We start from the raw sequence: 57,671 nt of genomic DNA on the forward strand, positions 1-57,671 counted from the left end.
GGTGAAACATATGACAAAGCAAGTGGAAAAAACAGAAGCGGAAAAGTTAGTGGAAAACCTGGAAGTAATCGAAGCTAAAGAATTGGAAGTGGGGAGTGCATTTCATGCGTTCCGTTTCAATACGTTRGACACAGAAAAATAGATGRGAGCCTGGGAGTTACAGGCCATCGATCATACATGTTAAGGAGGTGAAACATATGACAAAGCAAGTGGAAAAAACAGAAGCAGAAAAGCTAGTGGAAAACCTGGAAGTAATCGAAGCTAAAGAACTGGAAGTGGGGAGTGCATTTCATGCGTTCCGTTTCAATACGTTGGACACAGAAAAATAGATGGGAGCCTGGGAGTTACAGCATTCCATCATACATGTTAAGGAGGTGAACATATGACAAAGCAAGTGGAAAAAACAGAAGCGGAAAAGTTAGTGGAAAACCTGGAAGTAATCGAAGCTAAAGAACTGGAAGTGGGGAGTGCATTTCATGCGTTCCGTTTCAGTACAGTGACGGGCGCAGAAAAATAAGTTAGATCCTAAATCCATAAGGTGATCCAAAGAGAGTGTTAGCTTTTATAAAACTAGCACTCTCTTTGGATAAATAAAAGGAGAATTTTTTCAGATGAAAAATTCAGATGCCATGATAGTTTTTCCTCCTCTAACTGAAGCCAGGCTCTTTCCGTATTTAAGTTTACCCATGATTACTAGTTTTTTGAGAAGTAAAGGAATGAGTGTAAGCCAAATTGATTTAAATATTGAATTATGCCATACCCTCTTTAGTAAAGATTGTTTAAATGAATATGTGAGCATCAATGAAAATGGAAGTAAAGACTTAAAATGGGTATATAAAGTCGAAATGGCTAAATACTTATTAAAAGAACAAAAGCAACTTTACAATAATGTATTCATTGAGAAAAGATCTTCTGATTCATTGAAGTATGATGTTCGGTTGGTGAGACAAGGCATAGAGTTACTGCTAGTCAATTCGTTTTTAAAACTGGAAATTACCTCATTGGAAGAAATCCTTGAATCGGTAAGGGATTTTAGCTGGAAAAAAAGTGATATAGCAACAAAGACCTTATACGAAAATATCAAAGAGAAAATTCTAAACGATAAACCAAAAATCTTCGCGCTTTCTATTGCTTACTATAGCCAAATATTACCTTCCCTTTTAATATGCAAGTGGATTAGAGAACTTTCCCCCAATACCCACATTATTTTGGGCGGGCAACAAATCATGATTCGTCAATCATCTTTCTTAAGCCTAAATGGATTGAATCAATTTGTGGATTCATTAGGAATTTCAGCTGGCGAAGAAACAATATTCATGTTAAACAGGTATTTGAAAAACGATTGCCAAATCGTGGAGGTGCCGGATATTGTTTGGCTTAATGAAAAAAATGTTGAAAATGTCCCTTCCAAGTCTGCATATAGGATCACAGATGCCTTACCACCTGATTTTTCTGATTTACCGTACAAAAACTATCTAGATGAAGAAGTGCATATGTCTTTGATTACATGTGTGGGGTGTTACTGGGGACGATGCACTTTTTGTTCATATGGTAATAGATCAAGAAAAGAAAAAAGTTATCAGCAGAAAACGGCAAGGCAGGTAGCAAACGAGTGCGAGGATATCATTAACAATTATGGGATTAATAGAATTAATTTCATAGATGAGAATACTAATTTGCGGCTTGTCGTCAATGCAGTCAAAATACTTAAATCTAGAGGTTATGAAATTAAATTCAGTACACGGAACCGTCTTGAGGATGTGTTGTTAGACGCTGGTTTTTGTTCTGAACTAAGTGATTTAGGTTGCATTTTAATGTCTGTTGGCTATGAAACCAATTCTCAAAGGATTTTAGACTCCTTGGATAAAGGAGTGCAATCTAGTAATTATCAGCAGATAATAGATAATTTACATAAAGCTAACATTACGCTGCGGATGTCTATAATTGGTGGTTTACCTGGTGAAACCGAGGATGAAATTGAATGTTCTGAGGAATTTTTACTTAAAAATCAAGATAAAATTGGCATCGACGYCATGCAAATGCTCGTTCTGGAACCCGGCACTTATATTTATGAGGATACAAATAATCCAGATATCCATATTCAATCAAGCAAGAATCTAAGAGGGAACAAATTACTCAATTATGGGATGGGTAGAATGGGCGCTACATTTCAATACTCTGACGGAATAACATTTGAAGAAAAGCTGAATAGATTCCTGCAGCTGCATAAAAAGATCAACCCCCAAAAGAATGATGAGCTGCCTCCTGATAAATACAAACAGGAAGGACAGGATATCACTTCAAATACCTTATTGATAAACCCTTGGACTAAAATCATTAAGTTAGATAAAACGTATATCATGGATTTTGTTTGGCAAAGAATCTTCTTGGTCCCAGAATCCTTAGAAGTATTCGGAAACTCATTAATAATGAGCAAGGCAGACGATAAAAAGTACCTAGAGTATTTTGTCGAAAAAGGTGTGATTAACCTTAACTAATAAAACCTATGGGGAGGAAAGACTAATGAGCACAGTCTATCAGAAGATAAAATTTCCAGACGTAAAGGAAAAACTTGGACTTGGTTTAGGCATGGATTTACCTTGGGGGGAAGATATAGGTTTTTCAAGCAAAGGGGACCATGACGACATCACGCTTAAGATGAAAGGCTTTTTTCAAAATTATAAAGACGAGTTTAACTATATTTTCTTTGCCTTTCAACCGAAAAATAGAAGTGTGTTAAAAGCCGAGGATTACTTTGATGCTTATGATAGATTATTCGAAGCCAATCCACATCTTAAGGCAAGAGCATTCCATCAAACGATTTTAAATATGGGGGCTACCGAATATTACAAAAAATCGGAAATCATAGAATTCACAAATAAGATTATAGAAAGATATGACATAAGATGGATCGTAGAAGATCTTGGCCTGTGGTCAATAAAAGGAAAAACCGTCCCTTTCCCTTTGCCGCCATATATGACACCAACAGGATTGGAAGCTTGTATAAAGAACATCAACGAATACCAATCTGAACTGGCTGTTCCAGTTTCAGTTGAGTTTCCTGGATTCACTGAAGGTACTAACTTCTTTATTGGGGAAATAAATGGATTTGATTATTTCAGAACATTGGTCGAGGAGACAAACTCCCCGATCACTATAGATATTGGTCATATTCTCAGTTATCAATGGTTGTTAGGAAATACAAATGAAAAGATGTTCAATGGTTTAGAAAAATTGCCTTTTGAAAACTGTTTTGAATTGCACCTTTCAGGCTGTCAAATCATTAAAGGGAAATTCAGAGATCTGCATCATGGAGTTTTAATGGATGAACAAATCCAGCTTTTAGATTACTTGCTTCCTTTATGCCCTAATTTAAAAGCCATTACATATGAAGACCCTAAATATACAGATGAAGGAATATTAATTCCGAAGTCACAGAAAAATTATCAAAGAATGAAGGAGGCAGTTGAAAAATGGCAAATGATTTAAAGCCAAAGAATTATTCACTGGACGAGTTACTTTACAATTTATTATATGATTACCAATATAGAAACAACTTTTTAAATGATGAATTGAATGAATTGAATTTATCAGCTGATAATTTGAATCACATAAAAACAATAGATAAAGAAGAGCTTGCAGCAACGGCTTCAACGATTGTAAGAAATTTAATGAGTGGAAACATTGAACATAATGGTGGTTTAAGAACTTCTTTTCCCGGTGTTTTTCAGGCTTTGGAATTCCGTAAAACCGATATAACGCTGCTTATGCATAAGTTCCTGGCGTCCAAACATTTCGAGGGTTACATGGAATTGCCCTATGCTGGGGAAGGGACATGTATCGAGGAAGCGTTTTATAATTATTTGTCTGAAAACGAGGAGTTTATCCTTGCGGCTGAAAATAATCATTTATTATTAAAACACGAATTTTTAAATGCCATTTTATCTATACTAACAGTCAATAAACACCCATTTTTCAGAATAGATAGCGACCTGGTTAAAAATAATGGTCATATTTACTACGCGTACCAAACATACTCTAAAGAAATATCCGAGGCACTAAGTGGAAAAAAAGTAGCTGGTGATTCCGAAATGGTCATATGGCTATATGCAGCGACCGAAAAAAATTTAGTTAGGGGTCCCATTCACCCAAGTATATTAGAAATGGTGGAAATAGGAAGCTCAAGGAAAATAAGCCGCCAACAAAAGTTCAATCAAGACCAGATAGATTGGATTCTGAACTTAGGATTAATCAAGAATGATGGATAAAATATATGTATATGAGGAACATAGTGAAGTATTTTCATATTGGGTCAATGAAATTCCTAGAAATTGCACCTTGGTCTATTTTGATCAGCACTTAGATTTAAAGTTGATAGAAAATTCAAAAATGAAAAGAATTAGTCAGTTCATTAAAGAGGGTCTTTGTATTGATGAATTGAAAAAAGATATACCTTGCAGGGAAGATGGAAGATATTGTTATGGGATTGATGACTTTTTGTACGCCGCAATACAAGAGGGTCTTTTTCGGAAAATTATATGGGTATACCCTCATATGTTAGGAGAAAAGGGTTTTAGTGAATTGCTTTGGGGCCTTTTGTCCCTTATACCGAATCATGGAAAAGAATTCATATCAAGCTTTAGAAACGGGAAAAATTCTGCTTCTGTACAATTAAATAATATTGAGTTACATGTCACAAGTATTGATTATCTGGGAGATTTCATAATTAATGAACAGGTTATTGTAGATATTGATTTGGATTATTTTTATGATCCCAAGACTAATGATTTATCCAACGATATAGACGAAACCTTACATGTATTGGGGAGTCTAGGCATCATTAATCAAGTGAAAACAATGACCTATTCAATTAAAAGTGGTTTTCTACCTGAAAGTTTCAGGTGGTTAGGGGAATATATAGCCGGGCAAATGGGGAGGGAAATTGTATATTCCAAGGAAGGTAAGATTTCCCCGAAGGTAACGATGGAGAAAATTTCATCTAATAAAAAGTTGAGTATAGCTGAAATAGATGATTTAACCTTTGAACTGAAACCATTAGGCGCAATAGGATGGAAATTGAAATCCATTCTCTATACCCAATCTGGTGAAATTGAACGTGCTATGAATTGCTATCAAAAAGCAATTAAAACAGGTGATGATTCATATTGGGCTGCCTATGTTTTAGGCATTCACTTTTTCAAGGATAGTCATTATGAAGAGGCTCTAAATTGGTTTAGTAAAACTGGAAATATAGTGGATACCATCGAGGCACATGGTTTAATATTACGTTTAATTTGTTGCCTTCGCTTGGAGCTGTATCAAAAAGGATATGATTTATCAAAAGATTGCATCGAATTATTGCCTATGAGAATAGAGGGTTATAAATTGGGTGAAGTATTCGCATCAAAACTTGGAATGGAATTACCGGATTTTGACGGAAAGATCCATAACGATCCTTCTCAATTAATAATTAGTCGAGCTGATGCGAAACCATGAACAATGAATATTTAATATCATATGATTCAGCTGTTGAAGGGGTTGTTTCACCAGAGTGCGAGAATGAAAAGAATAAGTTTCTTCAAGAAGAATTAAATCAATGTTTAACATTCATTGAACGGGATGGCTATGATCACTTAAGGCATTGGAAGTCTTTTAAACTTCGTATCGGTTTGAGCAGTTATGAATTAAAGTATTCCATCTTTATAATGATTTTAATAGAGACTTCAGCATCTATTATTCCAGTAATATGGCAAACAAGAACTAATAAGTCACCATGTATTGAATTAATCGATCATTTTGAAGTGATTTTAGCGGAAATAGAAGCAGCTTTATATGGTCAGCAACTTGAACGCAAGATTGAAACACAAATTGTGCTTGAGCCATGGACTGGATCCCATTATGTACACGAATGTTTTGGCCATACGTTAGAAGCAGATAATTATCTAGAGTATTTAAAGCCAAATGGCATAACGATGGGATACAAATGGTCAGATTGCAAAATTAACGTATTCGATGATCCGACCATTCCTGGTCAAAATGGCAGTTATTTATTGGATGCGGAACAGAATGAAGCATTTAGGACGAACCTAATAAAGGACGGGGTAAACGTAGGTTTGATGCATAATGCAAAAACCTGTAAGCTCCTAGGCTTACAATCTTCCTGTAATGCAAGAAGCGTTGACTCATCTTCACTTTCGATGCCAAGAATGTCAACAACCTATTTGGATTCTGGCAATATGGAAGTACAGGAGATAATTTCAGGAATTGACAATGGGATCTATTGCAGAGGTGCCTGGGGTGGGGGATCACTTGGTTTGAATTTTGTAATCCGGCCAGCATATGGTTTGGTCATTAAAAATGGGAAATTAACCAATAAAATACTTAGAAGATTTGATATTAAAGGAAACAAACTTGATTCAGCTAAAGCTATAAAGTCCCTTAGCAATGAATTGCTTTTTTTTAATCCGGTTTTCGGCTGTAATAAAAATGGTGAAAATAACCTTAGCGTCACCCAAGGTTCACCTCATATTCATTTTGAAAATCTAACATTGTATCCCGTACTCTGAAAGGATGAGCGAATTGATAGAAAAGATACACTATAAAGAATTATCACTAATGGACTTTGAAGAAAATTATGCGGGTAAAAAGCCACTGATAATAACTGGATTAGTAGATGCATGGCCTTCTAGGGATTGGGATACAGACTATCTACAGTCTAATTACGGAGAAAGGGAAATAATCATTAGGAAATCAGGATACGATCAAGAAAAAAAATTTTACAAATCAAAACTTGGTAAATTCATTGGTATTTTAAATGATAACCCCGAAAAATTGTATTGTGACTGGCCTTTTTCGATAATGGGCAATGAGGATTTAGAGAGTTATTTTGAAAGTCCATCTCTATTCAACCATAATACAATCAAGACAAAAAACAACAAGAAATTAAAATGGATTTTCCTTGGTTCGGTTGGAACAGGAACCCCAATACACCAGGATTTTGAGAAATCACATAATTGGAATGCAGTAGTATTTGGCCAAAAAAAGTGGATTTTCTTCAGTCCTGATGATACTGAGTATGTGAAAGATTTGAAGCATGATTTATTCGATTCGGATTTAAAGGAGGATTCAACTTTCAAATATACCAAGCCCTACATTGTGGACCAGTTTTCTGGAGAATTAATGTACACACCTAAAAATTGGTGGCATACCGTTCGAAATATCAAAACTTCTTTCTCTGTTAGTGAGAATTTCTGGTATAAAGATGAAAAGGAATAACCCTTTTTTATAGGGCAGAGCATCCATCGGCTGGTTCCGAGCCGATGGACAGACCTGATAGTGGGGAAAAAAATCACTTTTCCTTAGTATAGGCACGGAACCTTCTTGGCAAAGTTGCAGAATACAACCATTGCATCCTATTGGAACCTGCATTCTGGAGAAAATTCTGTTCTAATATAAGTATTTTAGAAGTTTATCAAATTCTTGGTCAGGGGTGTTGTAAAGAGCTTTTTAGCCATTTTTCCGTTCTCCTCTTTCTTTAGCCATTCTACTCTAAGGGTACAGTTTATTCGACGGTATATCCTCTTTTCGGATAATGCTATAAACAAATCATTTAAATATATAATGCAAAAAAAGGACTGTTACTGCAAGTTTGTACCTTTTCTCGATTGAAAGAGAATCTTTTTCTTTCATGAATTTTTCGATATCTTCACATTCAAGATTAGAGAATAAGGAGATCGTCTCTGCTGGTATACCAAATTCATTGTTCAGTGCTTGAGTTATAGCGGAGACCCTTTCATCTGCATCGGTTGAATGTACACCTATGACTAAAAGGCCCACCAAATCTATTAAGTCCATCATTTCTGTTTGAGTTATAGAAGATTGAATATTTCGACCGTTCGCAAAATCTAAAATGACTTGTTCAGATATTCCGGTAATTTTACTTAATGATGCTGCAGGCATTTTATAATCATTTAGAAGAGTTGTTAATAACTCTTTAGGTTCATGACCAATCATCTTTAATAACCCTCTTTCACTTTTAACTCTATTATATGGAAGTAGACAATATAATTATATATTGTCTACAGTTTTTTTATGGCTTGTATAATTTGAACGTTGATTAGAACGTAGGGCACTCGCTTTCCGCGGGCAGTCCGCCCTCGGATTGCGCCTGCGGAGTCTCCCTTAGACACGCTTTTCCCGCAGGAGTCTCGCACACCCGCTCCAATCAACTTTGTTATAAAATTAAAATCTCTTTTGCCTACAGTCTTAGACAATATAATTATATATTGCCTGCTTATTTTTTGAAAAATACCCTTTTTGGGAAACCTAAGGATTAATCGATGATTTGTTAGAACTTTAGAAGGTTCAGAAAAAGAAATGAGAAGTGAGTAACATTGGGATAACACTACGTTAGGAGACAATCCAACTGCAGATATATTACCTATTATTTAGGTGGAAATGCTCAAGTTTCTAGGGGAATTGTCTGTAAATCTGCTAACGTGTTACGTCTCAACGCCTAAAAACTACAAGGCAGAATACTAAATTAGCAAATATGTAAAAGTGTGATCAAATGAGCAAATCAATAATATCCCGTTTTCCCCAGAAGGTTGGTAGGCTTCTTTTATGCTATCCTTTGGGCAAACAAAATCTAAAAAGGTTTCAGTGATAACCAATCATCCTTTATTCTAAATAGTATTTTACTGATTTCATATAGCTGGCCCATCACGATTTCATATGATTTGTTCCTTTGAATATATTATCCTAAGAAAATTATTGACAAATTTACTTCGAGTCCGTATAGTATGGGATATTATTAAAAATATTCAGATATAATTTAATTTTTGAAACGCAATGATCAGGAGTAGTAAAAGCACATTATTCGGTAAAGAGAGCTGCGGGTTGGTGCAACGCAGTCCAATGATACTTTGAACTTGCCTGGGAGTGGTAAAGTGAAAGATAGGAATTATTCTATTCTTTTGTTTTAACGATTGACCTTCGTTACAAGGTTTTTAAAGCAGGGTTCTAAAAAAGAACCAATAAGAGTGGTACCGCGGTAAGCTTAAGGCATATCGTCTCTTTCTTCATTTGATTATGAAGGAAGAGACGATATGCTTTTTTGATTTTTGGGAGGTAAGGATATGGAGACGGACAAACGGAATTTACAGAGGACAATGACTTCAAGGCATATTACGATGATGGCATTAGGCGGTGCCATCGGGGCAGGTTTATTTAAAGGAAGCAGTTCAGCCATTGATATGGCAGGACCTTCCGTAATCATTGCGTACTTGATAGGAGGCATCATCCTTTTATTCATCATGCAAGGTTTAGCTGAAATGGCGGTCCGCAATAGCGGTGCACGTACATTCAGGGATTTGGTCCAATCGATTTTAGGAAAGTATCCTGCCTATTTCCTGGATTGGATCTATTGGAAAATGTGGGTATTGAATATCGCGGCCGAATCAGTGGTTGCGGCGATTTTCCTTCAATATTGGCTGCCTGGATATCCAATCTGGATACTGGCATTAGCTGTTTCGGTTTTAGTTACTGCGGTTAATTTGCTGTCGGTAAAGGTTTTTGCTGAAACGGAGTACTGGCTTGCTTTAATTAAAATTACCGTCATCATTGTGTTCATCATGGCTGGATTATTGTTATTGCTTGTGACTTTTGGTGATCATACAGCCGTCGGTTTCTCTAACTTGACTGAGCATGGCGGTTTCTTTCCAAATGGATCAAAAGGTTTAATAACCGCGATGCTGGTGGTAATCTATTCATATGGCGGAACGGAAATTATCGGGGTCACATTGGCTGAAACGAAAGATCCTGAAAAAGTGGTTCCAAAAGCCGTTCGCAGTACATTGGTAAGGATCATTTCCTTCTATATCATTCCATTTTTCATCATCGTTAGCTTAATCCCTTGGAATGAAGTAAATGGTGTGCCGGAAAGTCCGTTTGTGATGGTCTTTCAAATGATCGGGATTCCAGGTGCAGACCATATTATGAACGCCGTCGTTCTGCTGGCGATCATTTCATCGATGAACTCTGGATTGTATGGTTCATCCCGCGTTCTATATACACAAGCGGTGGACGGTCGCATTCCGAAAATCTTTTCACGGTTATCCAAGAAAAAAGTTCCTGTTTTCGCAATATTAATGTGTACGTCGGCTTTATACAGCGGTGTACTGATTTCCTTATTTGCTGGAAGCAAGACCTTCGATTTCCTAATGGGATCGCTGGGATATACCGTATTATTCATCTGGTTGATCATTGCATTCGCCCATTTGAAATCACGTAAACAACAGTCCGGAAAAACCAGTGCCTATTCGGTTAAATGGTTCCCGTATACGACATGGGCTGCGATCATCGCTTTAATAACGATCCTGATCGGAATCATTTTCACGACATCCATAATCGTAACGATCATGACACTTTGCATCTACATTTTCATTACCTTAACGTATATATGGAAAAGACGCCATAACAAAATCTAGAGAAAGCAGTGTTCTCACCTTTACCTTCTCGCATATTCGTTTTAAGTTCCAAGCCGTGGTAACATACCATGGCTTTCGTTATGTATTTTGGGTCTGGTGAAAAGTAAGAGATATCCATTTTACTAGTTCATGGGAATCATTAACTTAAGCAATTAAAGAGTTAATCTAGTGAAAAATGTTGTATAATAATCTTTGGAAAATAACCAATATATTGAAAGCTGGAGCGAGCATGAAAAACAATTCTATCTTATCCGTTCACCCATTATGTTATTTATTACTTTTAGTTATTACAAGTTCCATCTACTCGGTAATCAATCAATCCACAGGTCACGCTGTCGATGTTACGACTATAATAGATGGGGAGATTCCCTTTATTAAAGAATTTGTCGTTCCTTATTTACTTTGGTACCCGTATATTTATGGATTGCTGATTTACTACTGTTTCGTTGACCGAAAGCATTATTTTGTGGCATTAGGCAGTTTGGTATCAGGGAAACTTATCTGTTTTCTTGTATATTGCCTGTGGCAATCGACAGTCCCGCGTCCAGAAGTGGTGGGGAACGATATCTTTGCCCATTTAATGCGAATTGTTTATAGTCATGATCAACCTGTTAACTGTCTTCCCAGCATTCATGTATTGACTACATTCATCATGATGATCGTCGTTCATAAGCGGAAAGAGCAGCATAAATGGGAGTACATCAGTGTCACTACATTGGGAACACTGATTATCCTTTCCACGCTATTCACGAAACAGCATGCTGTATTGGATGCACTCGCAGGAATACTTCTTGCATGTGGGGTATATGCAGCTGTCCAGTATATGTTCCAATCGTTATCGGCTTTTCAGACCAATCATTACGCAGCGAGGCAAATGAAAAAGTGATTACAGGCCATAAAAGAAGGAAAATGCCACTGTAAGATATTCGCCCCCATGAGCTGATATTTTACAGTGGCATTTTATGTGAAGTTCATTTAAAAAACAACAAGAGTATTGAAATAATGAAGGTTGATCAAGTAGACAAGAAAGATGAAGGTTGGATTTGGATATTTATGTTAAAGTGTATAAAGAGAATTGAAATGGTGGACATTTAAATTAGGGGAGGAACAGAATGACTCATTATCTTAATCGAATTGCTGAAGACTTGTTTAAAGCGAAATTGGAAAATTATTGGCCGGGTTTTGAACTTGTTGCATATGCATTATATGATAAGAAAAATGTTTATCTATTCAATCATCCTAAATTTAGTAACAATCAACAATCTACATATCATATTTTAAGTTGGGATGTGCAGTTTACTGGAGACACAATCATTCTGTATGAAGAATATCCCACTGCAATCGTTAATATGGAATCGTATGAGGAATATGAAGGTTTGTATTCAATACTTGTTCACGAATTATTTCACGGCTATCAACATATAAAAGGTGAAAAACGGTTTCCTGATGAAATGATGGGAATCACATATCCGTTGTCAAAAGATAATGTGGAATTACGAAATCAGGAAAGAACAAATCTTTATAGTGCGTTGTTGGAAAACAACATTATTAAGAAGAAACAATATCTTCATAATTTCATAGCCTTAAGAGAAAAAAGAACAGCCAAGATTAAAGAGTATTTAACATATGAAAAATTAATTGAAACCGTTGAGGGACCTGCGTGGTATGTGGAATTAAAGGCTTATTCGGAAAAAAGCCCAGATGATTACCATTCAGTTTTAAAAAAGTATGGACAACAGCTACTAAACAAATATGAATCTACTTCTAGTATAAGAAGGAGTTGTTATAGTTCCGGTTTGTTTATGTGTTTATTGCTGGAGGAGCTTTCACCAGGATGGATGGAAAGTTTTTTTGGTATAGAAGAAACAGTATATGACCTAGTTAAAAAGCATTCCGGTGACTATATAAAATATCCGATAGCAGGTGTGAAAATAAGTTCTGAAACAGAGAAAGCAGTTAATTTTGCTTTAGAAAAGAGAAAAAATGAATTTGAAGAATTTTATCAACAAGCAGGAATTCATCTATATATTGAAGGGGAAATAACTGCCAAAACCTATGATCCGATGAATATCATCCCCTTAGAAGATAGACTTTTACATAAGAGCTTTTTAGAAGTAAGAATCAACAATGAAGCTTATCATATTCAACAACCCGTTATTGCCTATTTTGGAAATGGAATTCAAAGCATAAATAGATTACATCTGATTTTAGAGAATAAACCCATTGAAAATATTGATTCGCTTACAATTGATGGTGTTGGTGAAATAAAGGGAAGATATAAGAAACAAGAAAATACCTTGCATTTACTTATTAAATAAAATGTATCCGGTAGTTTAATGACATTAAAAAATAAGTGGCTCTAATAAATCGCCAAAAATTTTAACATAGCCGAAAAAAAGAAGAAATCCCACTAAAGGAATAATATGGGATTAAACACTTGCAATACAAGGTAGTTAAATGTAAAATAAAGTATATCTTCCTTTTTTAAGTAATATTTTTTAAACTAATACCTTGTTATACAAGACAAAGGGGGAGGTGATTTAATATCCATGACATCAACTCAAATGCTTAAAGGGATATTGGAAGGTTGTCTGTTAGCAATCATTAAAGAGGGGGAGGTTTACGGGTATGAATTAGCCGAAAAGCTTGGGGGATATGGATTTGATTCTTTAAGTGAAGGTACCATTTATCCATTATTAATACGCATGCAGAAGGAAAAACTAGTAATTACGACTTTAAAGAAATCTACAGCAGGTCCTAGTCGGAAGTATTACTCTTTATCTGAAAAAGGCGAAAGCGAACTGGAAGTCTTCATTGACCGCTGGAATAAGCTAAGTTCAAATGTAAATAAAATAGTGAAAAACAAAGGGGGAATGTAAAGGTGCTTGATGTTAACAAAGCGTTATCCAAGGAAAGTCAAAACTTTTTAGAAAACCTCAGATTATACCTTTTTTCAAGTGGAAAGAAAACGGCTGAAATCGAGGATATCATCGAAGAGTTAGAGGTCCATCTTCTTGAAGCTGAAAGGAATAAAAAAAGCGTGGAACATATCGTAGGCAGAAGTCCAAAAGAATATATGGAGCAACTTTCTGATGAAATGTCTGTTGATTTTATGGGATGGCTGAAATATATAGTGATGATTTTAATCGGGGCATTTTCCTATTGGATTATTGCAAAAGCTATAAATGGTGGTATTGAATTTTCATTGTGGGAAATCATTGGTTATCCTTTTGCTGGCATACTTTCGGTATTCATTTATATGATGTGTTTTAGGTATATGGCTAGTCATAAATTATCCAAGGTAAAGCAAGGTGTACTCCTATATGGACTAGGCATAATCTCGATTGCGTTATTTGCAGGTTTAATTATTTTTAGTGGCATTTATAGTACAACTTTTATAAAACTTGATAACACAGGAAATATTATTGCTGTTATACTAGCCATTTCAATATTCATCCTCATATCCTTATGGAGCAAATCCTGGGTTTCCATCATCATTCCGATACTCCTTTATGCACCTGAAGTTTTATTGAAACAGACCCATTACCAAGGGAACGTTAATTTGATACTGAGCAGTTTGATAACGATGCTGGGTATCCTTCTTTATTGTGGATATACGATCAGGAAAACCAAAAGCAGTTGAAGTGATTTTTATACAGGTTCATTAGCCTATACAAAAAAAGCACCAGACTTCCTATGACAGGCAGTCCGATGCTTTTTTCTTTTACATTTCAGCTTCTATTTTCAAAGATGATTCTTCGCTGAACTGTTCCTTATCCAGGTCGTCTGTTATTTTACTAGTCAGAATACCGGAAGTCATGCTTCCGCTGACATTCACAGCCGTTCTTCCCATATCGATCAATGGCTCGACGGAAATCAAAAGTCCAGCCAAGGCGATTGGCAAGTTCATTGCAGATAATACTAGAATGGCAGCGAAGGTTGCTCCTCCGCCTACACCTGCAACCCCGAAAGAGCTAATGGCCACGATGGCAATCAACATGGCTATAAAGGAAGGCGTTAGTGGGTCGATTCCCACCGTTGGAGCGATCATGACCGCTAACATGGCCGGATAGATGCCGGCACAGCCATTTTGACCGATCGATAAGCCGAAGGATCCGGCAAAGTTGGCAATTCCTTCGGAAACCCCTAGTTGTTTTTGTGTTTGGATGTTCAATGGGAGTGCTCCTGCACTTGTTCTTGACGTGAAGGCAAACGATAATACCGGGAAAGCTTTTCTCAAGTATACCATTGGATTCAATCCTGCAAGCGTCAGCAATAACAAATGAATGAGGAACATGACAATCAGGGCGACATAAGAGGCCCCCACGAATTTCCCCAACTTCAGGATGGCATCCAGATCACTCGTAGCTACCGTCTTCGTCATGATCGCCAAGATCCCGTATGGTGTTAAACGCAGGATCAATGTGACTACGCGCATGATGATGCTGTGCAATGTATCTACAATTTTAGCAAAAAATTCAGCTTGATCAGGCTGCTTCCTTTTGACTCCTAAATAGGCAATTCCAAGAAATGCAGCAAAAATTACTACGGAAATGGTTGAAGTCGGACGTGCTCCCGTTAAATCAAGGAACGGATTAGACGGAATCAATTCAAGGATTTGCTGCGGCATCGTTTTATCCTGAATCGTACCGTATGTTTCCGATATTTGATCACCACGGCTTAACTCTGCTTTCCCCTGCTCAATTTGAACGGCTTCCAAATTGAATACAGTTGCAGAGGTGATCCCCACGGCTGCTGCAATCGCAGTCGTTCCAAGCAGGATTCCGATGATCAGGACACTGATTTTTCCGATATTACTAGTTAGTTTCAATCTTGTAAATGCTGATAAGATCGAAATGAAGACAAGCGGCATGACGATCATTTGCAGGAACTTGACATAGCCGGAACCTACAATGTTAAACCAATCGACCGATTTAATGATCGCTTCTGACTGAGGTTCATAGAAATACTGCAAAAGAAGTCCGAATACAATCCCAAAACCAAGTCCAGTAAAGACCCTTTTTGTAAAAGAAATATGTTTCTTATTCATGTAAAATAAAACGCCTAAAAGAACGAGCATTATGGCAAGATTTAAAAACACATATCCAATCATATCTATTCCTCCTAATTCCGATTAACCAAATAAGAATAATGAATATCTGAAGACAATGATACATCATCCGTTGATTTTTTACCAGAAGAAAATAATTTATTTTTGACTTTTGAAGGGATTCATGTATATATCCATATTCACGAACTGGATTAGAAGGAACAATAAAAAGGAGGCATACATGAACCCTTTCCGCTCTCGGATCAGGATTTCTGTATACCTCTCGTGAATAGAACAGTTATTTCTTCAAATCAATCATGATATCGTCCAATACCAACTCTTTGGGAGCATTTTTTGGTTTTGATGGGAAGGATGACACCTTTTCTTTACCATCTTCCGTTATGGTTACTTCCCCATGATTCTCTGAGGTGAAATTCCGTAACGACAAATGAGGAGTTGCAATCAGTTTCGTAGCATTCTGATCAATTTTTTGGAAGGTTTTACTCCAGCTCATATTATAAGAACCCAAACCCATTCCTCCGTTGCCTTGACCAGAGTAAACATTTCCTAAGTCATCTTTAATGGTCAATTCAACATAGACGTCATCCCACTTGTTTTTAACCAAGTCGGAAACTTCTTGATTGTAGTGAACGACAAATGACATCGGTGATATCGCGATTTTTTCAACGGAAACCTTTACTCCATATTGATCTACACTTTTATTGATGACCTTCTCGTTGCTTTCGGTTGCCTCTAAAGAGAAGGCAAAGTTCCAATTTCCTTTTATCTCTTTATGCTTGTCAGTAATACTAATGCTGTTTATATCCCAGTCTATATTTACCTTATCTTCTTTAAGATCTTCTAAATTACTAGCCGTTAATAAGCCTACATATTTTTTATCAGCTACTTTTGTAACTCCATCCGATCCTGCTTGGGCTTTCATCTCTTTTATATTCGGGCCGGGAATATAGAATGATCCATCCCCCAAATCTTCTTCGCTTTCAATAGTATAAGTGATGGTTACCGTTTTTCCGTCATAAATGGCGTCATTTATCGTGAAAGTAAGGCCATTGCTTTCTTCGGTAAGGCCAATTTCGTTGGAGTAGGCCTTATAATCACCGTAAAGACCCTTTCCAGTATTCTTGATATCATCATAGAGACCCGTTTTTCCATTACCTAAAAAGCTGAAAATATCTCCTATTAAAGGAATGCTTTTAGCAGAAGCGGTAAACGAGAATCCTATCGTTGCGGTGGATAATCCGAATATAATGGAAGCAGCCAGCACATTCTTCTGCCAGCGCTTCATTTTTTTCTTCTTGCTTATTGATTTTTTGAGTGATCTTTTGATTTTGGCTTTTTCTAGTTCGGTGACTTCCATTTCCTTAAATTCAGTTTCGTCTATGTCCATATCATTTAATAATTCATAAATATCCTTCATACGACGCTGCCTCCTAACTTAAGATTCGTAGCCTTTTGACTTAGCTTCTTTTTCCCTCTATAAATACGATTGTCTATTGATGCTTTGGTCAACCCGAGTTTTATCGATATATCCTCATTTTTCAAACCTAGATAGTACTTCATGATAAAAATATCCCGATCAACAGGTTCTAAGAGATTGATTAACTGAAGCAGTTCTTTTCTGTCTTCCAATATAATCAGTTCATCTTCTACAGATTTTTCTGAATCTACTTCTGTGTAACCTGACGTAAGCTCCATTTTCTTCATGGCTTTTCTGTAGTAATCAATCGCTTTAAACTTAGCGATCGCACAAATCCATTTTCTGAAATCTGTTTTATCCCCATGGAACTTTTTCGAATTGTTCCAGATTGAGAGAAAAATATCATTGATGCATTCCTCCAGAACACCGTCGTTCTTGAGTGGTGAGAGAACCTTATATGTGACCCCCTTGATTAGTGGCAAATAGGTATCCACTACAAATTCCAATGCCTCCTCTTCTTGGCGTTGCAGCCGCTCGATAAAATTTCCTTCAGTAGACTTCATGATCATGATTCCCCTCGTTTTTTTGTAAAAGCTTTTACAACTTATACAACGTATGTAAAAAGATTTATTCTCAACTATTTGTGGAGTTTTATGGAAATTAGTTGGTATGATGGGTTTATAGTATTTGGAATGATATGGTATTGAGGGTATCACGATTTGTCAGTATGTGACAGTGTTATCCAAATGACAGCATTAAACGATCAAAAATAGATTCTTTACTAAAGGCACATGCTTCCTGCTAAAAACTGTTGAATGAAAAAAAACTTTATCCATTTACAGGAAGGATAAGCCCTTGGTTTTCTTGAATGATAGGTAATACTTAGCGTTTTTGGAAAGGGATGAAGGAATGAAGGATATATACATTGATAGGCTTAATGAACAGGATGCACAAGAGTTATTTGCATTTGAATGCAATAATAGAAGGTTTTTCGAGCAGACGGTCCAAAGTCGGGGAGATGATTATTATAGCTTTGGAACGTTTGAAATCAGGCATAAGGAATTATTAAAAGAACAAGAAGATGCTATCTCCTCTTTTTATCTGATTAAGGATGGTTCAGGCATAATCGTCGGCAGGATTAATCTTGTGGATATCGACCCCATGAATGGTACGGCACATGTCGGATATAGAATTGGTGAAGCGTTTACGCAAAAAGGGATAGCGAACGAAGCTTTAAAGCTTTTGGTTAATCTTGCGCCGGAATTGAATTTGACTCAAATACATGCCATAACGACAAGCAGCAATTTGGCTTCTCAAAAGGTTTTAGGGAAAAACGGTTTTGAAAGGATTTCGATTAAAACGGAAAATAATGCGGATACCGGTCAAAAGGTAACACTCTACCATTTTAGTAAGAACCTATAAATCCACATTCCTCTATTAATAGACCGCATTCCCAAGAATAAAAATTGTGAAAAGATGGGGATGTATCGTGAAGTACCGAAGGGCAAGCGAGGATTGACCGCTTGACAATAGCAAAAAATTTAAGAGCTGTAGCGGCAATGAAGAAATAATCGCGAGATATTTTCCCGGCAAAAGGGTTCATTACTTAAAAGGAGAAAGGAGAATGTAATATGATAGAAGGTTTATATGAAGCCCATTTACCCGTTAAGAACCTGGCCATCTCAATCGATTTTTATAAGAAAATAGGCTTGAAACTAGCCTGGAGGGATGAAGATACTGCCTTCTTTTGGATAGAGGAAAACAAAAGCTGGGTCGGCCTATGGGAAGGGAAAGAATATCAAACTCCATACCACCCTTCACTAAGGCATATCGCCTTTCGGGTATCTTATGAAAATATGAAAAGTTCGTTAACTTGGCTTCAATCTCTAAAAATTGAAGTCGTCCCTTTTGGTAAAAGGACAACCATTGAACCTTTTGTGCGTCCGAACCAAGGAAACGCTTCCGTCTATTTTACTGATCCTGATGGCAATAGTCTGGAACTTATGTGTTTGGTAAAAGTCCCTGATGTATATAAGCATATGACCGAAAAACTTTCACTTGAAGAATGGGAAAAACTAAAGTCTATCTTATAGAAGAAAAAAGTCTACTAGTATGAAACGATTTTAGATAGGCAGAGCCAGTTTTTAAAGGAAGGTGTAAGTATTGCTCAGTCAATTAACGAATGACGATAGTATTCCTAACAATTTGCGTGCAGACTGTGAGTATTGTTTTGGTTTGTGCTGTGTAGCTTTGCCTTATGCAAAATCTGCTGATTTTGCCTTTGATAAAGATGGAGGTACACCATGTTCAAACCTGCAATCAGATTATCGTTGCGGCATTCATGAAAATCTCAGAGCAAAAGGATTTAGGGGCTGCACGGTATATGAATGCTTTGGTGCCGGTCAAAAGGTATCCCAAATCACTTATGATGGAAACGATTGGAGAGACAACCCAGCGTCAGCAAAGGAAATGTTTGATGTATTTCCTATTATGCAACAACTTCATGAAATGCTTTGCTACTTAAATGAAGCACTGAATTTAGAAGATGCGAAACCACTTCATCGGGATTTGCAGGGTGCTTTTGAAGACATGGAATATCATACTAAGCAAAGTCCAAAATTTCTATTGGAACTAAATGTACCAGCCCATAGAGCGACCGTTAATGATTTACTTCTGCGCACAAGTGAACTGGTACGTGCAAAGTTTTCAATTAAGAAAAATCAAAAAAAACTGTACAAAATAGGCAGGGGCAGCGACCTTATCGGTGCAAAGTTAAGAGGTGCTAATCTTAGGGGAGCGAACTTAAGAGGAGCTTTGTTTATTGCATCTGACCTCAGGGAAGCTGACATGAGAGTGACTGACCTTATCGGCGCCGACTTTAGGGACGCTGATTTAAGCGGTGCCGATCTCACCGGAAGTTTCTTTATCACACAAGCACAAGTTAACTCGGCCAAAGGCGATATGCATACAAAATTACCGCCTTCTTTAAGCATTCCCGATCATTGGAGAAAAAAAGTGTAGCTAAGATCGGAGCCAACTTTCATGCAGAGCAAATGCTTCATTCACGAGTAAAATGCGAAAATTCACGAGTAAATGGCCAAAACTTACGAGTAAAAGCGTCAAATTCACGAGTAAATGGCTCAAACTCACGAGTAAAAGGCCGAAACTCACGAGTAAAAGGCCAAAACTCACGAGTAAAAGGCCGAAATTCACGAGTAAAGCCCAATTCACGAGTAAAATGCGAAAATTCACGAGTAAAAGGCCCAAACTCACGAGTAAAGCCCAATTCACGAGTAAAATGCGAAAATTCACGAGTAAAAGCGTCAAATTCACGAGTAAAAGGCTCAAACTCACGAGTAAAAGGCCAAAACTCACGAGTAAAAAGGGAATGTTAATGTGTGAACTCTGACTATCATGCGATTCTTCATTAGGAAGGATCGTCTTTTCAAGTTAGGCGGAAATTTTTCATTTTTTTATTTGACTCTCACGTTGCGTAATACCTTACAGTAAATGATATCGAAAGGAGGTAGGAAGCAGTGGCAATGAAAGTGAAAGAACTAGCCGGTTTAGTTGGCATTAGTGTGCGGACACTGCATTATTATGATGAGATCGGGTTATTATCGCCAGAGGAGACAACCGATTCCGGTTATCGCCTTTATTCGGATGAAAATCTTGAGATGTTGCAGCAAATCCTGTTTTTCAGGGAACTCGACATGCCCTTAAAGGAAATTAAACAAATGATAAGCAGTACTTCGTTTGATAAACAAGAAGCGTTAAGGCAGCATCAAAAAATGTTACTGGAGAAACGCAGTCAACTCGATAAATTAATTAACACGGTCGATAAATCGATTAAGCATATGAAAGGGGAAATTCAAATGACGGATAAAGAAAAATTTGAAGGGTTTGATTTCAGTCAGAATCCTTATGAAGAAGAAGCCCGAGAGCGTTGGGGGGATAAAGCTGTCGATGAATCGAAGGCTAAAGTGGCGGGTATGTCCAAAGATGCACAGAAAATTGTATCGGATATTTATATAAAACTTGCGTCAATCCGTACTGCCTCGCCCGAGTCGGAGGAGGCACAAAAAGCAATTAAAGAATGGTATGACTGTTTGAACAATAACTTCGGAACATACTCGCCGGAAGCTTTCAAAGGTTTAGGTCAAATGTACGTGGATGATCAACGCTTCACCAAAAATATCGACCAATATGGGGATGGTTTAGCAAAATTCATGTGTAATGCGATGGGGCACTTTGCTGACGCTAACAAAAATTAAATCCCGAAATTGGGAAATTTCATGGAAGGTTGCTGCGGCAACCTTCTAATTTTGAGTAAGGCAATATCCAACCCCTATGGCCTGTACCCATATGAAAAACTGAATATGAACATGAATAGTAAAAAAAGGGCCAATGATGGAATGAAACTAACGATCACCCATCCCTTCGCTTCCTTACTTTTCACACTTGTGAACCATTTAAAATAGATGAACAGGAGTATTATTAAAAAGGACCATAAATAATAACCAGTCATAGTGTCAACCCACGCTGAATTTTTATCCCAGTAAGCGTCAGGTACAGGAGTGATATTCTCGTACTGTTTATCAATTTTATTTTTAGTGGTAATGAAGAGATAGGAAATGACAGAGTAATAAACGGCAATGGCGGCTTTTACCCACCAAGGTAAGAATCGATTGGAAATCACTATTAAAAAGAGGATGGCCAGAAAAATGAATAATTCGATATATAGCTCCAAAATAAAAACACCTCCATTTTATATAGTATAATGAATATGTAAAAATTCCCATTATATTATTGTAGACTGCGAGGTACTGATTAAAATGGAACTTTGGAAAATGAGTCAAAAGATATCGGAGCTAAGCGATGTGATTCCTTCTTATTTTTTTAGTCTAGTCTCCTCCTGTCTATCGCTTTCCACAGTGTGGGTTATTTTTAGCGGGGGTTCCTGGGGGGGACTTGGTATTATCGTGTTTTCTTTTTATGTGGTTATTCCTTATTTATTATTTGCTGTTCCGGTACAGGTCCTTTTCAATAAACATCCTAAAAAATTCAGTTTACTTTATTGTTGCCTTTATATTTTTTTCTCTTTGCTGGCTGTATTCATTTATATTTCGGTGCTTAATTTTGACATCAGTATGGAAGTTTTAACTACAAAGAATTACTATGCAATAAGCCTTTCTGCGGCACTGATTTTTTGGTTTTGGGACTCAGTCTTTTTACAAAAAAAGAGGTCTGCATCATAAAAGGGACCAAAGAAATGGTCCCTTTCCGATATTATTTCTTTAGCATGTTCACGATTTCTTTAGCTTTTTCTAATTGGACTCCTTCAATGATACTGTTATTTTTTCGAACAGCCGTACCGAAATGATAGTGACCGGTATGCAATTCGGAATGGATCGATAGGATATTATCCTTATTTAAGCCGCTTCCCACCAATATCGCTATGTCGCCGCAGACTCTTTTCATTTGTTGAATGGTTTGCATGCGGCTGGGCAAATCCCCATGTCCACCGGAAGTCAATATCGTTGTGATTCCTGGATATTGTCCTAGCATTTCAGCTGAAAGGACTGGGTCGTTTGTGTCATCGATGGCTCGGTGGAATGTAATCTCCAAATCTTCACATACCGTCAATAGTTCTTCGAGGTATGGTCGATGGATTTCATTTTTTTCATTTAATGCACCCAATACGACCCCGTTCGCTCCCAGTGATCGAATGATTTGGATATCTTTTTTCATGATTTCCAAATCATTTTGAGTATAACAAAACGATTGGCTATGAGGCCTGACCATAACGTTGACTGGTATCTTTACCGAATTGACGACAGCTTCTATCAGGGCGTGGCTGGGAGTTAATCCCCCCTCGGCTAAAGCACTGACAAGCTCGATTCGGTCTGCGCCCGATTTCTCGATTAAAAGGGCATCTTCTATGGTTGTGGCAATGAATTCAATATACATTGGATTTTTCCTTTCCTGCATGCAAGTGTTATAAGAATAGTATGTATAAGATTATTAAATCCATTAAGAATGGTAAAGTCAATCTTAATAGATACACTGTCCTCCCTATCTTTCCTCGATTGAAATTTCTTTATATCTCATATTATGAAACGAAATGAACATTCAAACGTATAAAAAAAAGAATATATTCAATGGTATATTTGAAAGTGGAATGTTTGGCGGGGGAATTAAATGAAAATCATCATGACGGAGGTTATTTAATTGGATAAAGAAAGTAAGGAAATAAAGAAATCGAAGTTTTACAAAGTAGGGATGGGATTCCTGATCATTTCCCTTCTCACTTGGATCATTCCTGTAATAGCTCCTTTTACGCCTTTTTCGACTGGCGTTAAAGCGGGGGTCATAACAGGTGCAATCGTCTTTGCGGAAGTCATGTTTTGGGCGGGCGCGCTTTTGGTTGGGAAAGAGGTGGCTGCTAAATATAAAGGTTATTTAAACCCGAAAAATTGGAAAAAAGAAAAAGGGTGAAGCAGTTTTTTATAAAAAGGCTAGGAGTGAGGCTCCATGGAAACCGAGTTGTTGAAAGTATTCGATTCCGATCACATTCAAATCGGCGTGGCTCCGCGTGAGGAAGTACATAGATTGGGGCATTGGCATGAGGTTTTCCATTGCTGGTTTGCAAGTTCGGAAGCCGGAGTGGATTACCTATATCTTCAGCGTCGTTGTGCGATGAAAAAAGATTATCCGAATCTATTGGATATAACGGCTGCCGGTCATTTACTGGCTCATGAATCGGTATACGACGGAGTCAGGGAGATTAAAGAAGAAATAGGCATTGACGTTTCCTTTGACGAGTTGGTTCCATTAGGGATTATTGAATACCATCAAACGAAAGAAGATTTCATCGACAAGGAACTGGCAAACGTCTTTCTATATGAAAGTGCACATTGCTTCGATGATTTCACCCTGCAGCCAGAAGAGGTTTCCGGGATGGTGAAGGTAGTACTGAATGACTTCGAAGAGCTTTGGACCGAAGCGAAGGACAAAGTGAATATTAAGGGATTCGAAATGAATCAAGAAGGCCGTAGGATGATGATCGATCGATTTGTTGGACGAGATGAGCTCGTGCCGCATGATCTTTCCTATTATGAAAGCATCATTAGATTGATCAGAGAAAACTTATCGAAGGCTTCAGGTTCTGGCCTTGCTAAATGAAAATAAAGCCCCGACAAAATGATTCGAGTTTTGTTGGGGCTTTTCTCTATTTTAAAAAACATTAAGTACATCGACCTGTGTCTTTTCCCCGTTCAACTATAGCCTATTGGCCCGTTTTGTCTCAAACGCGACATTCATATGTCCTTAGTTGTTCCCGGATTTGTCGTGAATTGTTCATAGGCATAATGAATTTGTCCCGTGGTGATTCAGTTGATAAAGCGAGACATATCAGACGTATAAATGATGGCAGGGTTCAAGTTAAAGGAGGTTTTCTGTAAATTTTCATGAACTAGGGAATTTATCACTTGTAAGAATATTACAAAATTGTAAGATGAACAGTGTATGAATTTTGTTAAGGGGATGAGTGAAATAATGAAAAAAATGGTTCTATGTATTTCATTTTTTGTAGCTTTTTTAGTCCTTTTTGGCTCCCTTGATTTTTTTGCCAGCAAAGCATCAGCAGAAACACACACCTATGATGGAAAAAGTCCTTACTATAATAGTTGTGCAAATAGCGCAGTCACGAAGAAGTCAGTGAAAATTTATGCCAACGGTGCTTCTGCCAATTTGGAGTTGAAATTCAGCACAACTTGCAAAACGGCTTGGGCAAAGATCACTTTAAGCAGACCGGCTAAAGCAGATGGGGAGGCAACGGCATTGGTTGTCCGAAATACTGATAATAAACAATTTAGCTGTGCATCTCCTGGAGGAAATGGTGAAATAAATAAAGGTCAAACGACATGCTATACACCTATGGTATATGATTTAGATCCTCGAAAAGCTCAAGCAGTTGCATACTGGCCATATACGGCAGGCGAAACTGGCTGGTATTAATGAAAAAGGAAAGCCTTCATCTATTTTTATGAAAAAGGAAGGATGAATGAATTGAATAAAAAGCTTAAAATGATAGGTTTATCCATGGCAATGACCTTGTCGATGTTTCTTGTCGATTTTGGATTTGGAAAAAATCAGGCCCTGGCCGAAACACATACTTATGATGGCAAAAGCCCTAACTATGATAGTTGTGCAAGTTCGGCGGTAACGAAGGATAAAAAATGGATCGATTCCAATTCGTACGTAGAATTGAAATTCAGCACTGTCTGTAAAACCGCCTGGGCAAAAGTGACCGTAACACGCCCCGCCGTATATAACCATGAAGCGGATGCCAGGATCGTCCGAAGTACTGATGGTAAGGCCTATACATGCGCCAGTTCCGGGGGCAATGGTGTTGTGAATATCGGGCAGACCTCTTGCTATACACCAATGGTATATGATTTAGACCCGCGCAAAGCACAGGGCCAAGGGATACATGCGATTCCTAATAGTGATGCATATAAAAAAGCGGTGACCATCTGGTACTAAGAAACAAAGGCGCAAAAAAAGCATCCGCATGATCGGATGCTTTTTTTGGCGGTCCGATTGAACTCACGCCTTATTCATTCATCACCGCTTTTTGTGCTTCCAATTCAAGTAGATATTGTTTCATCTCCGTACCCCCTCGGTAACCGGTGATGGCCCCGTTTTTCCCGATTACCCGATGACATGGCACCGTGATCAGAACAGGATTGGCACCAATGGCCGTTCCGACCGCCCGAACAGCGGAAGGTCTTTTGATCACTTGGGCAATGTCGGAATAGGAACAGGTTTTGCCATAGGGTATTTGATTCAGCGCTGCCCAAATTTCTTGTTGAAAGGGCGTACCTTTTACATCTGCTGGAAGAGAGAAAGTCTGCCTGGTTCCTTCGAAATATTCTAGGAGTTCTTGTAGATAGGGTGTTAACTCTTCTTCATTTTCAACAAGGCTCGCCATTGGAAAGCGTTTTTGTAGCCAAGCCTTCAGGTCTTCATACGATTGACCAGGAGAGCCTACATAGCAAAGTCCTTTTTCCGTCTTGGCAATATATAATTGCCACTTATCATAATGCAGTATGGCCCATTCAATGGTTTGTTCTTTAACATTCTTCATCTTGTTCACGCTCCTTCGCTTGAGTCTTGAGATAAGCTTTCCGATATCCTGAAGGGGTATTCCCCATTTTCCTTTTGAATAGCGTCAGGAAATAGGGTGTGCTTGAGAACCCGACAGCCAAGCCTATTTCAGTTATTGGCTGTTCGGAGTTTTCAAGGAGCCTCATTGCTTTTTCAAGGCGAAGCCGTTGAATGTATTCAGTGGGCGATATCCCCTTCACACGCTTGAATGATCGTTGTAAATGATAGGGGCTGCCGTGGGAAATATCCGCCAATCTGTTCAATGTAAGGGGTTCTCTGTAATGTGTGTCGATCCATTCGGCTATTTGGTCAACCCATTCTTCTGTCGGCAAATTCAGTCCTTCCGGTTTACATCGTTTACAAGGGCGGAAATCTTCTTCCAAAGCCATCATGGCATTTTTGAAAATCTTCACGTTTTCCTTATTAGGCACCCTGGATTTACAGGAAGGCCTGCAAAAAATGCCTGTCGTTTTTACCCCATATAAAAAATGATCATCATATGCTGCATCGCAATCAATAATGGCTTTCCAATATTCATTCGGGAAATCTGCTTTTTTCGGATTCAACACATTCACCTCTTCTTTTAGTATACAAGAAAGGGTTGATATACAAACATTTTGATAATATAAAAGCAAGATAACGTAATTATCAATTAGTGGAAAGTTAGTGGAGAAGACTATTGGTCTGTTAAAATAAGGGAGTTGAATGAAAAAGAAAAGAGCAAGATAACGTATCCATTTTTCATTACAATAAAGCTAAAGGAGGGGCAGAATGAAAGAGACATTATCAATGGACGAAGGCATGGCTGAATTGAGAATACGTGCACCAAAAGAGTTTAGTTTTTCGGAAAACCTTAAATACTTATCAAGATCCTCCAATGAATGTCTGTTCGAAATTGTTGATCAAAAAATTTATCGTGCACTTGTTGTCGAAAACGAGACACTTTTAGTAGAAATCAGTGCGATGAATGAAACCGAGCTGATCATTCGATTTCCAGGGCGAACTGCACCGATGGATAATCAGGTAAAGGATGCTGTTTCCCAATATATTCGTCACTGGTTCGATCTTGAGACGAATCTTCTTCCTTTTTATGAGCTGGCACAAAATGACCCTTTATTGCAAAAGCCGGTAAGCCAATTCTTCGGTTTAAGAAATATAGGCATCCCTGATTTATTTGAAGCGATTGCCTGGGGAATACTTGGACAGCAGATTAACTTGACTTATGCCTATACCTTGAAACGGAGGCTTGTGGAGGGGTTTGGTGATTTTGTTGAATTCGAAGGAAAGCAATATTGGTTGTTTCCAAAGCCTGATGTAATCGCGAAATTGACGGTCGATGATTTTGCCGATTTGAGGATGACGGTGAAGAAGTGTGAATATTTAATAGGTGTTGCGCAACTGATTGCAGAAGGGGAACTTACAAAAGAAAAGCTGTTGAATGCAAAGGATGTAAAGAAGGCTGAAAAGATGCTGACCAAAATACGGGGTATCGGTCCGTGGACAGCGAACTATGTCTTGATGCGCTGTTTGCGTTTTCCCGCAGCCTTTCCCATCGATGACGTCGGGCTGCATAATTCCATGAAACTGGTCATGGAAACGGAAGCAAAACCAACGAAAGCGGAAATCCTGAAACTATCGGAAGCATGGGCCGATTGGGAATCCTATGCGACCTTCTATTTATGGAGATTGCTATATTGAATTAGTATATATTTCAACAACGGAGATAAAACTGTGGATTTCGTCGATATATCTCTAAATTCGGAGATAAAACTGTGGATTTCGTCGATATATTTCAACTTTCGGAGATAAACCTGTAGGTTCCGTCGATATATCTCTAAATTCGGAGATAAAACTTTAGATTACGTCGATATATTTCAATGTTCGGAGATAAAACTGCAGGTTTCGTCGATATATTTCTACTTTCGGAGATAAAACTGTAGATTACGTCGATATATCTCTAAATTCGGAGATAAACCTGCAGGCTTCGTTGATATATTTCAATGTTCGGAGATAAAACTATAGATTACGTCGATATATTCCAATTTTCGGAGATAAAACTGTGGATTTCGTCGATATATTTCAATTTTCGGAGATAAAACTGTAGATTTCGTCGATATATCTCTAAATTCGGAGATAAAACTGTAGATTACGTCGATATATTTCAATTTCGGAGATAAAACTGCATGCTTCGTCGATATATTTCTACTTTCGGATATAAACCTGCAGGTTCCGTCGATATATTTCAATGTTCGGAGATAAACCTGCAGGTTCCGTCGATATATTTCAACTTTCGGAGACAAAACTGCAGGTTCCGTCGATATATTTCAATTTTCGGAGATAAAACTGTAGGTTCCGTCGATATATTTCTACTTTCGGAGATAAAACTGTGGATTTCGTCGATATATTTCAATTTTCGGAGATAAACCTGTAGGTTCCGTCGATATATTTCTACTTTCGGAGATAAACCTGCAGGTTCCGTCGATATATTTCTACTTTCGGAGATAAAACTGTAGGTTCCGTCGATATATTTCTAAATTCGGAGATAAACCTCGCCTCAATTTCCAGGGCCACCGCCGGGTTTGCAAGCACCAACGGATCCCCCACCGAGCTTTATCCCTCAACAACAATCGGCTTCAACATTTGCTGTAGATCCAGGGGCCATTTCGTTTTGTGCGAGTTTCTGGTATTATCCCATTTTTGTCGGTCCGCGATCTGTTGCAGGCTTCAGATGGAACGGCAGGTTCTGGGGCATTGATACAAGACAAATCAATTCTTTTACCTGTTTTTGAAAATGCTCAAAGGGGATGTTTCCTTTGAGCATTTTAGGGTGATGATCATAGAAATTTATTTCGCTTTTTACATAATGAAATAAACGCCAACTACGGTTAGTAATCACAATGTTCAATATTTAATAGAAATGGTAAAATCATTATGCTCCTATAAAATTTAGTGAATGAATATGAAAAAAGAGGATGCTGTTGAATATGAGGAAAAAAGTATCGCTGGAAACCAAGATTCTCGGGTTGGTCTTATCGTTGAGCCTGTTTTTGATTCTCTTATTGACGACTTCTTTTTCCTATATGGAAGGAAGGCAAATAGTGAAGGATAAAGGTCAATTGGCGTTGGAACTTTCAAAGACGATTAGCTTCATGCCTACAGTTACAGAGGCCTTTGAAACGGATGATCCCGCCGGCATAATCCAGCCGATTGCCGAAAAGATTCGCAGGGAAACAGGGGCTGAGTTCATCGTTGTCGGGAATAAAGAGGGCATTCGCTATTCCCATCCGCTGGCTTCCGAAATTGGGAAACGGATGGAAGGCGGAGATAATAGCAGGGCCATTCGGGATGGTGAATATTATGTTTCCGAAGCGGCAGGATCACTTGGTCTATCCATTCGGGGAAAGTCACCGGTATTCAATAAGGATGGAAAAATAATTGGTATCGTCTCGGTCGGTTTTTTAGTGGAAGATGTCCGCGCCCAGATTTTCAAGGATTTGTCCAAAGAGATGATTGTATCTTTAGTGGCCATCATGATATCGATCATTGGCAGTTATATGCTTGCAAGGAGCATACGTAAAGATACATTGGGGCTGGAACCATTTGAAATCGCCAATTTATATAAAGAAAAAAATGCAGTACTTCAATCGGTGAAAGAAGGAATTCTGGCCATTGACCATAAAGGGTTGATTACATCGATGAATCAGCCGGCGAAAAAATTGCTGGATATTAAAGAGTCCGTACGCGATTTGAACGTGGATGGCCTATTTCCTTCGAAATATTTATTCGAGGTGTTGAAGTCCGGTGAACCGCAAGTGGATAAGGAGATTTCATGGAAAGATAAATCCGTTATTGTGAATTGTACGCCAATCTTTGATTGTGAACGGGTAAGCGGTGTTGTCGCTTCGTTCCGTGATCGAACGGAAATTGAGGAAATGGTCAACACATTATCGGAAGTGAAGATGCATTCAGAGGATTTAAGGGCTCAAACCCATGAGTTTACCAATAAACTATATGTTCTATCAGGATTGATACAATTAGGGGAATATGATGAAGCGATAGATATGATTCAAAGCGAAACCTCCGAATTGCATTCCCTGAACCGTGTCGTGTTCGAACAGATAAAGGATACAAAGGTACAAGCCCTGTTGCTTGGTAAGATAGGGAAAGCATCGGAAAAGAAAATAATCTTTGAAATAGACTCACAAAGTTACCTAGAGAAACTTCCGGATCATATAAAATTGTCACAACTAACATTGATTCTGGGGAACATTATCGATAATGCACTTGAAGCGGTTTCAGGAATGGAGGAGCCACTTGTGAAATTTTTCGCCACCGATATCGGAAATGATATGGTATTTGAAGTGAGTGATAACGGAAAAGGAATACCGGAGGATGCTATCGCCCATATTTTCGATCGGGGTTTCACATCGAAAAAGAATGAAAGTCCGAGTGGGTATGGTCTTTCGAATGCTGATCGTGTCGTAAAAGAGCTGGGCGGCATCATCGAAGTTCAAAGCGAGGGTGAAAACACCATATTCACCGTGTATCTTCCTAAAGAACAGTGAGGAGGGAAAGAATGCTGAAGATAAGAGCAGTCATCGCAGAAGATGATTTTCGAGTAGCGGATATCCATGAAAAATTCTTGAAAAACTTTGATGAAATAGAAGTGGTCGGAAAAGCTGTCAATGCAAAAAAGACGCTTCGGATTTTGGAGCAAAAAAGCCCTGATTTGCTTTTGCTTGATGTATATATGCCAGATCAGCTTGGAACAGATCTTCTTCCGGATATAAGGCGGAAATTCCCAAATCTGGATATCATCATGATTACCGCGGCAACGGATAAAGAACAACTTGAAAAGTCGCTTCACTACGGAGTAGAGAATTATTTAATAAAACCAGTTGAAATGAAGCGCTTCAACCAAGTAATCGAAGAGTATCTTAAGAAAGCCCATCTGATGAAATCCAAACAAGAAATAGACCAGGATTTTGTTGATCTCATTTTGAAAAAGGGAACTGCCGCTTCGGAAACGAACGATGGGCCCGCTTTACCGAAAGGGGTCGACGAAATCACTTTGACGAAAGTGATCGAGGTACTTGAAGCAAGCGATATCGGTTTGTCGGCTGAGCAAGTGAGCGGACAAATCGGCGCTTCCAGGACAACCGCGAGACGCTATCTGGAATACTTGATATCAGTAAAGAAATGTAAAGCAGAAGTCGTATACGGGGTAGTGGGAAGACCTGAGCGGAGATATTATAAAATTCAATAGAATTAAGTGAGAGACACCTTCAAGATTGGAGGTGTCTTTTTTAGGCTGTTTTCACATACTTTGTTGCTATTTACCAGGTAGTGAGTTGTGGCTGATTTCCCCTCCAGATGCTCGCTTTCCTCGGGGCGGGCGGTGAGCCTCCTCGGCGTAAACGCCTGTGGGGTCTCACCTTTCTCGCTGCTCCTGCAGGAGTCTCGCACTTCCGCTCCAATCAACCTTAAATAGTTTCGTTTTAAAAACAACAATCTTTACGAAAAGAGCCTTTTTTTATGATGCATCGTTTGAAAGATTATGAAAAAAGCAATATATGTCAAAAAAACGATATGTTAATCTGTTATCCTTTTCTTAAGGAGGTTCGGAAATGAGATATAGCCCCATCATCCAAAAAACGATTGAATATATAGAGAATAGCTTACAAGACGAATTATCCTTGGAGAACATCGCACGGTTCGCAGGTTTTTCGAAGTTTCATTATCATCGTATTTTTCACAAGGAGGTTGGCGTGACCGTATCGGAATATATTCGGTATCGAAGAATTGCCAATGCAGCTAACATGCTGCTTTATACCGATGAAAAAATAATCGATATTGCTTTATATTACCGCTTTGAAACACAGGAATCCTTTACTCGTTCATTCAAGAAATATTATGACCTGCCGCCAGGGCAATATCGGAAACTCGTAAGTAAACTAACCTTGCAAAAGGAGGAAATGACGATGAAAAACGAACAATTATTAAAAGGCTGGAATTTAAGTGGGAGTCATCCATTCAATTATCAAATGGGAATTGACCGGGAGACATTCCATAAAGGCCAGGCATCAGGATTCCTGAAATCCGTCACTGCCGAATCCAAGGAGGAATTTGCTACGATGATGCAGCAATTCAAGGCGGAAAATTACCTTTGTAAAAGAATGAAACTGTCGGGTTTTTTAAAATCAAAAGATGTTGATGGATTTTGTGGTTTATGGATGAGGGTGGATAATGCGCTCCAGGATGTTTTGCAATTCGACAATATGGGGAATCGGCCCATCGTCAACGATACGGAATGGAACCATTATTATATTGTCCTGGATGTGCCCGAAAACAGTGCCATCATTTCATTCGGGGTCCTTCTTACAGGGCGCGGCCAAGTATGGATCGATGAACTGGAATTCGAGGAAGTCAGTATCGATACACCAACGACCAATATAGATTACGGCTGTGACCTTTTGGACGGACCGGAAAATTTATCATTTGAAGAATAGATGCGCGGATCATTTGCTCGAATATTCGCTTATTTCCTTAAAGAACGCGCCATTCAACCCGGGGAGTGGCGTTCGGTTCCTCCTCGAAAAATCGCTTCCGTGAACACAATGAACACAATTGACAAAATAGTTTTAAAACACAATAAATTGAAAACGCTTACAGATGAAGCGTTTTCATATACAATTTATCTTATTAGAAGATAGGAGTGATAGATATGCTCGCTTTATTAGGATATTTAATGATAGTAGTGTTTATGATTTTAATTATGACAGGGCGACTTTCAGCCATGATTGCTTTGATTGCAGTACCAAGTGCCTTTGCACTTATTGGCGGGTTTGGCGGTAAAATGGGTGAGATGGCGTTGGAAGGGATCAAAGGTGTAGCGCCAACTGGGATCATGATTTTATTTGCGATTCTTTTCTTTGGCATTTTGATCGATGCTGGGGTTTTCGATCCAATCATCAATACGATCCTTAGGCTAGTAAAAGGAGATCCAGTCAAAATTGCCATCGGCACGGCCGTCCTGGCCTTGCTCATTTCCTTGGATGGAGATGGTACGACTACATATATGATAACGATTTCTGCCATGCTTCCGCTATATAAACGGATTGGAATGAGACCGCTTGTATTGGCCGGTATTGCCGTTTCGTCATCTGGTGTAATGAATCTTCTTCCATGGGGAGGCCCTACAGCACGGGTTATGACCGCTTTGAAACTTGAAATGTCCGATGTTTTCACCCCTGTCATTCCTGCGATGATTGGCGGAGTCCTATTCGTCCTTTTCATGGCATATTGCCTGGGTAAAAAAGAAAGAAAGAGAATTGGAATCATAGAGGTCGATTATCATGTTGTTGCACAGCATGCCGCAGCAACGGAAGATGCTTATCTTAAGCGTCCTAAATTGATCATATTCAATTACGCATTGACTCTTACCTTGCTGGTGGCGCTAATAATGGAACTTATGCCTTCAGCGGTTCTGTTCATGATAGGTTTTGCCATTGCCATTACGGTTAATTATCCGAAACTCAGTGATCAAAAAGAACGTGTTGCAAACTATGCGGACAATGCTTTATCTGTCGTTTCGATGATTTTTGCGGCAGGTGTCTTTACTGGGATCCTTGCCGGTACGGAAATGGTGGATGCCATGGCAAACTCTTTGATTCAGCACATTCCAGATCAAATGGGTGCACATTTTGCCGTAATTACAGCCATCATCTCAGCACCTTTCACGTTCTTCATGTCTAATGACGCATTTTATTATGGAGTACTCCCATTACTTGCTAAAGCGGGAGCTGCTTATGGAATTGACCCTGCTTTGATTGGTAGAGCTTCTCTTTTAGGATTGCCTGTCCATCTATTAAGCCCGCTTGTTCCATCTACTTATCTATTGATTGGAATGGTAGGGGAAGATTTCGGGGCATTGCAGCGCACTTTCCTGAAATGGGCATGCGGATCGACGCTTGTCATGATAGTGGTAGCAGTCCTATTGGGAATCATCCCACTATAAGAAAGATCATATCCCAATTTTGAAAAGAGTCCCATTCGTAAAGATGCGAATGGGACTCTTTTATTCATTTTCCGATAAACATCATAAGCTGAATAAATCTGGAAAACTGAGATACATTATGTTTGTCTTCCCTTTCGCGACAAAGTTAGCTTTTTGTTTTATTGAATGCGGAAGGTACGTACCTTAAGATTAATGAAACGATATTAATATGAAGGGAAGAGAGCAAAATGGCTCACTTTAATATAAAGGTTGCCGTTCAAAAATTCGGTAACTTTCTAAGTTCAATGGTCATGCCGAATATATCCGCTTTCATAGCATGGGGGTTAATCACTGCCCTATTCATACCATCTGGTTTCCTGCCAAATGAAAGCCTTGCCAAAATGGTTACACCAATGGTTACGTTTTTACTGCCGCTTTTAATTGGTTATACAGGCGGTAAGCTAATCCATGACCATAGAGGTGGCGTAGTTGGTGCCATTGCGACAATGGGTGTCATCGTTGGTTCTGACATCCCGATGTTCCTTGGTGCAATGATAATGGGACCGTTCGGCGGTTATGCCATCAAGAAATTCGATCAACTGATTGAAGGGAAAATAAAAGCCGGCTTTGAAATGCTTGTAAATAATTTCTCGGCGGGGATACTTGGGGGCTTATTATCCATTCTATCCTTCTTGGCCATCGGGCCTGCTGTAGACGTATTTACAGGATGGCTTGTAGCAGGAGTCGATTGGCTTGTCGGTACAGGTTTACTGCCTTTGACAAGTATACTGATCGAGCCTGCCAAGGTATTGTTCTTGAACAATGCCATTAATCATGGTGTACTATCACCAATCGGTGTAGAGCAAGTAAAACAAACAGGGTCTTCCATCTTGTTCCTCCTGGAATCTAATCCTGGTCCAGGTATTGGCGTACTGCTTGCCTATTGCTTTTTTGGAAAAGGAACTGCGAAGAAATCGGCGCCGGGAGCTGCCATCATTCATTTCTTCGGCGGTATCCATGAAATTTATTTCCCTTATATCCTAATGAAACCGATGTTATTCTTAGCGGTCATTCTTGGAGGCATGAGTGGAGTTTTCACTTTGGTGCTTTTAGGCGGAGGATTGTTCGCTCCAGCTTCTCCAGGAAGCATACTTGCCATTACAGCAGTAACTCCGCATAATGCGGGCGCATATATTGCTAACTTTGCAGGCGTGATCGTAGCCGCCCTTGTTTCATTCATCGTCGGTGCATTCGTCTTGAAAACAGGAAAGCAATCTGAAGAGAATATTGAAGATGCCGCGAAAAAAATGCAAGAAATGAAAGGCAAGAAAAGCTCTGTTGCTGATGTATTCGCTTCAGAACCGGGAACGATGCCGACAAACGTCAGCAAAATAATATTTGCCTGTGACGCTGGGATGGGATCAAGTGCGATGGGAGCTTCGCTGCTTCGCAAGAAGGTGAAGGAAGCCGGATTGAATATTACCGTGACCAATACAGCGATCTCGAACATTCCTGCTGATGCACAAATCGTCATAACACAGGAAGAGTTAACTCCAAGGGCACAGAATAAAGTGCCGAATGCTTATCATGTATCCGTCGATAATTTCCTATCGAGCCCTGAATACGATTCATTGCTTGCACGTCTTCAGGATGACGGCGTTGATGAGCTGCATGAAATCGTCGAAGATGCTGAAGAGAAGGTTCCCGGTGTTCGTGAACATTCAATTGAACCTGGCATCGATGCAGGTGAAGAAGATGCACCGGATGATAATGATCTGCTTCGCGAAGAAAACGTCTTCCTTAATCAACAATTCGCCAATAAGGAAGAAGCGATCCGCTTTGCGGGAAGAGCTTTGGTCAATGCAGGATACGTTAAGGAAAGCTATATTGAAGCAATGATTGCCCGTGATGAATTGACTTCAACCTATATGGGGAATGATGTAGCCATTCCGCACGGAACCGAGGAAGCGAAGAAAGATGTCCTTAAATCTGGATTTACCGTTCTACAAATTCCTGATGGTGTTGACTTTGACGGCCAAAAGGCACGATTGATATTCGGCATTGCCGGCAAGGACGGAACACATCTTGAAATTCTATCTGGCATTGCGGTTACCTGCTCTGAGATGGAGAATATCGAAAAGATGGTTAAAGCCACATCAGCCAGGGAATTGATGGATATTATAGATGTCGGAAATAATTAAATAAACTTAACCAAGAATAGAAAAGCGTTTTACGCTTTTCTATTCAGTATTTTCTCGTGTTACTCCACCAGAAATGAGTTGGTAGCATGTATATTACTTCAAGGGAAAAATCAATCATAGAATTGATCATAAAAACTTCCGGGAAACATACGGCCATTTCCATTGCGACACAACTGAATGTGAGTGTCCGGACTGTTCAACGTGATCTGAAGTCCATAGAAAAAATCCTGCAATCATTTGAGTTGCATTTAACACGCAATACGCATGAGGGACTGACCATAGACGGGAAGAATGAACAAGTCTTTCGGCTTGTACAGCATCTGATGGGAAATCATCCAATCGATCAAACGCCAAAAGAAAGAAAGTTGCATCTCCTGTTAGCTTTACTGCAGGAAGAATCATATAAAACTCAAGTTCTTGCGGGGGATCTCGGTATAAGCATTACGACTCTTACAACCTATTTGGACGAACTGACTGAATGGTTAAAGAATTTTAATATCGTGATTACGAGAAAAAGGGGAGTCGGAATAGAGCTTGCCGGCACTGAAGAAAATAAACGGAAAGCCCAAGCAGCCTATTTTTTGCACTTTTTTAATGAAGAGCTGATTGAAAGTTTATTTTTGTTGCAAGAAGGAAAATTCCCAGAAGCGAAAATCCTCGACTATTTCGATCCCGAATATCTTCTGGCTATCGATGGGGTGCTGTTTTCCACTTTTAACAGTGTCCATTCTCGTTTGGCGGATAGCGGGTATATAGGGTTAATAGTACATATTTATGTAACCCTGCAAAGGAATGAAAGCCAATTTTTTTTGGAGAAGGACTTCAAGAAAATAAGGGAACTTTCCGATGAGAATAATCTCATGAATAAAATAGGCAAGGAACTCAGCACCATGCTGGAAGTCTCTTTTACCATCGATGATATAAGCTACCTGGCAGCCATCCTTAAAGGTTCCAAGCTTCATGCGGCTGATGCCGTTCCATATGACAGTGTGGTATTAGGCCAGCTGATAAGGAACCTGATAAAAGATGTTTCGGCACAACTGCAAATCGATTTGACCAAGGATTTCCCATTGTATCAAGGGCTCCTTGCCCATATGGAACCGTCACTTTTCCGGATCAAACAGGAAATGGGATTGTACAACCCCTTAACCGAAGATATTAAACGAAAGTATCCGGTTCTCTTTTTGGCAGTGAAGACAAGTCTGGAAAAAGGATTCAAAGAAATAAAAGAATTTCCTGAAGATGAAATAGCCTTCATCGTCCTGCATTTCGGATCTGCATTAGTGCTGCGGGAGGAAGAAATATCAATAAGGGCACTCATCGTTTGCCCGACAGGTATCGGCACGTCGAAGATGCTTGCAAGCCGGATCAAAAAAGAAATCATCGAAATCGAGACTGTAGAAATCAAGACGATCAAAGACATCCAGCAGCAGGGCAGCCTGAAAAACTATGATGTGATTATTTCTACCGTTCGTCTTCCGTATATCGATATGGATTATATCCTCGTATCCCCTCTTTTGAGTGAAGAGAATATATTGAACATCAGGAATTATTTAAGGAAGAATATCGAAAACTTCACGAAGAATAAGCGTTATGGCAGTCATTCAGCCCATAGCCTGCCAAAAAAAGAGGATGGCGAATTGAAAGAAGTGCTGCAGGAATTGAAAGATGCCCAGCAGAGCATCGAGTCAATCATGGATAATTTCCGGTTTTATCGGCTGCCGCATCTTAAAGGACATCCAGAAATCATCGAAGAAATGGTCAGGATGGCTGAAAATGAATCACTGCTAATGGGTGCGGATGATGTAATCGAATCCTTGAACGAACGGGAAAAAAAAGGTGGTTTAGGCATTCCTGGCACTGGAATGGGCCTTTTCCATACGAGACACAAGAATGTGAAAGAACTGATATTCCAGGTGGCCCACCTGGAGGAATATCGTCTGGTCAAAGGTATGGATGGAAATGACGTCCATATGAAAAATTTACTGCTGATGCTGGCACCTGAAGAATTGAGTGTGAAGCAGCAGGAAATCGTCAGCTTAATAAGCTCAAGCTTAATTGAAAGCAATGAATCCATCATGATTTTTTCATCTTCGGACGAGGAAATGATTAACAGAAGGCTGGAAGCCGTATTTTTGGACTATTTATATACTAACTTGATAAAGGGATGATTGTAATGAAACAAGCAGTACATTTCGGTGCAGGAAATATTGGAAGAGGATTTATCGGAGCACTCTTTTCACAATCTGGATATCATGTGACTTTTGTGGACATAGCCGATCAAATTATCGATCAGTTAAATGATAAAAAGCAATATCAAGTCAAACTGGCTACTGATCAACAAGAATCCTTTACAGTAGAAAATGTTTCGGGATTAAACAGCTTAAAGCAGGAAGAGGAAATCATTAAAGCAATTTCAAAAGCAACCTACCTTACCACTGCTATCGGTCCCAATATTTTGCCTCATATCGCTCCTTTAATTGCAAAAGGATTAGCCTCAAGGGTGAAGGAAACTGATGAAAAATTATATGTGATCGCTTGTGAAAACCAAATATCGGCAACAGACCTTTTAGAAGGGTACATCCTAGAAAACTTGGATCAAGATACAAAAGAAAAACTAGCCGATAAAGTATACTTCTTTAACTCAGCAGTCGATCGCATCGTTCCTATCCAAAATAACGAAGGATCACTCGATGTTTTGGTGGAACCTTATTATGAATGGGTCGTTGAAACGAATGAAAGCATTCCTGCCGTGGAAGGGATGACCATTGTAAAAGAACTCGCTCCATTCATTGAGAGAAAACTGTTCACCGTTAATACAGGACATGCCGTTATTGCTTACCTCGGTTATCTCAAAAATAAAAAATCGACGATTGACCAATCATTGGAAGATGCAGGCATTGTAGAGCAAGTCAAGAAAACCCTAGGAGAAACGGGTGCTTATTTAATAAAGCAATACGGTCTGGACGCAGATGAGCATCAACAGTATATCGAAAAAATCATTAATCGATTTAAAAACTCCTACCTGAATGACTCGGTGAATAGAGTCGGCCGTTCACCGCTGCGTAAGCTCGGGCCAAACGACCGTCTCGTGCGCCCTGCCGTAGAAGCTAAAAAAGCCGGACTTTCCTTTACTAATCTTGCGAAAGCGATAGCCGCCGCTTTACTCTTTGATTTTAACGAAGATGAAGAAGCCCTTAAACTGCAAACGATGATCAAAGAACACGGTATAGCTACCGCACTTAAAGAAGTTAGCGGATTGGACGAAAATAGCGAAATAACCAAAGAAGTTATCACTCATTACAACGACTTGAAAAAATAAAAATAGAACTCCTGAAATAATTTTTCAGGAGTTTTTTCTTATCGAAAAAGTCGATGACTTATCATCATGTAAAGCAGCATTACCTTGAAAGCTGAAGGTACGGGCCGTTTAACAATAACGAAACAAAACCTTATAAATGGTAATCATTACGTTTTATGATGAAGGGCAGTCAAGAAAAAGAGTTGTTTTTCTAAAGTGTAAATAGTAATCATTTTATTTGTTTAGCGAAAGGGGCTTTATAAATATGAGGAATTGCTTGAAGGCGGATTAGTGCAATAAATCGAGATTTTGGTGCATTTACTTAAGAGTTTGGTGCTATTGCATGAGATTTAAAGCTGATTCCCATGGGTTCGGAGCAAATACTCGTGAGTTTGGAGCAAATACTCGTGAATTCGGAGTAAATACTCGTGAATTTGGAGTAAATACTCGTGAGTTTGGAATGATGGCGCCCTTCATGACTACACGGGGTTCGATCTTGTATGGATTGCCAGCCTCGTTCCTAATAAAGAAGAAATACTGGAACGGATATATCAGACAAACCGTGACGCAATCGTCGCAATACGGTCGGTGGACGGCATACATCAATTATTATATGAGCCCGTTGATGCAACAAAATTCAGTAAGGTGGAATGTGAGGAAGTCGGGAGAACCATTGCGGATTCTTTCATCATCAATTCAACCATCTATTACACATTTAAATAGTGGCACCATGGAACGAGTTGCTTTCTGCAATTCGTTTTTATTTAGGGAAAAAAGAAATTCCAATAAACTTACTTGACATTACGTGCTTATGAAAATATAATTACTTACATAAAGTAACCAACAAAAAAGGAGAGAATTTATATATGAATAGAAATGAAGCAGGTCAAGTTTTTTTACGGGTGATCTTAGGTCTTACTTTTTTCATTCACGGCGTTTCAAAGTTTCAAGGGGGCATAGGAAACACGGCGGGATTTTTCGATAGCCTTGGTATTCCTGGGTTCATGGCATACATCGTTGCAAGTATCGAATTGATTGGAGGACTTGCGGTTATACTGGGTTTGGGAACACGAATCGTTTCCGTGCTGTTTGTGGTCATTATGGCGGGCGCGATTTTCACGGCTAAATTACCTGCTGGTTTTCTTGGAAACGGGCAAGCGGCGGGCTACGAACTGGACTTGGCATTACTGGCCATGTCTGTATATCTAGTGTGTGCAAACCGAACTGTTCTTTCTTTGGATAACATGATTTTCAATAAAAAAGGGAAGTGACGATATGGAGAATTTTCATCAAAAACCAGTAACTTTTGTTGGCGAAGTCAGTATTAATGTTTTGGATTTGAAAAATGCCATCACTTTTTATCAAGATATCATCGGTCTTCAAGTATTGAAGAAAACAGAAAGGCAAGCTGTTTTAACGACAGACGGAAAAACCCCGTTGCTTACACTTGAGCAGCCTGCTGATGTGATTCCGAAAGAAGGGCGGACGACGGGCTTATATCACTTTGCCCTTTTGCTGCCGACCCGTGCAGACTTATCGATTTTTTTACGCCATTTACTTCAAACGAAATATCCATTTGGAGCGGCGGATCATGAAGTGAGTGAAGCGCTGTACATTACCGATCCGGAGGGCAATGGCATCGAAGTATACTCTGACCGGCCGTCCACCGATTGGAGATGGGCTGATGGGGAGGTTGCGATGGGCACGGATCCGTTGGATGGAAATGACCTTCTGGAAGAAAGTAGTGGCGAGTGGAGTGCGCTGCCTGCAGGTACATTAATGGGACATATACACCTGCATGTATCAGATTTACGTAAAACGGAGGAGTTTTACATGCAAGGTCTTGGGTTTACCGTCGTGAATAGATATGGAGGAGCGCTCTTCACTTCCACCGGGGGATATCATCACCACATCGGGTTGAACACATGGAATGGCGTTGGCGCCCCTGCTCCAAAGGAAAATAGTGTGGGGCTGAACTGGTATACCCTCGTTTTTGCAGATGAAGATGCGAGAAACAAGGTAAGGGAGCAACTTAAAGAAATCGGGGCTGTCGTCACGGAAAAAGAAGAGTTTTTCAGTGTAACAGATCCATCAGGCAATGAGATTCATTTAGTCGTCTGAATTTAAAGCAGAAAGCAAGGGTGAGGATAATGGGATTCTTAAGTAGATTATTTGGAAATAAAGAAACCGCGGCAGGGGAGAATGGACAAATGACAAAAGTATTATTCGTTAAAGTGAATGATCGTCCAGCAGATCAAGCAATCAGCTCGAAAATGTATGACACATTTTTAGAAACATATAAAGAGACACACCGTACAGATGAAGTGACCGAGTTGGATTTATTTAAAGAAGAACTCCCTTACTATGGGAATACAGCCATTACTGGTTTGTATAAACGCAACCAGGGTCTTGAACTGACAGCCGAAGAGGAAAAAGCGGCAAATCTGGTTGACCAATATTTAAATCAATTCCTAGCCATGGATAAAGTGGTAGTCGCTTTCCCTCTATGGAACGCAACGGTTCCTGCACCGCTGATCACATACCTTTCCTATTTGGCACAAGCAGGTAAAATGTTCAATTATACGGCGGAGGGACCAGTTGGGTATGCTGGCGATAAAAAGGTCATGCTATTGAATGCCCGCGGTTCGGATTATGCATTGGAAGGAATGGCTTCTGCTGAAATGGCCGTGAATTTAGTTAAAAACATCATTAGCCTGTGGGGAATCAACAATCCGGAGGCAGTGGTCATTGAAGGACATAATCAGTATCCGGATCGGACTCAAAAAATCATCGCGGATGGTTTGGAAAACGTTGCAAAAGCGGCTGAAACATTCTGATTGCGAAGTTTTTCTAATGAAAGGAATCGCATAGTTACAGGATAAACGAGCAAAGAAGGCCCCCACATATCAATGGGGGCCTTCTTTGTGGTTATTTATCCTGATACTTTTTCAAACGATATTGAAGACTTTGGCGGCTGATATTCAGGGCTTTAGCTGCTTGAGAGATATTCATGCCATGTTCCTTTAATATCTTCTCCAAGTATTGCTTTTCAGTATTGGCGATATAATCATCAAGAGATAAGGTCGACTCCTGTAGATCTCCATTTGTTTTGACATCTTTTTTCTCGGGATGAATGTCTTCAAAATGGGCTTTCTTTCTAAAGAGAGTGGGAAGGTGATTGATGGCAATCTTTGTATCGCCAGGTTCCAGTAAATTCATGGCCCCCTCAATGATATGTTCAAGTTCCCTTACGTTCCCGGGCCAGTCGTAATCATAAAATAGTGAGTAGACCTCCTCGCTAATCCCTTCAATATTCAATTCGAACAGCGCATTGAATTTCTCGATGAAGGATTGTGCCAGCAAAGGAATATCCTCTTTCCGTTCACGAAGGGGTGGGATGAATAACGATACGACGCTTAATCGATAATATAAATCCTTTCGTAAATGATCATTTGAAATGGCATCTATCGGATCTTCATTTATCGTTGCAATGACCCGAACGTCAATTTTTTTATCCTTAGTATCCCCAACACGGCGAATCGTCCTTTCTTGAAGGGCCCGTAATAATTTCGCTTGCATGTTCGGATTTAATGAGTTGATTTCATCTAGCAGGATGGTACCGCCCTGTGCCTGTTCGAATAATCCAGGTCTTTCGATTGATCCGGTGAAGGCGCCTTTCTTTGTGCCGAAGAGTATTCCTTCAATTAGACTGTCTGGCAGGGCAGCACAGTTTTGGCTGATGAAAGGTTGTGTCGAACGGCTGCTGCCATTATGGATGCTTTGGGCGAAGAGCTCTTTTCCGGTGCCCGTTTCCCCAACGATGAGGATGGAGGATGCCGTCCTGGTCGAGCGCTTGCACTTTTCTATGACTTCCAGGAAATTTTCACTCGTTCCGATGATGCTGTCAAACGTATATTTGGTATCGCCCTTATTCAAGATATTATCTTTAATGATTCTTTCGAGATTCGTTATATCCTTTGCCACTTCAATTGCTCCAATGATATTTTGGTTCTGATCCAAAATCGGAAACGTATTATTGATTGTTGTAATTTCTTGTCCGAGATTATTGAAGTAGGTCTGCTTCGAGTTTTCGGTTTTCCTTCCAGAATGAAGTGCCCGTATTAATGTGCTCTCCGTTTCTTCCTTGAATATAAAGATCTCGTGAATCTTTTTCCCTAATACTTCTTCCGATTCCATTCCTTCAATTTCAGCCATTTTTTTGTTATAAACAATGGTTCGTCCTTTTATATCGATTATGTGTATCCCGATATCGATTACATCCACAAGCGAGTGGAGGATGGTTTGAAAACCTTCTATTTTAACGATTTGATCTAAATACATGGATGCCTCCCCTTTTTACATTTCTTAGAGCTATTGTAGTAGAAATATAGAAAAGGTGCAAATAAAATTTGCACAGCAAGATTATTTTGCATTGAAGTGCAAAAATATTTTGCGGAAAAAGGATAAAAATGCCCTTTTTTTTGATTTTACACGTTGGCATGAATCTTGCATTAATAAAAAGTGTAAGGTTTAAGTGAAAAAAATAGGGGCTAGAGCAAAAATAAATGGCATGCTATGCCAATATTGCCCCATAAGTGCTGAATTTCATTGCATATTTTATGAAAAAACAATGTTTTTTCAAAAAAATGAAAAGTTGGCACGGAACTTGCTTGTTTAATAAGCGAGAGAAAAAAATATAAAACTTTAGGGAGATGAGCCATAATGGTCCAACCATATAAACACGAACCATTTACTAATTTTAAAATCGAAGAAAACAATAAAGCTTTTCAAGTGGCATTGAATGATGTAGCTAATGATTTAGGGAAGAAATACCCGCTAGTCATTAATGGTGAAAAAGTGTTTACTGATGAAGTCATTACCTCTGTAAACCCAGCAAATAAAGAAGAAGTTATTGGAACCGTATCAAAAGCAAATAAGGATCTTGCTGAGCAAGCCATGCAAGCGGCGGATAAGACTTTCCAAACTTGGAGAAAAACGAAAGCGGAAATGCGCGCAAATATTTTATTCAGGGCTGCAGCCATCGTCCGGAGAAGAAAACACTACTTCTCGGCTCTATTGGTTAAAGAAGCAGGAAAACCTTGGAATGAAGCAGATGCAGATACAGCGGAAGCGATCGATTTCATGGAATACTACGCACGTCAAATGCTGAAACTTAAAGACGGAATGCCAGTGGAAAGCCGTCCGATTGAACACAATGCATTCAGTTATATTCCACTTGGTGTCGGTGTCATCATCTCACCTTGGAATTTCCCGTTTGCGATCATGGCAGGCATGACGACAGCGGCTCTTGTTTCAGGAAATACCGTCTTATTGAAACCGGCCAGTACAACACCGGTCATTGCAGCTAAATTCATCGAAGTGTTGGAAGAAGCGGGATTACCTGCAGGAGTTGTGAACTTCATTCCAGGAAGCGGTGCTGAAGTTGGCGATTATTTGGTAGATCACCCTCGTACACGTTTCATCAGCTTTACCGGATCTCGTGATGTGGGAATCCGTATTTATGAGCGTGCGTCAAAAGTAAATGAAGGCCAAATTTGGTTGAAACGTGTCATCGCTGAAATGGGCGGTAAAGATACGATCGTTGTTGATAAAGAAGCTGATTTGGAATTGGCAGCACAATCCATCGTCGCTTCTGCATTCGGATTCTCCGGTCAAAAATGTTCTGCTTGTTCACGGACAGTCATAGTGGAAGATGTATATGACCAAGTCTTGAATCGTGTCATTGAATTAACGAAAGAAAAAACGGTCGGCGAACCAACGGACGTAAACAACTTCATGGGTCCTGTTATCGATCAAGCCGCTTACGACAAAGTCATGAGCTATGTTGAAATCGGTAAAAAAGAAGGGAAACTTGTTGCAGGGGGAGAAGGGGACAATTCAAAAGGTTTCTTCATCCAGCCAACCATCATTGCCGATGTGGATGAGAATGCACGAGTCATGAAAGAAGAGATTTTCGGACCAGTGGTAGCCTTCTGTAAGGCAAAAGATTTCACTCATGCAATCGAGATTGCCAATAACACGGATTATGGATTAACAGGTGCAGTCATCTCGAACAATATTGAACATATCGAACAAGCACGTGAAGATTTCCACGTAGGAAACTTGTACTTCAATCGCGGCTGTACTGGTGCCATTGTCGGATACCAGCCATTTGGCGGATTCAATATGTCAGGTACAGATTCAAAAGCGGGCGGTCCTGATTATTTAGTTCTTCATCTTCAAGGAAAAACAACATCTGAAACGCTATAATTTTAGGGGGAATCAACATGACAACAGTAACGGAAAAATTAATCGAGCAAACAGAACAATATGGTGCAAACAATTATAATCCACTTCCAATCGTCATTTCGAAGGCAGAAGGAGTTTGGGTGGAAGATCCTGAAGGAAACAAATATATGGATATGCTTAGTGCCTATTCAGCAGTGAACCAAGGTCACAGGCATCCGAAAATCATCGACGAATTAAAAAAACAAGCCGATCGCGTGACATTGACGTCCCGTGCATTCCATAGTGATAAATTAGGCCCGTGGTACGAAATGGTTTCACGCATTACGCAAAAAGACATGGCGCTTCCTATGAATACGGGTGCTGAAGCCGTTGAAACAGCAATCAAAGCTGTTAGGCGCTGGGGTTATGATGTTAAAGGAATCGCAGAAAACCAAGCGGAAATCATTGCTTGTATCGGGAATTTCCATGGCCGTACAATGGCAGCCGTGTCCCTGTCGTCCGATGAAGAGTACAGAAGGGGCTTTGGACCGATGTTACCAGGGGTCAAGCTTATCCCTTATGGCGATCTTGATGCATTGAAAGAAGCGATTACACCGCAAACGGCTGGATTTTTAATCGAACCGATTCAAGGTGAAGCTGGAATCATCATACCGCCTCAAGGATTCTTAAAAGAAGCATACGAACTATGTAAAGAAAATAATGTCCTATTCATTTCTGATGAAATTCAATCAGGACTTGGACGTTCAGGAAAAATGTTCGCCTCTGACTGGGATGGAGTAGTTCCGGATATGTACATTTTAGGCAAGGCGCTTGGCGGCGGGGTTTTCCCGATCTCTTGCGTAGCTGCAAACCGCGAAATCCTTGGCGTATTCAATCCTGGTTCCCATGGTTCTACATTCGGCGGCAATCCATTGGCATGTGCGGTTTCCATCGCTTCTTTGGAAGTACTTGAAGATGAGAAGCTTGCGGAACGTTCATTGGAGCTTGGACAATATTTTATGGATAGCTTAAAAGAAATCAAGAATCCGATGATTAAAGAAATCCGTGGTAGAGGCTTATTCATCGGGGTTGAATTGACAGAAGCTGCAAGACCTTATTGTGAGCAGCTTAAAGAAGAAAAACTGCTATGTAAAGAAACACATGATACAGTCATCCGTTTTGCTCCGCCATTAGTGATTACTAAAGAAGACTTGGATTGGGCAATCGAACGCATTAAAAGAGTTTTATCCTAATATACCTATGAGGTGAATTCCATTGAGTACAACTGTCAAAGAAGAAAAAGAAACTGCCAGCTTGCTTGATTCAACACAGGTCGTAATCAAGGAGGCGCTTGATAAGCTTGGCTATTCTGAAGAAGTGTTCGAGCTTTTGAAGGAACCTCTTCGTATGCTGACCGTCCGGATTCCGATTAAAATGGATGACAATACGACGAAGATATTCACTGGGTACCGTGCCCAGCACAACGATGCTGTCGGTCCGACAAAAGGCGGAATCCGTTTTCATCCAGAAGTCGATGAGGAAGAAGTCAAGGCACTTTCAATGTGGATGAGTTTAAAATGCGGAATTGTGAATCTGCCATATGGCGGAGGAAAAGGCGGCATCATCTGTGATCCGCGCCAAATGTCCATTGGTGAATTGGAAAGACTTAGCCGTGGGTATGTTCGGGCGATCAGCCAAATAGTTGGGCCGACTAAAGATATTCCGGCCCCGGATGTTTATACGAATTCACAAATCATGGCATGGATGATGGATGAATACAGTAGAATAAGAGAACACGATTCACCTGGTTTCATCACAGGTAAGCCACTGGTTCTGGGCGGTTCACACGGTAGGGAAAAGGCGACTGCTCAAGGAGTCACCATCTGTATCGAGGAAGCGGCAAAACGTAAGGGTATAGAATTGAAAGGTGCACGCATCATCGTCCAAGGGTTTGGGAATGCAGGAAGCTTTTTAGCCAAATTCATGCACGATGCAGGTGCGAAAGTAATTGGGATTTCGGACGCATATGGTGCCATTTATAACCAGGATGGTCTGGATATCGATTACTTACTTGATAAAAGGGATAGCTTTGGAACGGTAACGACACTATTCGATCATACAATCACCAATCAGGAACTTCTGGAACAAGATTGTGATATTTTAGTGCCTGCTGCCATTTCCAATCAAATCACCAAAGAAAATGCACATCTTATCAAAGCCCAAATTGTCGTGGAGGCAGCGAATGGACCTACCACATTGGAAGCGACCAAGATCTTGACGGAACGCAATGTGCTTCTCGTACCTGATGTATTGGCAAGTTCAGGCGGTGTGACAGTTTCTTACTTTGAATGGGTTCAAAATAATCAAGGTTATTATTGGGAAGATGAAGAGGTCCAAACTAAATTAAAAGCGTTATTGGTCAATTCATTTAATCAAGTATATGAAATGTCCGAGACAAGAAAAGTGAATATGAGGCTGGCAGCATATATGGTGGGTGTCAGAAAAATGGCAGAAGCCTCAATATTCCGTGGCTGGGTATAAGCTTTTAGTCTAATAATGGAGGGTGGAGGAGTGATTCCGTGTTTAAACCGATTCATACCATCGAGTGTGCTCAGGATGGGACCATCGAACAAGTTTACGTTCAAAAGAATTCCTATGTTTATGAATGGGAGAGGCTCTTTTTAGTGAAAACGAAAGATGGGAAATTGATTGATGTTTCAATTGGTGCAAGTGGTCATATTACTGAAATTAATGTCTCGGCAGGGGATCCTATAAATAGAAAGCTTCCTTTAGCTTTGCTCCAAGACGATTTCGTTATAACTGGCTCTGATTGATCATAGGAAAAAGGGCGTTCCAAGGCGATTTAGCTTTGGGATGCTCTTTTTTTGTTGTGGTCAATAAATGGGGAGGACAAAGCCAGGAAGGAAAAAAGAACTATATAAAGAAAAAACTTTTACCCAAGATAAATAAAAGCGCCTTCGCTGACCATACACCTTAACATGGTATGGTTTCGCGAAGGTATTTTTCATTTGGAAAGGGCATATTGCCATATTCCCTTTCATAAACTGTTATACAAACAAGCTAAGTCGATTTAATTGCCTGATGGGAGGTGATCCTGATTGCTCGAAACTGGTTAAGCCGTTTTTCTTTATCCGTGAGTGCTTTCTAGGAATTTAAGCCCATGGCTAGAAATATTATGTTAAAATACTAAGTGAGATTTAGACATCAATTAAAAAGCGGTTTTTCTGAATTCATCCATATTTACAATGAAATGGTGAATGTTCAGAATTCTTCCGTTTAAAAAAGGGGAGTTACAGAGTATGAGAATCTCAGAATTAAAAAGGAAAGCCCTTCATTCGTTGGGAGGTAAATGGGGAGTAGCAGTTTCGCTTATGTTGCTCTTGTTCTTGATCAATTTCATTTTACCTATAATTGTCGATGTGATCGGAAGCGGTGGGTTTTCACAATGGTTCATGCAGGAAGAAACACCGTTATGGTCTGATATCTTCAGCATGGTCTTTTCCATTGCCTTAATCCCGCTTACCATTTCAACCACTTGGTTCTACCTGAATTTGGTTAGGGAAGGAAACCCTGATATTCCAGAAGTATTCGCTATCTATAAGGATGGAAAAACCTCTTTCAAGCTTATTGGGGCATCCATTTTACAAGCTATTTTGATTTTTTTATGGTCATTATTATTAATCATTCCCGGTATCATCAAAAGCATCGCTTATTCGCAGGTGTTTTTCTTATTGAAGGATCATCCAGAATACACGGTGCTTGAAGCCATTACAGAAAGCAAAAAAAGAATGAAGGGCTTGAAATGGAAGTACTTCCTAATGCATCTAAGCTTCATAGGTTGGGGCATCCTTTGCATGTTCACGATAGGAATTGGTTTACTATGGTTGTTTCCTTATGTCGGAACTACATTGGCCGCATTCTATAATGAACTGATTGTGCCCCAAGAAGATACTGAAGATAAACAAATAGAGATATAAAAGATTAACCGATAGCAAATTGGCTATCGGTTTTTTTATTCTCGTTTCTCCTTAAAAAGGTTAAAATGTTAATTTTGCCTGGTGTATAATAGAATACTGAGAATGCCATTTTAGGGGGATCACATAGTGAGTAGTTTTAATATTGCTGATATGATATACCAATTGTTTTGCCTTGTATTTCTAATCCTGATCATTGTTGGCGCCGTATCCCTTTTCCGTTCCAGCAAGCACCGTAAAACCAGACTAGATATCATGGAAAAGAAAATGGATGATTTACATGAACTGATTAAAAGGGGCAAAAATTGACGGCTGCATCGTACAGCCGTTCCAACTGCAAGCAAGCTCGATGAGAATCGAGTTTGCCTGCAGTTTTTTTCTTTGAAAAAATTCCAGTTGATTTTAGATATTCGCTCCCTTGCCGCAAGCGCCTCTTGGGTCTCGGCTAGCAGTTTCGGCAGGAGTGCCGTAAATTTCTTCAATCTAGTAATGGTTTTATTCCATATATGCGGGAAAAGCATATCCAAGGGGCCCCACAGGGCAAAGACCGCCCGCGGAAAGTGAGTGCCCTGCGTTCCAATCAACGTTCAGGTTTTACAAACTCCGGCAATTATAAAAAATCTATACTGAAATAACTTGGTCAAAAGCACTGTCTCCGAATTTGAAAAAGAGGATTGGATTTTAAACATCAATTAAGAGACATAAAAAAATAGAAAAAGAAAGGGAATTGTCAAAAATAAGCAGTTTTACATAGGTTGTTGGGAATGTGGGGCAAATTTCATGTGAGGGTGCTGGTATGGAAGATGCATGGTCTGCTGCAGTGTTTTACCCTATAATGGAATAGATTCATGTTTAAGGCAAATGGTAAAAGTCTATCAGGAATGCTCGACCCTATTCAAATCGACTGAGATTTAAGAATACTGAACATTCGATCCTTTTGTTAGGTATCTTTGAGAAGTGGGAGGAGTCGGTATCATGAAAGAAGTTATTGCAATAAAAGAATTTACTAGGTTTAAAACACGGACGGAGGAATTTAGTCCGTACGCTTGGTGTAAACGGATGTTAGAAAATGACCCTGTGAGTTATCACGAAGGAACGGATACGTGGAATGTTTTTAAATATGAAGATGTGAAGCGGGTTCTCAGTGATTATAAACATTTTTCAAGTGTTCGAAAACGGACTACCATATCGGTTGGAACGGATAGTGGTGAAGGGGCAGTCCCTGAAAAGATCAAAATAACTGAAAGTGATCCACCTGAGCATAGAAAACGCCGTTCACTGCTGGCCGCAGCATTCACGCCTAGAAGTCTTCAAAACTGGGAACCACGCATCCAGGAAATTGCAGATGAATTGATTGGACAAATGGATGAGGAAACGGAAATCGATATTGTGCAATCATTGACGAGTCCGCTTCCGATCATTGTGATGTCAGATTTAATGGGTGTTCCCTCGAAAGATCGTTTATTGTTTAAGAAATGGGTGGATATCTTATTCCTTCCTTTTGATAAAGAAAAACAGGAAGAAGTAAATGAATTGAAGCAGGTGGCAGCAAAAGAATACTATCAATATTTGTATCCAATTGTTGTGCAAAAACGATTAAACCCGGCAGATGATATCATCTCAGATCTATTGAAGTCAGAAGTGGATGGGGAAATGTTTACGGATGATGAGGTTGTCCGGACGACCATGCTGATTTTAGGAGCAGGGGTCGAGACAACAAGTCATTTACTGGCCAATAGCTTTTATTCCCTGCTATATGATGACGTTAAAGTTTATCAGGAATTACATGAAAACCTGGATTTGGTTCCGCAGGCGGTCGAAGAAATGCTCCGTTTCCGATTCAATCTCATTAAATTAGATCGCACCGTACAGGAAGATAACGATCTATTGGGAGTGGAATTGAAAAAAGGGGAAAACGTGGTTGTTTGGATGAGTGCAGCTAATTTGGACGAAGAGATGTTTGAAGACGCCTTCACCCTTAATATCCACCGCCCTAATAATAAGAAACATTTAACATTCGGGAATGGTCCTCATTTCTGCCTAGGAGCTCCGCTAGCGAGGCTGGAAGCGAAGATTGCGCTTACTACATTCCTGAAGAAATTCAAGCATATTGAAGCGGTGCCAACATTCCAGGTAGAAGAAAATCTTACTGATTCAGCGACAGGGCAAACTTTGACATCACTACCGCTTAAGGCACGCCGTACACATTAAAAAACCAAAAGAACCTTGTGCACTAACCTGCATAAGGTTTTTTGCTTGTTGAAGTGAATCCCGAACCCATCACGATAAACGAACCGATATCCTTTAAAACCCGCCTCACTTCCTTTAGAGCTTCTTCTCTGTCAATCCAGTGCCAAGCCCTTAAAACGGATGCGATGTCGAAAAATCACTAAGGGTAGTGGTTTCTGCATACCGGGTTAAAGTATTCTATAATCTGTTGTCCATCGATATTCTTGGCTTCTTCGATCAATTCCTTTTTGATGGTTCAACACCAATCACCGTTGCTCCTTCATTATATAAAGTACTGCCCAACCCCAAATCCAGCACATAGGTCTGCCACCTGAACCTCAGCAAAGTTCATTCCCCTCATTTTTAACTTTCCATCAATTCATCCGGTAAATCATTTCTCCATTCAGCATAATTTTTCGCTACTTGCCGAAATTTACATTCATGCTTCTTTTTCCTTTGGTTTAAGAATGAAAATACAAAATATGTATATTTTGATTGTGCCATGATCGATCATTAGAATGATTAAACAAAATGGTAAGTGAATCGAAACCGAAGATGTAACGATACATGTGAATATATGATCTAAAGTAACCTGAAGTTGAGATGATAATGACCAATAGGGTAGTATGAAAAAGTAGATGGAAGTGTGCTCCGGCATCCTCTGGCTGAGGTTTGCTGGCGATGAAGCCCTTACATTCTGCCTATAATGAAGAAGATTAGGATAAAATAGATATTTCCAGTTGAAACGGTTTCAAAAGTGAAAGGATGTTATTATGAGATTGAAGCAACAATTAACCATTGCCTTTATAGTAAGTGTACTTTCTTTAATAGGGTTCAGTTTCATTGCATTTACCATAAGTGCAAATGAATACCTGAAATTTGATGAAGTCGTGATTGCCTTAGTGCAGGGATTGGAATCGCCCTTACTAACGAGCATCATGAAGTTCTTTACCTACATAGGTTCAACCAGTGCCTTGATCATCCTTTCTTTGTTCATATTGTTTTTCTTATATAAGGTTTTAAAGCATCGTTTGGAACTAATTTTATTCAGTGCCGTCATAATTGGTTCACCTCTTCTCAATTTGATGGTTAAGCTTTTCTTTAGACGCGCCCGGCCCGATTTACATCGACTCATCGAAATAGGGGGGTACAGTTTCCCTAGTGGACATGCCATGAATGCATTCTCTTTATACAGTATTCTCACATTTTTGCTATGGCGTCATATTACGGCTAAATGGGCAAGGGTTCTATTGATTCTGTTCAGCATGTCGATGATCCTCTCAATAGGTATAAGCCGAATATACTTGGGGGTCCATTATCCTAGTGATATCATTGCCGGATATTTGGCGGGTGGTTTTTGGATTGCGATTTCCATTTGGTTTTTTCAAAGGTATCAAGACCGGCGGAAGAACAAAGAGATGTAATAAAGGGACAAGATTATTGCAAGATTAGCAGCCGGAGGGTAACAGGGTCAGATATTGACTCATTACAGTTAGGAGCGATTAAATGGAAAATTGGATTACGGAATTCATGAATGATTTTGGGTATATAGGAATCTTTCTTTTAATAGCATTGGAAAATATTTTCCCGCCGATCCCGTCAGAGGTCATTCTGACTTTTGGCGGTTTCATGACGACGACGGCGAATATGACAATTATCGGTGTCGTGATTGCCTCGACACTGGGGTCAGTGGCAGGAGCGGTCGTCCTTTATGGGATTGGTCTACTTCTTGATGTGAAAATAATTGAAAAGTTCGTGGATAGATGGGGGCATATTTTTCGGTTAACGGTATCCGACGTCCATAAGGCGAATTCATGGTTTGATAAGTACGGGGCATGGACCGTGTTTTTCTGTAGACTCGTTCCGCTGATCAGAAGCTTGATCTCGATACCTGCAGGCATGTCCCATATGAGCTTTTGGCTCTTTCTGCTATACACTACATCCGGTACGTTAATTTGGAACGTCATCTTGGTGAATATCGGGGCGGCCGTTGGATCTTCGTGGGAAGATATTGTAGGGTATATGGACATTTATTCCAACGTCGTTTATGCAATATTGGCCTTGCTATTGGTTCTTTTCGTTGTTTTGATTTTTAGAAGGAATAAAGGCAAAGGGAAATAATTGATTGGGGCCAAACGAAAAAAACGGCACTTTCATTACATAACCGAACATAACCGCCAAAGGCTGTCATTGCGACAGCCTTTTTCTTGTGTGAGCAAGAAGGTGGAACTCAGAATAAAGGGAATGTGCTTTGGACAAAATGAGTGAAACGAAAAAGGAATGAGGTTCGGTGCTATGGGTTCTTTTTTCAAACAAAAAAGACAAATGAAACAAAATGAAAAGAAAAAGGAAGATGAAGGTCAATCCAAAACACCTGATTATATTGAAAGTTCCATTTCGACTAATCTGGAGATCGTGAAGAAAAAGACGGGAAACAGTCCGGACATTATTATCCGAACGTTGAAAATAGGTCAAAATCCGGAAATAAAAACGACTATTTTGTATGTGCAGGGTCTGGTTGATAATCCAAGCGTTACGGATTTTTTAATTGAATCTATCATGAAAAACCCTCATCTATCAGAAAAAATACTTCCACAAGAGGCGTTGGATGTAATCTCTGAAGACGTGATTTCCCTCGGTGGTGTAGAAACCGTCAAGGAATGGGAAAAATTATTTTTGTCATTATTATCAGGGGATAGCATCATTTTTGTTGATGGTATAAACATAGCCTTGGTTGCCAGTACAAAAGGGGGGGAACGGCGCTCGATTCAGGAACCAAGCACGCATTTGACTGTCAGGGGATCAAGAGAAGGGTTCACGGAATCGAATGGAACGAACATCGCCATGTTACGCCGCATCATCAATACCCCGGATTTATGGATAGAGTCGATGAAAATAGGCACCGTGACAAAAACGGATGTTTCCATCATGTATATAAATGGGATTGCCAAGGAAGGGATCGTCGAAGAGGTCAAGAAGCGCTTAAACCGAATTAACATCGATAGCATTCTTGAATCAGGATATATTGAGCAATTGATAGAAGACCAGGTCATGACGCCATTCCCAACCCTTAATCATACAGAACGGCCGGATATGGTCGCAGGGAACCTGCTTGAAGGAAGAGTGGCTATATTCGTTAATGGAACGCCTTTTGTCTTGGTGGCACCGGCCTTATTCGTCCAGTTTTTCCAATCTGTCGAAGATTACTATAATCGCTTCGATATTGCTACAGCCACACGCTTTTTACGGATCATCGTTTTTATAATCTCTATAATCGGGCCTGCTGTCTATGTTGCAGCCACGACCTTTCACCAGGAAATGATCCCAACGAAGTTGCTGGTCATCGTTGCGGCCCAAAGGGAAACGGTTCCATTGCCGGCCGTCATTGAAGCGCTTCTCATGGAAATGACTTTTGAAATATTAAGAGAAGCAAGCCTACGGATGCCAAAGGCTGTCGGTTCGACCATGTCCATTGTAGGGGCATTGGTGATTGGGCAGGCTGCAGTCCAGGCTGGCATCGTATCGCCGGCAATGGTCATCATCGTTTCGATCACGGCGATTGCCAGTTTTGCTACCCCATCTTATGCAATAGCCATTTCAGCCCGTATAGTGCGTTTCGGATTTATCATTTGTGCCGGTGTTTTAGGTTTTTATGGGATGATTTTAGCCTTTATCGCCCTTATTGTCCATTTATGCAGCCTTCGTTCACTTGGAGTCCCTTATATGACGCCGCTGGCCCCTCTGGATCTGGAAGGGTTAGGCGACACATTCTTCAGAAGGCCGATGTGGGCCTTTAAAGAGCGGCCAAAATTATTAACCAACAAAAATAATCTGATAAGGGAAGGCGATAATCAAAGACCACTGCCTCCTGAATCGCGTGGAATGAAAACTTCTGACCAGAAAAAAGGTGAAGGCAATGAATCGTAAACGATCAGTCCTGCTTTTGATGTTAATCTGCACTACATTCACCTCAGGCTGTTGGGATAAAAAAGAATTAAACGAAATGGCCATCGTTTCGGCAGTGGGAGTCGATAAAAATAAAGAAGGGAAATTAGTGGCAACGTTTCAAATTATTAATCCAAGCAATGTGGCGGGAGCTCTTCAAGGGGGCGGCGGAACAAATCCACCCATCTCCATTTATAGGGCCAGCGGAGATAATATATTGGAAATGGATAGTGTTGCTTCAACCAAAATTTCCAGGGATATGTATTTTGCCCATGCAAACCTGATTGTCATAAGTGAGGAAATAGCAAAAGAAGAGGGCATCAACGCGATTTTTGATGCCTTTGAACGTTCCCCGGAATTTAGGGCGACTACGAGGATCGTGATTGCCCGTGGTGTAAAAGCTAGGAATATAGTCGAAACGCTGACGGCAATCGATAAAGTAACAGCTGAAAAAATCATCAGGACAATTGAATCTACGGAAAAACAGCATGGCGGAAGTATCAATATCAATCTTCAAGAAGTGATCAAGGATCTTGTAAGTACAGGTAAAGAACCGATAATAAGTGGTTTTACCGTGAGCGGTCAAAAAGATAAAGAGGACAAAATGGAGAATACCCAGTCTTCAGATATTAAGGCCAACCCTAGAGCAGCTGGCATAGGTGTTTTTAAAGAAGGGAAATTGGTTGACTGGCTGGATGGTGATAAGGCAATCGGATCAATGTGGGTATTGGATAGGATTGAAAATACCAATCTAAACATGGATTGGAAGGGCAAAAAAGACGCAATCACCTATCAGGTGATTCGCCAAAAAACCAATGTTTCGGTGAAAATGGAAAATGGTAAACCTAAGATATTTATAAAGGTCCGTGCGGAAGGGGATATACGCGAGGTGGATGTCCCCTTGAATCTAAGTAGTCCGCACGTCCTGATTGATATTGAAAAGAAGTTAGCCAAGAACTTGAAGAAGGAGATGGAAGATGCGATCGTACGGGCCCAAAAAAATAAATCCGATATTTTTGGATTTGGTGAAATCATGCATGAATCCCATCCAAAAGTATGGAAGAAGTTAGAAAAGGATTGGGACGATGATACTTTTCCTAAGCTGGAGGCGCAGGTACAGGTAGAGACTTTCATTCGCCGTACAGGATTACGTAATAAGCCATATCTTTCAAATATTAAAAAGGGTGATCAATAATGGGAAGGAAGTGGCATCCTCGTGGAAAAGGCAAAAATTAGCGGCTATCAGCTGTTCGTCCTTATTTTCCTGTTTGAAATGGGCAGTGCTCTATTGGTTCCTCTTGCAGGAGATGCTAAACAGGGTGCTTGGCTAGTCATTCTTATTGCGATGATAGGCGGTTTTTTATTATTTTTCGTTTATTATAGTCTTTATCGATACTACCCTGATCAGCTGTTAACTGGTTTTGTAAGAAATATACTGGGGGACTTCATAGGAAGGATAGTAGCCTTTTTATACATTCTTTATTTCGTCTATCTCGCTGCAAGGGTGTTGAGGGATTTCGGGGAGACGCTGCTTACTTTTGCCTATCCTCACGTTCCATTATTTTTTGCTAATGCAACATTCATTTTGGTAGTGGTATTTACGGTTCGTAAAGGGGTAGAGGTAATGGCA

Annotated in this window: 59 protein-coding genes, 1 pseudogene and 1 other annotated feature (1 of these 61 running past the window's edge); of the genes and pseudogenes, 47 read left to right on the top strand and 13 right to left on the bottom strand. The window is 39.6% G+C overall.

From position 1 onward, the window contains the following. Positions 1 to 197: 197 nt before the first annotated feature. The 8 genes from AC1DVK_RS15235 (at position 198) to AC1DVK_RS15270 (ending at position 7,275) form a co-directional block, all read left to right on the top strand. Positions 198 to 329 (top strand): hypothetical protein, encoded by a 132-nt coding sequence (locus AC1DVK_RS15235; protein ID WP_284149542.1) that lies wholly within the window; start codon positions 198 to 200, stop codon positions 327 to 329. Positions 330 to 382: 53 nt separating this feature from the next. Next, complete coding sequence (locus AC1DVK_RS15240; protein ID WP_284149541.1) at positions 383 to 517, top strand: hypothetical protein; 135 nt, start codon at positions 383 to 385, stop codon at positions 515 to 517. Between the two features lie 94 nt (positions 518 to 611). Further along, positions 612 to 2,498, top strand: a complete 1,887-nt coding sequence (locus AC1DVK_RS15245; RefSeq protein ID WP_477626811.1) for a B12-binding domain-containing radical SAM protein — start codon at positions 612 to 614, stop codon at positions 2,496 to 2,498. A 25-nt stretch (positions 2,499 to 2,523) separates the two neighbouring features. Beyond that, the gene (locus AC1DVK_RS15250) at positions 2,524 to 3,489 is read left to right on the top strand and encodes a multinuclear nonheme iron-dependent oxidase (protein WP_061464563.1); all 966 of its coding nucleotides are present in this window, start codon (positions 2,524 to 2,526) and stop codon (positions 3,487 to 3,489) included. Continuing rightward, complete coding sequence (locus AC1DVK_RS15255; protein WP_477626812.1) at positions 3,474 to 4,268, top strand: hypothetical protein; 795 nt, start codon at positions 3,474 to 3,476, stop codon at positions 4,266 to 4,268. Before AC1DVK_RS15250 ends, AC1DVK_RS15255 begins: the two co-directional genes overlap by 16 nt. After that, positions 4,258 to 5,496, top strand: coding sequence for a peptide arginase family protein (locus AC1DVK_RS15260; RefSeq protein ID WP_477626813.1), 1,239 nt, complete (start codon positions 4,258 to 4,260; stop codon positions 5,494 to 5,496). The genes AC1DVK_RS15255 and AC1DVK_RS15260 overlap by 11 nt, the downstream gene beginning before the upstream one ends. Further along, positions 5,493 to 6,566 (top strand): metallopeptidase TldD-related protein, encoded by a 1,074-nt coding sequence (locus tag AC1DVK_RS15265; protein ID WP_477626814.1) that lies wholly within the window; start codon positions 5,493 to 5,495, stop codon positions 6,564 to 6,566. Before AC1DVK_RS15260 ends, AC1DVK_RS15265 begins: the two co-directional genes overlap by 4 nt. 13 nt (positions 6,567 to 6,579) lie before the next feature. Further along, complete coding sequence (locus AC1DVK_RS15270; protein ID WP_477626815.1) at positions 6,580 to 7,275, top strand: cupin-like domain-containing protein; 696 nt, start codon at positions 6,580 to 6,582, stop codon at positions 7,273 to 7,275. A 330-nt stretch (positions 7,276 to 7,605) separates the two neighbouring features. On the opposite strand, the gene AC1DVK_RS15275 is transcribed toward AC1DVK_RS15270, so the two are convergent. Both AC1DVK_RS15275 and AC1DVK_RS15280 read right to left on the bottom strand, forming a co-directional pair. Next, positions 7,606 to 8,013 carry an HTH domain-containing protein gene (locus tag AC1DVK_RS15275; RefSeq protein ID WP_477626816.1) on the bottom strand — a complete coding sequence of 136 codons (408 nt, stop codon included), beginning with the start codon at positions 8,011 to 8,013 and terminating at the stop codon, positions 7,606 to 7,608. Positions 8,014 to 8,078: 65 nt separating this feature from the next. Further along, entirely contained in the window at positions 8,079 to 8,273 is a 195-nt protein-coding gene (locus tag AC1DVK_RS15280; RefSeq protein ID WP_477626817.1) for a hypothetical protein, read from the bottom strand. Between the two features lie 568 nt (positions 8,274 to 8,841). Then, positions 8,842 to 9,079, top strand: a binding site (T-box leader). Positions 9,080 to 9,137: 58 nt separating this feature from the next. On the opposite strand from AC1DVK_RS15280, the gene AC1DVK_RS15285 reads away from it, so the two are divergent. From AC1DVK_RS15285 to AC1DVK_RS15305, 5 genes are all read left to right on the top strand, one after another. Beyond that, on the top strand, positions 9,138 to 10,487 hold the full coding sequence (locus tag AC1DVK_RS15285; protein WP_477626818.1) for an amino acid permease: 1,350 nt from the start codon (positions 9,138 to 9,140) through the stop codon (positions 10,485 to 10,487). A gap of 229 nt (positions 10,488 to 10,716) precedes the next feature. Next, entirely contained in the window at positions 10,717 to 11,373 is a 657-nt protein-coding gene (locus tag AC1DVK_RS15290) for a phosphatase PAP2 family protein (RefSeq protein ID WP_477626819.1), read from the top strand. A gap of 226 nt (positions 11,374 to 11,599) precedes the next feature. Next, entirely contained in the window at positions 11,600 to 12,805 is a 1,206-nt protein-coding gene (locus AC1DVK_RS15295) for a hypothetical protein (RefSeq protein WP_477626820.1), read from the top strand. 231 nt (positions 12,806 to 13,036) lie between these two features. Next, the gene (locus AC1DVK_RS15300; RefSeq protein WP_061464555.1) at positions 13,037 to 13,366 is read left to right on the top strand and encodes a PadR family transcriptional regulator; all 330 of its coding nucleotides are present in this window, start codon (positions 13,037 to 13,039) and stop codon (positions 13,364 to 13,366) included. Positions 13,367 to 13,368: 2 nt separating this feature from the next. After that, positions 13,369 to 14,130 carry an HAAS domain-containing protein gene (locus tag AC1DVK_RS15305; RefSeq protein ID WP_089363815.1) on the top strand — a complete coding sequence of 254 codons (762 nt, stop codon included), beginning with the start codon at positions 13,369 to 13,371 and terminating at the stop codon, positions 14,128 to 14,130. A gap of 81 nt (positions 14,131 to 14,211) precedes the next feature. On the opposite strand, the gene AC1DVK_RS15310 is transcribed toward AC1DVK_RS15305, so the two are convergent. From AC1DVK_RS15310 to AC1DVK_RS15320, 3 genes are all read right to left on the bottom strand, one after another. Next, positions 14,212 to 15,600, bottom strand: a complete 1,389-nt coding sequence (locus AC1DVK_RS15310; protein WP_477626821.1) for an L-cystine transporter — start codon at positions 15,598 to 15,600, stop codon at positions 14,212 to 14,214. 235 nt (positions 15,601 to 15,835) lie between these two features. Continuing rightward, positions 15,836 to 16,975, bottom strand: coding sequence for a DUF4179 domain-containing protein (locus AC1DVK_RS15315; RefSeq protein ID WP_089363813.1), 1,140 nt, complete (start codon positions 16,973 to 16,975; stop codon positions 15,836 to 15,838). Next, positions 16,972 to 17,538, bottom strand: a complete 567-nt coding sequence (locus AC1DVK_RS15320; RefSeq protein ID WP_477626822.1) for a sigma-70 family RNA polymerase sigma factor — start codon at positions 17,536 to 17,538, stop codon at positions 16,972 to 16,974. The genes AC1DVK_RS15315 and AC1DVK_RS15320 overlap by 4 nt, the downstream gene beginning before the upstream one ends. Before the next feature lie 346 nt (positions 17,539 to 17,884). Here AC1DVK_RS15320 and AC1DVK_RS15325 point away from each other — a divergent pair, with 346 nt between their 5' ends. The 3 genes from AC1DVK_RS15325 (at position 17,885) to AC1DVK_RS15335 (ending at position 19,996) form a co-directional block, all read left to right on the top strand. Continuing rightward, positions 17,885 to 18,397 carry a GNAT family N-acetyltransferase gene (locus tag AC1DVK_RS15325; protein WP_477626823.1) on the top strand — a complete coding sequence of 171 codons (513 nt, stop codon included), beginning with the start codon at positions 17,885 to 17,887 and terminating at the stop codon, positions 18,395 to 18,397. Between the two features lie 209 nt (positions 18,398 to 18,606). Beyond that, entirely contained in the window at positions 18,607 to 19,068 is a 462-nt protein-coding gene (locus tag AC1DVK_RS15330; RefSeq protein ID WP_477626824.1) for a VOC family protein, read from the top strand. 70 nt (positions 19,069 to 19,138) lie between these two features. Further along, a complete protein-coding gene (locus tag AC1DVK_RS15335) occupies positions 19,139 to 19,996 on the top strand; it encodes a pentapeptide repeat-containing protein (protein WP_477626825.1) in 858 nt (285 codons plus the stop codon). A 37-nt stretch (positions 19,997 to 20,033) separates the two neighbouring features. Here AC1DVK_RS15335 and AC1DVK_RS15340 read toward each other — a convergent pair whose 3' ends face one another. Continuing rightward, on the bottom strand, positions 20,034 to 20,261 hold the full coding sequence (locus AC1DVK_RS15340) for a hypothetical protein (RefSeq protein ID WP_477626826.1): 228 nt from the start codon (positions 20,259 to 20,261) through the stop codon (positions 20,034 to 20,036). 250 nt (positions 20,262 to 20,511) lie between these two features. Here AC1DVK_RS15340 and AC1DVK_RS15345 point away from each other — a divergent pair, with 250 nt between their 5' ends. Continuing rightward, complete coding sequence (locus AC1DVK_RS15345) at positions 20,512 to 21,249, top strand: MerR family transcriptional regulator (protein WP_477626827.1); 738 nt, start codon at positions 20,512 to 20,514, stop codon at positions 21,247 to 21,249. 74 nt (positions 21,250 to 21,323) lie between these two features. On the opposite strand, the gene AC1DVK_RS15350 is transcribed toward AC1DVK_RS15345, so the two are convergent. Further along, positions 21,324 to 21,725 carry a hypothetical protein gene (locus AC1DVK_RS15350; RefSeq protein ID WP_410863038.1) on the bottom strand — a complete coding sequence of 134 codons (402 nt, stop codon included), beginning with the start codon at positions 21,723 to 21,725 and terminating at the stop codon, positions 21,324 to 21,326. A gap of 85 nt (positions 21,726 to 21,810) precedes the next feature. On the opposite strand from AC1DVK_RS15350, the gene AC1DVK_RS15355 reads away from it, so the two are divergent. Beyond that, positions 21,811 to 22,233 (top strand): UPF0715 family protein, encoded by a 423-nt coding sequence (locus AC1DVK_RS15355; protein WP_477626828.1) that lies wholly within the window; start codon positions 21,811 to 21,813, stop codon positions 22,231 to 22,233. Positions 22,234 to 22,264: 31 nt separating this feature from the next. Here AC1DVK_RS15355 and AC1DVK_RS15360 read toward each other — a convergent pair whose 3' ends face one another. Next, a complete protein-coding gene (locus tag AC1DVK_RS15360; protein ID WP_410863034.1) occupies positions 22,265 to 22,945 on the bottom strand; it encodes a copper homeostasis protein CutC in 681 nt (226 codons plus the stop codon). 261 nt (positions 22,946 to 23,206) lie between these two features. Between AC1DVK_RS15360 and AC1DVK_RS15365 the strand changes: the two genes are divergently transcribed. The 4 genes from AC1DVK_RS15365 (at position 23,207) to AC1DVK_RS15380 (ending at position 25,522) form a co-directional block, all read left to right on the top strand. After that, positions 23,207 to 23,473 carry a transporter suffix domain-containing protein gene (locus AC1DVK_RS15365; protein ID WP_250211696.1) on the top strand — a complete coding sequence of 89 codons (267 nt, stop codon included), beginning with the start codon at positions 23,207 to 23,209 and terminating at the stop codon, positions 23,471 to 23,473. 36 nt (positions 23,474 to 23,509) lie between these two features. Further along, the gene (locus AC1DVK_RS15370; RefSeq protein WP_089363803.1) at positions 23,510 to 24,160 is read left to right on the top strand and encodes an NUDIX hydrolase; all 651 of its coding nucleotides are present in this window, start codon (positions 23,510 to 23,512) and stop codon (positions 24,158 to 24,160) included. Positions 24,161 to 24,532: 372 nt separating this feature from the next. Further along, complete coding sequence (locus AC1DVK_RS15375) at positions 24,533 to 24,994, top strand: DUF2690 domain-containing protein (protein WP_375166209.1); 462 nt, start codon at positions 24,533 to 24,535, stop codon at positions 24,992 to 24,994. An 84-nt stretch (positions 24,995 to 25,078) separates the two neighbouring features. Continuing rightward, positions 25,079 to 25,522 carry a DUF2690 domain-containing protein gene (locus tag AC1DVK_RS15380; protein WP_477626850.1) on the top strand — a complete coding sequence of 148 codons (444 nt, stop codon included), beginning with the start codon at positions 25,079 to 25,081 and terminating at the stop codon, positions 25,520 to 25,522. 70 nt (positions 25,523 to 25,592) lie between these two features. Here the strand turns inward: AC1DVK_RS15380 and AC1DVK_RS15385 are convergent, their stop codons facing one another. Next, on the bottom strand, positions 25,593 to 26,126 hold the full coding sequence (locus AC1DVK_RS15385) for a methylated-DNA--[protein]-cysteine S-methyltransferase (protein WP_410863032.1): 534 nt from the start codon (positions 26,124 to 26,126) through the stop codon (positions 25,593 to 25,595). Then, a complete protein-coding gene (locus AC1DVK_RS15390; RefSeq protein WP_289319822.1) occupies positions 26,113 to 26,712 on the bottom strand; it encodes a bifunctional transcriptional activator/DNA repair enzyme AdaA in 600 nt (199 codons plus the stop codon). The genes AC1DVK_RS15385 and AC1DVK_RS15390 overlap by 14 nt, the downstream gene beginning before the upstream one ends. A 205-nt stretch (positions 26,713 to 26,917) precedes the next feature. Here AC1DVK_RS15390 and AC1DVK_RS15395 point away from each other — a divergent pair, with 205 nt between their 5' ends. The 4 genes and pseudogenes from AC1DVK_RS15395 to AC1DVK_RS15410 all read left to right on the top strand — a co-directional run bounded on the left by AC1DVK_RS15395 (position 26,918) and on the right by AC1DVK_RS15410 (position 31,412). Then, the gene (locus tag AC1DVK_RS15395; RefSeq protein WP_410863031.1) at positions 26,918 to 27,844 is read left to right on the top strand and encodes a DNA-3-methyladenine glycosylase family protein; all 927 of its coding nucleotides are present in this window, start codon (positions 26,918 to 26,920) and stop codon (positions 27,842 to 27,844) included. An 854-nt stretch (positions 27,845 to 28,698) separates the two neighbouring features. After that, a pseudogene (locus AC1DVK_RS15400) lies at positions 28,699 to 28,935 on the top strand (collagen-like protein); the annotation flags it as partial. A gap of 195 nt (positions 28,936 to 29,130) precedes the next feature. Then, positions 29,131 to 30,711, top strand: a complete 1,581-nt coding sequence (locus AC1DVK_RS15405; protein ID WP_410863030.1) for an ATP-binding protein — start codon at positions 29,131 to 29,133, stop codon at positions 30,709 to 30,711. 11 nt (positions 30,712 to 30,722) lie between these two features. Further along, entirely contained in the window at positions 30,723 to 31,412 is a 690-nt protein-coding gene (locus AC1DVK_RS15410) for a response regulator (protein WP_477626829.1), read from the top strand. Positions 31,413 to 31,414: 2 nt separating this feature from the next. On the opposite strand, the gene AC1DVK_RS15415 is transcribed toward AC1DVK_RS15410, so the two are convergent. Continuing rightward, positions 31,415 to 31,654 carry a hypothetical protein gene (locus AC1DVK_RS15415; protein ID WP_477626830.1) on the bottom strand — a complete coding sequence of 80 codons (240 nt, stop codon included), beginning with the start codon at positions 31,652 to 31,654 and terminating at the stop codon, positions 31,415 to 31,417. 119 nt (positions 31,655 to 31,773) lie between these two features. Between AC1DVK_RS15415 and AC1DVK_RS15420 the strand changes: the two genes are divergently transcribed. From AC1DVK_RS15420 to AC1DVK_RS15460, 9 genes are all read left to right on the top strand, one after another. Then, the gene (locus AC1DVK_RS15420; protein WP_477626831.1) at positions 31,774 to 32,655 is read left to right on the top strand and encodes a helix-turn-helix transcriptional regulator; all 882 of its coding nucleotides are present in this window, start codon (positions 31,774 to 31,776) and stop codon (positions 32,653 to 32,655) included. Positions 32,656 to 32,870: 215 nt separating this feature from the next. Beyond that, positions 32,871 to 34,163 carry a CitMHS family transporter gene (locus AC1DVK_RS15425; RefSeq protein ID WP_318685248.1) on the top strand — a complete coding sequence of 431 codons (1,293 nt, stop codon included), beginning with the start codon at positions 32,871 to 32,873 and terminating at the stop codon, positions 34,161 to 34,163. Positions 34,164 to 34,390: 227 nt separating this feature from the next. Next, positions 34,391 to 36,343, top strand: coding sequence for a PTS mannitol transporter subunit IICBA (locus tag AC1DVK_RS15430; RefSeq protein ID WP_477626832.1), 1,953 nt, complete (start codon positions 34,391 to 34,393; stop codon positions 36,341 to 36,343). Between the two features lie 86 nt (positions 36,344 to 36,429). After that, positions 36,430 to 38,514, top strand: coding sequence for a BglG family transcription antiterminator (locus tag AC1DVK_RS15435; protein ID WP_477626833.1), 2,085 nt, complete (start codon positions 36,430 to 36,432; stop codon positions 38,512 to 38,514). A gap of 5 nt (positions 38,515 to 38,519) precedes the next feature. Continuing rightward, complete coding sequence (locus AC1DVK_RS15440) at positions 38,520 to 39,665, top strand: mannitol-1-phosphate 5-dehydrogenase (protein ID WP_477626834.1); 1,146 nt, start codon at positions 38,520 to 38,522, stop codon at positions 39,663 to 39,665. 322 nt (positions 39,666 to 39,987) lie between these two features. Next, positions 39,988 to 40,443: a hypothetical protein gene (locus AC1DVK_RS15445; RefSeq protein WP_477626835.1), complete on the top strand. Its 456-nt coding sequence runs from the start codon at positions 39,988 to 39,990 to the stop codon at positions 40,441 to 40,443. Positions 40,444 to 40,510: 67 nt separating this feature from the next. After that, complete coding sequence (locus AC1DVK_RS15450; protein WP_089363791.1) at positions 40,511 to 40,915, top strand: DoxX family protein; 405 nt, start codon at positions 40,511 to 40,513, stop codon at positions 40,913 to 40,915. A 4-nt stretch (positions 40,916 to 40,919) separates the two neighbouring features. After that, positions 40,920 to 41,765, top strand: coding sequence for a VOC family protein (locus tag AC1DVK_RS15455; RefSeq protein WP_477626836.1), 846 nt, complete (start codon positions 40,920 to 40,922; stop codon positions 41,763 to 41,765). A gap of 29 nt (positions 41,766 to 41,794) precedes the next feature. Then, positions 41,795 to 42,481: an FMN-dependent NADH-azoreductase gene (locus tag AC1DVK_RS15460; protein WP_477626837.1), complete on the top strand. Its 687-nt coding sequence runs from the start codon at positions 41,795 to 41,797 to the stop codon at positions 42,479 to 42,481. Positions 42,482 to 42,572: 91 nt separating this feature from the next. On the opposite strand, the gene AC1DVK_RS15465 is transcribed toward AC1DVK_RS15460, so the two are convergent. After that, positions 42,573 to 43,985, bottom strand: a complete 1,413-nt coding sequence (locus tag AC1DVK_RS15465) for a sigma-54 interaction domain-containing protein (RefSeq protein ID WP_089364892.1) — start codon at positions 43,983 to 43,985, stop codon at positions 42,573 to 42,575. Between the two features lie 381 nt (positions 43,986 to 44,366). Here AC1DVK_RS15465 and pruA point away from each other — a divergent pair, with 381 nt between their 5' ends. From pruA to AC1DVK_RS15500, 7 genes are all read left to right on the top strand, one after another. Continuing rightward, positions 44,367 to 45,914 carry an L-glutamate gamma-semialdehyde dehydrogenase gene (gene pruA / locus AC1DVK_RS15470; protein WP_061464524.1) on the top strand — a complete coding sequence of 516 codons (1,548 nt, stop codon included), beginning with the start codon at positions 44,367 to 44,369 and terminating at the stop codon, positions 45,912 to 45,914. Between the two features lie 17 nt (positions 45,915 to 45,931). Then, a complete protein-coding gene (locus AC1DVK_RS15475) occupies positions 45,932 to 47,125 on the top strand; it encodes an ornithine--oxo-acid transaminase (protein WP_089364893.1) in 1,194 nt (397 codons plus the stop codon). A gap of 22 nt (positions 47,126 to 47,147) precedes the next feature. Next, entirely contained in the window at positions 47,148 to 48,413 is a 1,266-nt protein-coding gene (locus tag AC1DVK_RS15480) for a Glu/Leu/Phe/Val family dehydrogenase (RefSeq protein WP_410863017.1), read from the top strand. A gap of 38 nt (positions 48,414 to 48,451) precedes the next feature. Next, positions 48,452 to 48,706: a biotin/lipoyl attachment domain-containing protein gene (locus tag AC1DVK_RS15485; protein ID WP_477626838.1), complete on the top strand. Its 255-nt coding sequence runs from the start codon at positions 48,452 to 48,454 to the stop codon at positions 48,704 to 48,706. A 486-nt stretch (positions 48,707 to 49,192) separates the two neighbouring features. Then, the gene (locus tag AC1DVK_RS15490) at positions 49,193 to 49,870 is read left to right on the top strand and encodes a DUF975 family protein (RefSeq protein ID WP_477626839.1); all 678 of its coding nucleotides are present in this window, start codon (positions 49,193 to 49,195) and stop codon (positions 49,868 to 49,870) included. A 126-nt stretch (positions 49,871 to 49,996) separates the two neighbouring features. Further along, positions 49,997 to 50,176, top strand: coding sequence for a DUF4083 domain-containing protein (locus tag AC1DVK_RS15495; RefSeq protein WP_318685273.1), 180 nt, complete (start codon positions 49,997 to 49,999; stop codon positions 50,174 to 50,176). Positions 50,177 to 50,839: 663 nt separating this feature from the next. Then, positions 50,840 to 52,078, top strand: a complete 1,239-nt coding sequence (locus tag AC1DVK_RS15500; RefSeq protein ID WP_477626851.1) for a cytochrome P450 — start codon at positions 50,840 to 50,842, stop codon at positions 52,076 to 52,078. A gap of 22 nt (positions 52,079 to 52,100) precedes the next feature. Here AC1DVK_RS15500 and AC1DVK_RS15505 read toward each other — a convergent pair whose 3' ends face one another. After that, positions 52,101 to 52,244: a hypothetical protein gene (locus tag AC1DVK_RS15505; protein WP_477626852.1), complete on the bottom strand. Its 144-nt coding sequence runs from the start codon at positions 52,242 to 52,244 to the stop codon at positions 52,101 to 52,103. 625 nt (positions 52,245 to 52,869) lie between these two features. On the opposite strand from AC1DVK_RS15505, the gene AC1DVK_RS15510 reads away from it, so the two are divergent. From AC1DVK_RS15510 to AC1DVK_RS15530, 5 genes are all read left to right on the top strand, one after another. Continuing rightward, positions 52,870 to 53,520, top strand: coding sequence for a phosphatase PAP2 family protein (locus AC1DVK_RS15510; protein WP_477626840.1), 651 nt, complete (start codon positions 52,870 to 52,872; stop codon positions 53,518 to 53,520). 82 nt (positions 53,521 to 53,602) lie between these two features. Then, on the top strand, positions 53,603 to 54,217 hold the full coding sequence (locus AC1DVK_RS15515; RefSeq protein ID WP_477626841.1) for a DedA family protein: 615 nt from the start codon (positions 53,603 to 53,605) through the stop codon (positions 54,215 to 54,217). 174 nt (positions 54,218 to 54,391) lie between these two features. Next, positions 54,392 to 56,023: a spore germination protein gene (locus AC1DVK_RS15520; RefSeq protein ID WP_477626842.1), complete on the top strand. Its 1,632-nt coding sequence runs from the start codon at positions 54,392 to 54,394 to the stop codon at positions 56,021 to 56,023. Next, complete coding sequence (locus tag AC1DVK_RS15525) at positions 56,013 to 57,236, top strand: Ger(x)C family spore germination protein (RefSeq protein WP_477626843.1); 1,224 nt, start codon at positions 56,013 to 56,015, stop codon at positions 57,234 to 57,236. Before AC1DVK_RS15520 ends, AC1DVK_RS15525 begins: the two co-directional genes overlap by 11 nt. Before the next feature lie 21 nt (positions 57,237 to 57,257). After that, a protein-coding gene (locus AC1DVK_RS15530) for a GerAB/ArcD/ProY family transporter (RefSeq protein ID WP_477626844.1) crosses the window boundary here: on the top strand, positions 57,258 to 57,671 show its 5' portion. It continues 705 nt past the right edge of the window; 414 of the gene's 1,119 nt are visible here — the first part of the coding sequence; it begins with the start codon at positions 57,258 to 57,260; the stop codon falls past the right edge of the window.

Source organism: Peribacillus sp. P4_B1 (assembly GCF_056402395.1).

Bases quoted from the DNA above. Each gene is read 5' to 3' on its own strand.
- AC1DVK_RS15235 (WP_284149542.1), top strand. From the start codon at position 198: ATGACAAAGCAAGTGGAAAAAACAGAAGCAGAAAAGCTAGTGGAAAAC.
- AC1DVK_RS15240 (WP_284149541.1), top strand. From the start codon at position 383: ATGACAAAGCAAGTGGAAAAAACAGAAGCGGAAAAGTTAGTGGAAAAC.
- AC1DVK_RS15250 (WP_061464563.1), top strand. From the start codon at position 2,524: ATGAGCACAGTCTATCAGAAGATAAAATTTCCAGACGTAAAGGAAAAA.
- AC1DVK_RS15255 (WP_477626812.1), top strand. From the start codon at position 3,474: ATGGCAAATGATTTAAAGCCAAAGAATTATTCACTGGACGAGTTACTT.
- AC1DVK_RS15260 (WP_477626813.1), top strand. From the start codon at position 4,258: ATGATGGATAAAATATATGTATATGAGGAACATAGTGAAGTATTTTCA.
- AC1DVK_RS15265 (WP_477626814.1), top strand. From the start codon at position 5,493: ATGAACAATGAATATTTAATATCATATGATTCAGCTGTTGAAGGGGTT.
- AC1DVK_RS15275 (WP_477626816.1), bottom strand. From the start codon at position 8,013: ATGATTGGTCATGAACCTAAAGAGTTATTAACAACTCTTCTAAATGAT.
- AC1DVK_RS15285 (WP_477626818.1), top strand. From the start codon at position 9,138: ATGGAGACGGACAAACGGAATTTACAGAGGACAATGACTTCAAGGCAT.
- AC1DVK_RS15290 (WP_477626819.1), top strand. From the start codon at position 10,717: ATGAAAAACAATTCTATCTTATCCGTTCACCCATTATGTTATTTATTA.
- AC1DVK_RS15295 (WP_477626820.1), top strand. From the start codon at position 11,600: ATGACTCATTATCTTAATCGAATTGCTGAAGACTTGTTTAAAGCGAAA.
- AC1DVK_RS15300 (WP_061464555.1), top strand. From the start codon at position 13,037: ATGACATCAACTCAAATGCTTAAAGGGATATTGGAAGGTTGTCTGTTA.
- AC1DVK_RS15310 (WP_477626821.1), bottom strand. From the start codon at position 15,600: ATGATTGGATATGTGTTTTTAAATCTTGCCATAATGCTCGTTCTTTTA.
- AC1DVK_RS15315 (WP_089363813.1), bottom strand. From the start codon at position 16,975: ATGAAGGATATTTATGAATTATTAAATGATATGGACATAGACGAAACT.
- AC1DVK_RS15320 (WP_477626822.1), bottom strand. From the start codon at position 17,538: ATGAAGTCTACTGAAGGAAATTTTATCGAGCGGCTGCAACGCCAAGAA.
- AC1DVK_RS15325 (WP_477626823.1), top strand. From the start codon at position 17,885: ATGAAGGATATATACATTGATAGGCTTAATGAACAGGATGCACAAGAG.
- AC1DVK_RS15330 (WP_477626824.1), top strand. From the start codon at position 18,607: ATGATAGAAGGTTTATATGAAGCCCATTTACCCGTTAAGAACCTGGCC.
- AC1DVK_RS15355 (WP_477626828.1), top strand. From the start codon at position 21,811: ATGGAACTTTGGAAAATGAGTCAAAAGATATCGGAGCTAAGCGATGTG.
- AC1DVK_RS15360 (WP_410863034.1), bottom strand. From the start codon at position 22,945: ATGTATATTGAATTCATTGCCACAACCATAGAAGATGCCCTTTTAATC.
- AC1DVK_RS15370 (WP_089363803.1), top strand. From the start codon at position 23,510: ATGGAAACCGAGTTGTTGAAAGTATTCGATTCCGATCACATTCAAATC.
- AC1DVK_RS15375 (WP_375166209.1), top strand. From the start codon at position 24,533: ATGAAAAAAATGGTTCTATGTATTTCATTTTTTGTAGCTTTTTTAGTC.
- AC1DVK_RS15380 (WP_477626850.1), top strand. From the start codon at position 25,079: ATGGCAATGACCTTGTCGATGTTTCTTGTCGATTTTGGATTTGGAAAA.
- AC1DVK_RS15385 (WP_410863032.1), bottom strand. From the start codon at position 26,126: ATGAAGAATGTTAAAGAACAAACCATTGAATGGGCCATACTGCATTAT.
- AC1DVK_RS15395 (WP_410863031.1), top strand. From the start codon at position 26,918: ATGAAAGAGACATTATCAATGGACGAAGGCATGGCTGAATTGAGAATA.
- AC1DVK_RS15405 (WP_410863030.1), top strand. From the start codon at position 29,131: ATGAGGAAAAAAGTATCGCTGGAAACCAAGATTCTCGGGTTGGTCTTA.
- AC1DVK_RS15410 (WP_477626829.1), top strand. From the start codon at position 30,723: ATGCTGAAGATAAGAGCAGTCATCGCAGAAGATGATTTTCGAGTAGCG.
- AC1DVK_RS15420 (WP_477626831.1), top strand. From the start codon at position 31,774: ATGAGATATAGCCCCATCATCCAAAAAACGATTGAATATATAGAGAAT.
- AC1DVK_RS15425 (WP_318685248.1), top strand. From the start codon at position 32,871: ATGCTCGCTTTATTAGGATATTTAATGATAGTAGTGTTTATGATTTTA.
- AC1DVK_RS15430 (WP_477626832.1), top strand. From the start codon at position 34,391: ATGGCTCACTTTAATATAAAGGTTGCCGTTCAAAAATTCGGTAACTTT.
- AC1DVK_RS15435 (WP_477626833.1), top strand. From the start codon at position 36,430: ATGTATATTACTTCAAGGGAAAAATCAATCATAGAATTGATCATAAAA.
- AC1DVK_RS15440 (WP_477626834.1), top strand. From the start codon at position 38,520: ATGAAACAAGCAGTACATTTCGGTGCAGGAAATATTGGAAGAGGATTT.
- AC1DVK_RS15445 (WP_477626835.1), top strand. From the start codon at position 39,988: ATGAGATTTAAAGCTGATTCCCATGGGTTCGGAGCAAATACTCGTGAG.
- AC1DVK_RS15450 (WP_089363791.1), top strand. From the start codon at position 40,511: ATGAATAGAAATGAAGCAGGTCAAGTTTTTTTACGGGTGATCTTAGGT.
- AC1DVK_RS15455 (WP_477626836.1), top strand. From the start codon at position 40,920: ATGGAGAATTTTCATCAAAAACCAGTAACTTTTGTTGGCGAAGTCAGT.
- AC1DVK_RS15460 (WP_477626837.1), top strand. From the start codon at position 41,795: ATGGGATTCTTAAGTAGATTATTTGGAAATAAAGAAACCGCGGCAGGG.
- AC1DVK_RS15465 (WP_089364892.1), bottom strand. From the start codon at position 43,985: ATGTATTTAGATCAAATCGTTAAAATAGAAGGTTTTCAAACCATCCTC.
- pruA (WP_061464524.1), top strand. From the start codon at position 44,367: ATGGTCCAACCATATAAACACGAACCATTTACTAATTTTAAAATCGAA.
- AC1DVK_RS15475 (WP_089364893.1), top strand. From the start codon at position 45,932: ATGACAACAGTAACGGAAAAATTAATCGAGCAAACAGAACAATATGGT.
- AC1DVK_RS15490 (WP_477626839.1), top strand. From the start codon at position 49,193: ATGAGAATCTCAGAATTAAAAAGGAAAGCCCTTCATTCGTTGGGAGGT.
- AC1DVK_RS15510 (WP_477626840.1), top strand. From the start codon at position 52,870: ATGAGATTGAAGCAACAATTAACCATTGCCTTTATAGTAAGTGTACTT.
- AC1DVK_RS15515 (WP_477626841.1), top strand. From the start codon at position 53,603: ATGGAAAATTGGATTACGGAATTCATGAATGATTTTGGGTATATAGGA.
- AC1DVK_RS15520 (WP_477626842.1), top strand. From the start codon at position 54,392: ATGGGTTCTTTTTTCAAACAAAAAAGACAAATGAAACAAAATGAAAAG.
- AC1DVK_RS15525 (WP_477626843.1), top strand. From the start codon at position 56,013: ATGAATCGTAAACGATCAGTCCTGCTTTTGATGTTAATCTGCACTACA.